The organism is Halobellus captivus, from assembly GCF_003697845.1.
Taxonomy (GTDB): domain Archaea; phylum Halobacteriota; class Halobacteria; order Halobacteriales; family Haloferacaceae; genus Halorubrum; species Halorubrum glutamatedens.
Genome location: NZ_RDQE01000001.1, coordinates 275,963 through 331,967, shown reverse-complemented (window position 1 = coordinate 331,967; position 56,005 = coordinate 275,963). Strand labels below are relative to the sequence as shown.

The 56,005-nt window shown below is 68.9% G+C and carries 54 protein-coding genes and 1 pseudogene (2 of these 55 cut by a window edge); 40 read left to right on the top strand and 15 right to left on the bottom strand.

Features of this window, described 5'->3' with window-relative positions; translation table 11 throughout:
- The 12 genes from EAO78_RS01720 to EAO78_RS01665 all read left to right on the top strand — a co-directional run.
- Positions 1–2,124, top strand: partial view of a V-type ATP synthase subunit I gene (locus EAO78_RS01720; RefSeq protein ID WP_122104126.1) — the 3' portion only. Its footprint begins 102 nt before the window's first position; 2,124 of the gene's 2,226 nt are visible here — the last part of the coding sequence; its start codon lies beyond the left edge, outside the window; its stop codon occupies positions 2,122–2,124.
- A 190-nt stretch (positions 2,125–2,314) separates the two neighbouring features.
- Positions 2,315–2,566: an ATP synthase subunit K gene (locus tag EAO78_RS01715; protein WP_066412079.1), complete on the top strand. Its 252-nt coding sequence runs from the start codon at positions 2,315–2,317 to the stop codon at positions 2,564–2,566.
- Between the two features lie 21 nt (positions 2,567–2,587).
- Complete coding sequence (locus EAO78_RS01710; protein WP_122104125.1) at positions 2,588–3,166, top strand: V-type ATP synthase subunit E; 579 nt, start codon at positions 2,588–2,590, stop codon at positions 3,164–3,166.
- Positions 3,163–4,209, top strand: a complete 1,047-nt coding sequence (locus EAO78_RS01705; protein WP_122104124.1) for a V-type ATP synthase subunit C — start codon at positions 3,163–3,165, stop codon at positions 4,207–4,209. Before EAO78_RS01710 ends, EAO78_RS01705 begins: the two co-directional genes overlap by 4 nt.
- Complete coding sequence (locus tag EAO78_RS01700; protein ID WP_122104123.1) at positions 4,206–4,535, top strand: V-type ATP synthase subunit F; 330 nt, start codon at positions 4,206–4,208, stop codon at positions 4,533–4,535. The genes EAO78_RS01705 and EAO78_RS01700 overlap by 4 nt, the downstream gene beginning before the upstream one ends.
- 1 nt (position 4,536) lies before the next feature.
- Positions 4,537–6,309, top strand: a complete 1,773-nt coding sequence (locus tag EAO78_RS01695) for an ATP synthase subunit A (protein WP_122104122.1) — start codon at positions 4,537–4,539, stop codon at positions 6,307–6,309.
- A gap of 3 nt (positions 6,310–6,312) precedes the next feature.
- Positions 6,313–7,734 carry a V-type ATP synthase subunit B gene (locus EAO78_RS01690; RefSeq protein ID WP_122104121.1) on the top strand — a complete coding sequence of 474 codons (1,422 nt, stop codon included), beginning with the start codon at positions 6,313–6,315 and terminating at the stop codon, positions 7,732–7,734.
- A gap of 119 nt (positions 7,735–7,853) precedes the next feature.
- Entirely contained in the window at positions 7,854–9,545 is a 1,692-nt protein-coding gene (locus EAO78_RS01685; RefSeq protein ID WP_122104120.1) for a helix-turn-helix domain-containing protein, read from the top strand.
- Between the two features lie 124 nt (positions 9,546–9,669).
- Complete coding sequence (locus EAO78_RS01680) at positions 9,670–10,413, top strand: bacteriorhodopsin (RefSeq protein ID WP_122104209.1); 744 nt, start codon at positions 9,670–9,672, stop codon at positions 10,411–10,413.
- A 172-nt stretch (positions 10,414–10,585) separates the two neighbouring features.
- Positions 10,586–11,437 carry a lycopene cyclase domain-containing protein gene (locus EAO78_RS01675; RefSeq protein ID WP_122104119.1) on the top strand — a complete coding sequence of 284 codons (852 nt, stop codon included), beginning with the start codon at positions 10,586–10,588 and terminating at the stop codon, positions 11,435–11,437.
- A 120-nt stretch (positions 11,438–11,557) separates the two neighbouring features.
- Complete coding sequence (locus EAO78_RS01670; RefSeq protein ID WP_122104118.1) at positions 11,558–12,262, top strand: V-type ATP synthase subunit D; 705 nt, start codon at positions 11,558–11,560, stop codon at positions 12,260–12,262.
- A 51-nt stretch (positions 12,263–12,313) separates the two neighbouring features.
- The gene (locus EAO78_RS01665) at positions 12,314–12,703 is read left to right on the top strand and encodes a DUF6276 family protein (protein ID WP_122104117.1); all 390 of its coding nucleotides are present in this window, start codon (positions 12,314–12,316) and stop codon (positions 12,701–12,703) included.
- A 166-nt stretch (positions 12,704–12,869) separates the two neighbouring features.
- Here EAO78_RS01665 and EAO78_RS18700 read toward each other — a convergent pair.
- A pseudogene (locus EAO78_RS18700) lies at positions 12,870–13,202 on the bottom strand (PLD nuclease N-terminal domain-containing protein); the annotation flags it as partial.
- A gap of 135 nt (positions 13,203–13,337) precedes the next feature.
- On the opposite strand from EAO78_RS18700, the gene EAO78_RS01655 reads away from it, so the two are divergent.
- The 3 genes from EAO78_RS01655 (at position 13,338) to EAO78_RS01645 (ending at position 16,296) form a co-directional block, all read left to right on the top strand.
- Positions 13,338–14,732, top strand: a complete 1,395-nt coding sequence (locus tag EAO78_RS01655) for a M28 family metallopeptidase (protein WP_122104115.1) — start codon at positions 13,338–13,340, stop codon at positions 14,730–14,732.
- 94 nt (positions 14,733–14,826) lie between these two features.
- Positions 14,827–15,879: a succinylglutamate desuccinylase/aspartoacylase family protein gene (locus tag EAO78_RS01650; RefSeq protein ID WP_122104114.1), complete on the top strand. Its 1,053-nt coding sequence runs from the start codon at positions 14,827–14,829 to the stop codon at positions 15,877–15,879.
- 54 nt (positions 15,880–15,933) lie between these two features.
- Entirely contained in the window at positions 15,934–16,296 is a 363-nt protein-coding gene (locus tag EAO78_RS01645) for a DUF192 domain-containing protein (protein WP_122104113.1), read from the top strand.
- Between the two features lie 5 nt (positions 16,297–16,301).
- Here EAO78_RS01645 and EAO78_RS01640 read toward each other — a convergent pair whose 3' ends face one another.
- The 3 genes from EAO78_RS01640 to serA all read right to left on the bottom strand — a co-directional run bounded on the left by EAO78_RS01640 (position 16,302) and on the right by serA (position 22,248).
- On the bottom strand, positions 16,302–17,717 hold the full coding sequence (locus EAO78_RS01640; protein ID WP_122104112.1) for an ATP-binding protein: 1,416 nt from the start codon (positions 17,715–17,717) through the stop codon (positions 16,302–16,304).
- Between the two features lie 200 nt (positions 17,718–17,917).
- Positions 17,918–20,557 (bottom strand): DNA topoisomerase I, encoded by a 2,640-nt coding sequence (locus tag EAO78_RS01635; RefSeq protein ID WP_122104111.1) that lies wholly within the window; start codon positions 20,555–20,557, stop codon positions 17,918–17,920.
- A gap of 86 nt (positions 20,558–20,643) precedes the next feature.
- On the bottom strand, positions 20,644–22,248 hold the full coding sequence (gene serA, locus EAO78_RS01630) for a phosphoglycerate dehydrogenase (protein WP_122104110.1): 1,605 nt from the start codon (positions 22,246–22,248) through the stop codon (positions 20,644–20,646).
- Positions 22,249–22,517: 269 nt separating this feature from the next.
- On the opposite strand from serA, the gene EAO78_RS01625 reads away from it, so the two are divergent.
- From EAO78_RS01625 to EAO78_RS01615, 3 genes are all read left to right on the top strand, one after another.
- Positions 22,518–23,789, top strand: coding sequence for a hemolysin family protein (locus tag EAO78_RS01625; protein ID WP_122104109.1), 1,272 nt, complete (start codon positions 22,518–22,520; stop codon positions 23,787–23,789).
- A gap of 1,082 nt (positions 23,790–24,871) precedes the next feature.
- A complete protein-coding gene (locus EAO78_RS17630) occupies positions 24,872–25,777 on the top strand; it encodes a hypothetical protein (RefSeq protein ID WP_136516475.1) in 906 nt (301 codons plus the stop codon).
- Complete coding sequence (locus EAO78_RS01615) at positions 25,774–26,361, top strand: hypothetical protein (protein WP_136516474.1); 588 nt, start codon at positions 25,774–25,776, stop codon at positions 26,359–26,361. The genes EAO78_RS17630 and EAO78_RS01615 overlap by 4 nt, the downstream gene beginning before the upstream one ends.
- A 5-nt stretch (positions 26,362–26,366) precedes the next feature.
- Here the strand turns inward: EAO78_RS01615 and thpR are convergent, their stop codons facing one another.
- From thpR to EAO78_RS01600, 3 genes are all read right to left on the bottom strand, one after another.
- Entirely contained in the window at positions 26,367–26,984 is a 618-nt protein-coding gene (gene thpR, locus EAO78_RS01610; protein ID WP_122104106.1) for an RNA 2',3'-cyclic phosphodiesterase, read from the bottom strand.
- Between the two features lie 165 nt (positions 26,985–27,149).
- Positions 27,150–28,217, bottom strand: a complete 1,068-nt coding sequence (locus EAO78_RS01605) for a hypothetical protein (protein ID WP_122104105.1) — start codon at positions 28,215–28,217, stop codon at positions 27,150–27,152.
- Positions 28,214–29,209 carry a S49 family peptidase gene (locus EAO78_RS01600; protein ID WP_122104104.1) on the bottom strand — a complete coding sequence of 332 codons (996 nt, stop codon included), beginning with the start codon at positions 29,207–29,209 and terminating at the stop codon, positions 28,214–28,216. The genes EAO78_RS01605 and EAO78_RS01600 overlap by 4 nt, the downstream gene beginning before the upstream one ends.
- 148 nt (positions 29,210–29,357) lie before the next feature.
- Here EAO78_RS01600 and EAO78_RS01595 point away from each other — a divergent pair, with 148 nt between their 5' ends.
- From EAO78_RS01595 to EAO78_RS01585, 3 genes are all read left to right on the top strand, one after another.
- A complete protein-coding gene (locus EAO78_RS01595) occupies positions 29,358–30,239 on the top strand; it encodes a tetratricopeptide repeat protein (RefSeq protein ID WP_122104103.1) in 882 nt (293 codons plus the stop codon).
- A complete protein-coding gene (locus EAO78_RS01590; protein WP_122104102.1) occupies positions 30,240–30,539 on the top strand; it encodes a DUF424 domain-containing protein in 300 nt (99 codons plus the stop codon). It begins immediately after the preceding gene.
- Positions 30,540–30,678: 139 nt separating this feature from the next.
- Positions 30,679–31,380, top strand: coding sequence for a TMEM165/GDT1 family protein (locus EAO78_RS01585; protein WP_122104101.1), 702 nt, complete (start codon positions 30,679–30,681; stop codon positions 31,378–31,380).
- Positions 31,381–31,422: 42 nt separating this feature from the next.
- Here EAO78_RS01585 and EAO78_RS01580 read toward each other — a convergent pair whose 3' ends face one another.
- The gene (locus tag EAO78_RS01580) at positions 31,423–32,658 is read right to left on the bottom strand and encodes a DUF2157 domain-containing protein (RefSeq protein ID WP_122104100.1); all 1,236 of its coding nucleotides are present in this window, start codon (positions 32,656–32,658) and stop codon (positions 31,423–31,425) included.
- Between the two features lie 86 nt (positions 32,659–32,744).
- On the bottom strand, positions 32,745–33,857 hold the full coding sequence (locus EAO78_RS01575; protein WP_122104099.1) for a pyridoxal-phosphate-dependent aminotransferase family protein: 1,113 nt from the start codon (positions 33,855–33,857) through the stop codon (positions 32,745–32,747).
- Between the two features lie 461 nt (positions 33,858–34,318).
- Here EAO78_RS01575 and EAO78_RS01565 point away from each other — a divergent pair, with 461 nt between their 5' ends.
- From EAO78_RS01565 to EAO78_RS01550, 4 genes are all read left to right on the top strand, one after another.
- A complete protein-coding gene (locus EAO78_RS01565; protein ID WP_122104097.1) occupies positions 34,319–35,596 on the top strand; it encodes an aminotransferase class V-fold PLP-dependent enzyme in 1,278 nt (425 codons plus the stop codon).
- A 176-nt stretch (positions 35,597–35,772) separates the two neighbouring features.
- Positions 35,773–36,393: a response regulator gene (locus tag EAO78_RS01560; protein WP_122104096.1), complete on the top strand. Its 621-nt coding sequence runs from the start codon at positions 35,773–35,775 to the stop codon at positions 36,391–36,393.
- A 96-nt stretch (positions 36,394–36,489) separates the two neighbouring features.
- Positions 36,490–36,915, top strand: coding sequence for a Fe-S cluster assembly sulfur transfer protein SufU (gene sufU / locus EAO78_RS01555; RefSeq protein WP_122104095.1), 426 nt, complete (start codon positions 36,490–36,492; stop codon positions 36,913–36,915).
- 85 nt (positions 36,916–37,000) lie between these two features.
- On the top strand, positions 37,001–37,666 hold the full coding sequence (locus tag EAO78_RS01550; protein WP_122104094.1) for an Sjogren's syndrome/scleroderma autoantigen 1 family protein: 666 nt from the start codon (positions 37,001–37,003) through the stop codon (positions 37,664–37,666).
- A gap of 275 nt (positions 37,667–37,941) precedes the next feature.
- On the opposite strand, the gene glmM is transcribed toward EAO78_RS01550, so the two are convergent.
- Positions 37,942–39,303, bottom strand: coding sequence for a phosphoglucosamine mutase (gene glmM, locus EAO78_RS01545; protein WP_122104093.1), 1,362 nt, complete (start codon positions 39,301–39,303; stop codon positions 37,942–37,944).
- 116 nt (positions 39,304–39,419) lie between these two features.
- Here glmM and EAO78_RS01540 point away from each other — a divergent pair, with 116 nt between their 5' ends.
- Complete coding sequence (locus EAO78_RS01540) at positions 39,420–40,061, top strand: hypothetical protein (protein WP_122104092.1); 642 nt, start codon at positions 39,420–39,422, stop codon at positions 40,059–40,061.
- A 17-nt stretch (positions 40,062–40,078) separates the two neighbouring features.
- Here EAO78_RS01540 and EAO78_RS01535 read toward each other — a convergent pair whose 3' ends face one another.
- From EAO78_RS01535 to EAO78_RS01520, 4 genes are all read right to left on the bottom strand, one after another.
- On the bottom strand, positions 40,079–40,687 hold the full coding sequence (locus EAO78_RS01535; protein ID WP_122104091.1) for a DUF7504 family protein: 609 nt from the start codon (positions 40,685–40,687) through the stop codon (positions 40,079–40,081).
- Between the two features lie 43 nt (positions 40,688–40,730).
- On the bottom strand, positions 40,731–41,117 hold the full coding sequence (locus EAO78_RS01530; protein WP_122104090.1) for a hypothetical protein: 387 nt from the start codon (positions 41,115–41,117) through the stop codon (positions 40,731–40,733).
- Positions 41,117–41,812 (bottom strand): RAD55 family ATPase, encoded by a 696-nt coding sequence (locus tag EAO78_RS01525; RefSeq protein ID WP_122104089.1) that lies wholly within the window; start codon positions 41,810–41,812, stop codon positions 41,117–41,119. The genes EAO78_RS01530 and EAO78_RS01525 overlap by 1 nt, the downstream gene beginning before the upstream one ends.
- Positions 41,813–41,900: 88 nt before the next feature.
- Positions 41,901–42,383, bottom strand: a complete 483-nt coding sequence (locus EAO78_RS01520; RefSeq protein WP_122104088.1) for a chemotaxis protein CheW — start codon at positions 42,381–42,383, stop codon at positions 41,901–41,903.
- A gap of 102 nt (positions 42,384–42,485) precedes the next feature.
- Between EAO78_RS01520 and cheB the strand changes: the two genes are divergently transcribed.
- From cheB to EAO78_RS01470, 10 genes are all read left to right on the top strand, one after another.
- Positions 42,486–43,574: a chemotaxis-specific protein-glutamate methyltransferase CheB gene (gene cheB / locus EAO78_RS01515; protein ID WP_238987596.1), complete on the top strand. Its 1,089-nt coding sequence runs from the start codon at positions 42,486–42,488 to the stop codon at positions 43,572–43,574.
- Entirely contained in the window at positions 43,574–45,706 is a 2,133-nt protein-coding gene (locus EAO78_RS01510; protein WP_122104086.1) for a chemotaxis protein CheA, read from the top strand. The genes cheB and EAO78_RS01510 overlap by 1 nt, the downstream gene beginning before the upstream one ends.
- A complete protein-coding gene (locus EAO78_RS01505) occupies positions 45,703–46,506 on the top strand; it encodes a CheR family methyltransferase (RefSeq protein ID WP_122104085.1) in 804 nt (267 codons plus the stop codon). The genes EAO78_RS01510 and EAO78_RS01505 overlap by 4 nt, the downstream gene beginning before the upstream one ends.
- A complete protein-coding gene (locus tag EAO78_RS01500) occupies positions 46,506–47,714 on the top strand; it encodes a HEAT repeat domain-containing protein (RefSeq protein ID WP_122104084.1) in 1,209 nt (402 codons plus the stop codon). The genes EAO78_RS01505 and EAO78_RS01500 overlap by 1 nt, the downstream gene beginning before the upstream one ends.
- Positions 47,715–48,587: a CheF family chemotaxis protein gene (locus tag EAO78_RS01495; protein WP_122104083.1), complete on the top strand. Its 873-nt coding sequence runs from the start codon at positions 47,715–47,717 to the stop codon at positions 48,585–48,587.
- 302 nt (positions 48,588–48,889) lie between these two features.
- Positions 48,890–49,339: a GNAT family N-acetyltransferase gene (locus tag EAO78_RS01490; protein WP_122104082.1), complete on the top strand. Its 450-nt coding sequence runs from the start codon at positions 48,890–48,892 to the stop codon at positions 49,337–49,339.
- Positions 49,340–49,398: 59 nt separating this feature from the next.
- A complete protein-coding gene (locus EAO78_RS01485) occupies positions 49,399–50,115 on the top strand; it encodes an HAD family hydrolase (RefSeq protein ID WP_122104081.1) in 717 nt (238 codons plus the stop codon).
- Positions 50,112–50,756 carry a class II aldolase/adducin family protein gene (locus EAO78_RS01480; protein WP_122104080.1) on the top strand — a complete coding sequence of 215 codons (645 nt, stop codon included), beginning with the start codon at positions 50,112–50,114 and terminating at the stop codon, positions 50,754–50,756. Before EAO78_RS01485 ends, EAO78_RS01480 begins: the two co-directional genes overlap by 4 nt.
- A gap of 100 nt (positions 50,757–50,856) precedes the next feature.
- On the top strand, positions 50,857–51,813 hold the full coding sequence (locus EAO78_RS01475) for a ribose 1,5-bisphosphate isomerase (RefSeq protein ID WP_122104079.1): 957 nt from the start codon (positions 50,857–50,859) through the stop codon (positions 51,811–51,813).
- A complete protein-coding gene (locus EAO78_RS01470) occupies positions 51,810–52,838 on the top strand; it encodes a carbohydrate kinase family protein (RefSeq protein ID WP_122104078.1) in 1,029 nt (342 codons plus the stop codon). Before EAO78_RS01475 ends, EAO78_RS01470 begins: the two co-directional genes overlap by 4 nt.
- Before the next feature lie 39 nt (positions 52,839–52,877).
- On the opposite strand, the gene EAO78_RS01465 is transcribed toward EAO78_RS01470, so the two are convergent.
- A complete protein-coding gene (locus EAO78_RS01465) occupies positions 52,878–53,183 on the bottom strand; it encodes a MazG-like family protein (protein ID WP_122104077.1) in 306 nt (101 codons plus the stop codon).
- Positions 53,184–53,314: 131 nt separating this feature from the next.
- Between EAO78_RS01465 and npdG the strand changes: the two genes are divergently transcribed.
- From npdG to EAO78_RS01445, 4 genes are all read left to right on the top strand, one after another.
- A complete protein-coding gene (gene npdG, locus EAO78_RS01460) occupies positions 53,315–53,983 on the top strand; it encodes an NADPH-dependent F420 reductase (RefSeq protein ID WP_122104076.1) in 669 nt (222 codons plus the stop codon).
- Positions 53,984–54,083: 100 nt separating this feature from the next.
- Positions 54,084–54,926, top strand: a complete 843-nt coding sequence (locus EAO78_RS01455) for a polyprenyl synthetase family protein (protein ID WP_122104075.1) — start codon at positions 54,084–54,086, stop codon at positions 54,924–54,926.
- 83 nt (positions 54,927–55,009) lie between these two features.
- Entirely contained in the window at positions 55,010–55,723 is a 714-nt protein-coding gene (locus EAO78_RS01450) for a phosphoribosyltransferase family protein (RefSeq protein ID WP_122104074.1), read from the top strand.
- 164 nt (positions 55,724–55,887) lie between these two features.
- Positions 55,888–56,005, top strand: partial view of an NCS2 family permease gene (locus tag EAO78_RS01445; protein ID WP_122104073.1) — the 5' portion only. 1,262 nt of this gene lie beyond the right edge of the window; only the first 118 of its 1,380 coding nucleotides appear in the window; the start codon lies at positions 55,888–55,890; the stop codon falls past the right edge of the window.

Here is a 56,005-nt window from a genome sequence, read left to right as displayed (position 1 = left end):
TACGAGGGCTTCGAACCCGGCACGTCGCTGGCGGGTGCCGAGGACGTCAACGAGCGGCTCGTCACGGTCCGCTCGCTCGAGAGCATCCTCGACGTCAGCGCCGAGGACGCCGACGGTCCGGGGAAGCTCGCCGACGACGCCCTCACGGCCGAGCTCGAGGAGACCCGCGAACGCGTCAACGAACTCAACGACCGGCGCGACGAACTCCGGGGGGAGATACGCGACCGTCAGGAGGAGATCGATCGGATGGAGCCGTTCGCCGAGCTCGGCATCGAGCTCGACCTCCTCGGCGGGTACGACTCGCTCGAGGTCGTCGTCGGCGAGGCGAAACCCGACGCGATCGAGGACGCCCTCGAGGCGGCCGACGGGATCGACGCCTTCGAGGTCTTCTCCGGCGGGAACGTCGCGGCCGCGTTCGCCGCTCCCGCTGACGACGCCGAGGCGGGCGTCCTCCAGGACGCGCTCGTCGGCGTCGACGTCGCGTTCCTCGAGGTGCCCGACGCGGACGCGAGCCCGGCCGACTACGTCGCCGAGCTCGAGGGCGAGCGGGCGGACCTCGGAGAGGAGCTCGACGCGGTCGACGCCGAGCTCGAGGAGGTGAAAACGGAGGCCGCGGGGTTCCTGTTACGTGCCGAGGAGCAGCTCACCATCGAGGCACAGAAGAAGCAGGCGCCGCTCTCCTTTGCGACCACCGAGAACGCGTTCATCGCGGAGGGATGGATCCCGACCGCGACGGTCGCGGACTTCGAGGCGGTCATCGCCGACGCCGTCGGCGACCACGCCGAGGTCGAGGAGCTGGAGCGGGCCTCCTTTACCCCCGACGGCGACCACCACGTCGAGGCGGTCGCCGACGGCGGCTCCTCGGGCGGCGTAGCGGGCGAAACGTCGGCTTCGTCCTCGGCGACCACCGCTGACGACGCCGACCGCGAGGCGGCCACCGACGGCGGCCACGCGACCCACGGGAGCGACGACCCGCCGGTCGTCCAGGACAACGGCAGCGCGGCCGGTCCGTTCGAGGTGCTCGTCCGGGGCTTCGGTCGCCCGAAGTACTCGGAGTTCGACCCGACGCTTCTGGTCTTCCTCACGTTCCCGCTCATGTTCGGGTTCATGATCGGCGACGTGGGATACGGGGTGTTGTACGCCGCGATCGGCTACTTCCTGTACAGCAACTACGAGGGAACGTTCCGCGAACTCGGCGCCGTCGCGCTGTGGGCCGGCGGCTTCACGGTCCTGTTCGGGATCTACTTCGGCATCGACGTCTTCGGCTACCACGCCTACCAGCTGCTGCCCGGCGACGTTCACTGGCCGGTCGACGGGAAGGGCCTCTCGCCCGCGGACATCGACTGGGCGCTGTCGTTCCTCGTCGCCAGCGTGGTGTTCGGGCTCGTTCACCTGAACGTGGGACACGTCCTCTCGTTCGTGAGCACCTACCAGCGACACGACCTGAAACACGCGCTGTACGAGGGCGGCTCGTGGCTGTTGATCCTCAACGGCGCGTGGATCTGGATCTTCAGCCAGCACGTCCCCGGTCCGAAGCCGGACTTCCTCTTCGAGTCGTTCTCGATCCTCACCTTCGGGGCGGTGTCGTTCGCCGGGTTCCCCGTCGCGGTCGGGTACGCCGCCATCGCGGCCGTCGTGCTCGGGGTCGTCCTGCTCGCGATCGGCGAGCCACCGGAGCTCGCTGAGGTGCTCGCGCCGATCGTCAACGCCATCTCGTACGCTCGGATCATGGCGGTGCTGCTCGCGAAGGGCGGGATGGCGCTCGCCGTGAACCTGCTCGCGTTCGGCGCGTACATCGACGACGGTGGGGACGGGAGCTTCCACTTCATCTTCTCCGCCGACTACCTCGCCGAGGTGCAGAACACGGCGGACTACGAGCTCGTCTTCGCGGGGATGACGACCGCGTTCGATCCGGCCTCGATCGGAGCCGTCGGCGTCCTCGCGCTAGTCGGCGGGATCGTCGTGGCGGTCGTCGGCCACCTCGTCGTCCTCGCGCTCGGGATCACGTCCGCCGGCATTCAGGCCGTACGTCTCGAGTACGTGGAGTTCTTCGGGAACTTCTACGAGGGCGGCGGCGACGCGTACACGCCGTTCGGCTACGACCGGAAACACACCGAGGAGTAGCCGGTTCGGCGACGTCGAGTCGTCCGCCGTTTCGGGGCGTATCTTCCCGTTCGTTCGGTTCCCTAGAGCGTGTTCTATCGCCCTTCTGAGTCCCCTCGCGGTGGTTCTCGTCGGTCGTTTTGGGAAGCTTTATGTCCACTGTGGCGGCAACTAGCTACTGTTCGGAGACGAGCAACCGCAACTACTACCAATGCTTGAAGCTACCAACGCACTCGGGAACGCCGTACTGTCCACCGGAGGAACGCTCACTGACCCCAGCGCCGCGGCCGCGCTCGCCGTCGGGCTCGCCGCTCTCGGTGCGGGATACGCGGAGCGAGGCATCGGTTCGGCTGCCGTCGGCGCGATGGCCGAGGACGACGACCTCTTCGTCAACGGGCTCATCCTGACGGTCCTTCCCGAGACGATCGTCATTCTCGCGCTCGTCGTCGTCTTCATCGTCTAAGCGGCACTCCCTTTCACACCAATGAGTTTGGAAACCGTCGTTGAGGACGTTCGAGACGAAGCCCGCGCGCGTGCGGAGGAGATCCGCGAGGAAGCCGAGGCCGAGGCGGAGGAGATCGTCGCCGAGGCGGAGGCCGACGCCGAGCGCATCCGCGAGGAGCGGCTCGCCGAGGTCGACCGGCAGATCGACCAGGAGCGCGAGCAGACGCTCTCGTCGGCCAAGCTCGAGGCCAAACAGGAGCGGCTCGGCGCACGTCGTGACGTCCTCCAGGACGTGTACGACGGCGTCGAGGAGGCGATCGCCGACCTCGAGGAGGACCGTCGGCGCGAGCTGACCGAGGCCGCTCTCGACGCCAGCCTCGCGGAGTTCGACGGCGACGCGGACGTCGCCGTCTACACCCGCGCGGAGGACGTCGACCTCCTCGAGGAGCTCGTCGCGGATCGGAACGCGCAGGTCGACGGCGAGGTCGACTGTCTCGGCGGCGTTATCGCCGAGAGCGACACCTCCCGCGTCCGCGTGAACAACACGTTCGACTCGGTCCTGGAGACGGTCTGGGACGACGAGTTGAAACACGTCTCGGAGCGACTGTTCGACCAATGAGCGCCGCCGGCAGCTCGAACCCGGAGTTCGTCGTCGCGCGGGTTCGCGCCCGCCGCGGCCAGCTCTACGGGGACGAGGAGTACCGCAAGTTGGTCCGGATGACGCCCGCCGAGATCGCCCGGTTCATGGAGGAATCGAGCTACGAGACGGAGATCAACGCCCTGGGGAGCCGCCACGGCGGCGTCGACCTGATCGAGTACGCGCTGAACGCGAACCTCGCGAAGCAGTTCGAGGGGATCCTCGACTGGAGCGAGGGTGCGCTGTACGACCTGATCGCCCGGTACCTCCGGAAGTTCGACGCGTGGAACGTGAAGACCGTGATCCGCGGCGTCTACACCGGCGCGAGCCAGGAGGAGATCGAATCCGACCTCATCCGGGCCGGCGAGTTCGACGACCGCCGGATCCGACGGCTGCTCGAGGCCGACTCGATCGACGCCGTCGTCGAGACCCTCGAGGACACGATCTACGGCGACCCGCTCCGCGAAGCGTACGCGGAGTACGAGGAATCGGACGTGCTCGTCCCCCTCGAGAACGCGGTCGACCGCGTCTTCTACGAGCGCCTCCTCGAGAACCTGCCCGGCGGCGAGCCGATCCGGCAGTACGAGGCGTTCCTCAAGGCGGAAGTCGACTTCCGGAACGCGACGAACGCGCTCCGGCTCGCCCGCTCGGGCGCGGAGATCGACCCCGCGGAGTACTTCATCGAGGGCGGCGAGCTGTTCACCCGCGACACGCTCGCGCGGCTCGCCCGGAACGTCGACGAGCTCGTCGAGTACATCGCGGAGAGCGGGTACGCCGACCAGCTCGGTCCGGCGCTGCGCGAACTCGAGGAGGCGAACAGCCTGATCGCGTTCGAGCACGCGACCGACGCCGCGCTGTTGGCGTACGGCGACAGGCTCGGCACGGTCCACCCGGTGTCGGTGACGCCGGTCATCTCGTACATCCTCGCGAAGGAGCGCGAGGTGGAGAACATCCGTGCCATCGCCCGCGGGAAGGAGGCCGGTCTGTCAGCCGACGACATCGAATCGGAGCTGGTGATAACATGAGCCAGGAGATCGCCGTCGTCGGCAGTCCGGAGTTCACGACGGGATTCCGGCTCGCCGGCGTCCGCAGGTTCGAGAACGTGCCGGACGACGAGAAGGACGAGCGGCTCGACGACGCCGTCGAACGGACGCTCGAGGACGAGAAGACGGGCATCATCGTGATGCACGACGCGGACCTCGACCACCTCTCGCGGGGGACCCGCGAGCGGGTCGAGGGGAGCATCGAGCCCGTGCTCGTGACGCTCGGCGCAGGCGGCGCCGGAAGCGGCGGGCTCCGCGACCAGATCAAACGAGCCATCGGCATCGACCTGATGGAGGAGGACGACTAACATGAGCAAAGCAGAATCCACGGAGACCACCGGTGACGGTGTCATCCAGAGCGTGAGCGGTCCGGTCGTGAGCGCCCGCGACCTCGACGCCCGCATGAACGACGTCGTCTACGTCGGCGACGAAGGCCTCATGGGGGAAGTGATCGAGATCGAGGGCAACATCACGACGGTTCAGGTGTACGAGGAGACCTCCGGGGTCGGCCCCGGCGAACCCGTCGAGAACACGGGCGAGCCGCTGTCGGTCGACCTGGGTCCGGGAATGCTGGACGCCATCTACGACGGCGTTCAGCGTCCCCTGGACGTGCTGGAGGGCAAGATGGGAAGTCCCTACCTCGACCGTGGGGTCGACGCGCCAGGCATCGACCTCGAGAAGGAGTGGGAGTTCGAGCCGCTCGTCGAGGTCGGCGACGAGGTCGGCCGCGGCGACGTGGTCGGCGTCGTCGAGGAGACGGTCACCATCGACCACAAGGTGATGGTGCCCCCGGACGCCCTCGAGGAGGACGAGACCGCGGAGATCGCCGCCATCGAGGCCGGCTCCTTCGACGTCACCGAGACGGTGGCGGAACTCTCCGACGGGACGGAGGTCACGATGCATCAGGAGTGGCCGGTGCGCGAGCCCCGTCCCTCCGCGAACAAGAAGACGCCCCGGACGCCGCTGGTGTCCGGCCAGCGCATCCTCGACGGGCTGTTCCCCATCGCGAAGGGCGGGACGGCCGCCATCCCGGGGCCGTTCGGCTCGGGGAAGACGGTCACCCAGCACCAGCTCGCGAAGTACGCCGACGCCGACATCATCGTCTACGTCGGCTGCGGCGAGCGCGGCAACGAGATGACGGAGGTCATCGAGGACTTCCCCGAGCTCGAGGACCCGGCCAACGGCAACCCGCTCATGGCCCGGACCTCGCTCATCGCGAACACGTCGAACATGCCCGTCGCGGCGCGTGAGTCCTGTATCTACACGGGGATCACGATCGCGGAGTACTACCGCGACATGGGATACGACGTGGCGCTCATGGCCGACTCCACCTCGCGGTGGGCGGAGGCGATGCGCGAGATCTCCTCGCGGCTGGAGGAGATGCCCGGCGAGGAGGGGTACCCCGCGTACCTCGCCGCCCGCCTGGCGCAGTTCTACGAGCGGGCCGGCTACTTCGAGAACGTCAACGGGACGGAGGGGTCCGTCTCGGCGATCGGCGCGGTGAGCCCGCCCGGCGGCGACTTCTCGGAGCCGGTCACGCAGAACACGCTGCGGATCGTGAAGACGTTCTGGGCGCTCGACGCGGACCTTGCCGAACGGCGGCACTTCCCGTCGATCAACTGGAACGAGTCGTACTCGCTGTACAAGAACCAGCTCGACCCCTGGTTCCAGGAGAACGTCGAGGAGGACTGGCCCGAGAAGCGCCAGTGGGCCGTCGACGTGCTCGACGAGGAGACGGAGCTCCAGGAGATCGTCCAGCTGGTCGGCAAGGACGCGCTGCCGGACGACCAGCAGCTCACCCTCGAGGTCGCCCGCTACCTGCGTGAGGCGTACCTCCAGCAGAACGCGTTCCACCCGGTGGACACCTACTGTCCGCCGGAGAAGACGTACCTCATGCTGACGACGATCGAGACGTTCAACGACGAGGCGTTCGACGCGCTGGAGGCCGGCGTCCCCGTCGAGGAGATCATCGACGTCGAGTCCGTCCCGCGGATCAACCGGATCGGCGTCCAGGAGGACTACGAGGAGTACGTCGAGGAGCTGAAAGCGGACATCACGGAGGAGCTTCGGAGCCTCTACTGAACCATGAAAGAGTATCAAACCATCACCGAGATCAGCGGCCCCCTCGTGTACGCCGAGGTCGACGAGGCCATCGGCTACGACGAGATCGTCGAGATCGAGACGGCACAGGGGGAGACGCTGCGCGGTCAGGTGCTCGAGTCCTCGGAGGGCGTCGTCGCCATCCAGGTCTTCGAGGGCACCTCCGGTATCGACCAGAACGCGTCCGTCCGGTTCCTGGGCGAGACGATGAAGATGCCCGTCACCGAGGACCTCCTCGGGCGGGTGCTCGACGGCTCGGGCCGCCCGATCGACGACGGCCCGGAGATCGTCCCGGAGGAGCGACAGGACATCGTCGGCGCGGCGATCAACCCGTACTCGAGGGAGTATCCCGAGGAGTTCATCGAGACGGGCGTCTCCGCCATCGACGGCATGAACACCCTCGTTCGGGGACAGAAGCTCCCGATCTTCTCGAGTTCGGGCCAGCCGCACAGCGAACTGGCGATGCAGATCGCCCGGCAGGCGAGCGTGCCCGAGGAGGAGGAGAGCGGCGACGAGGAGGGCTCCGAGTTCGCCGTCATCTTCGGCGCGATGGGGATCACCGCCGAGGAGGCCAACGAGTTCATGGAGGACTTCGAGCGCACCGGCGCGCTCGAGCGCTCCGTCGTCTTCATGAACCTCGCGGACGACCCCGCGGTCGAGCGGACGGTCACCCCGCGGATGGTCCTGACGACGGCCGAGTACCTCGCCTTTGAGAAGGACTACCACGTGCTCGTCATCCTCACGGACATGACGAACTACTGCGAGGCGCTCCGTGAGATCGGCGCGGCGCGCGAGGAGGTTCCGGGCCGGCGTGGCTACCCCGGGTACATGTACACCGACCTGGCCCAGCTGTACGAGCGCGCGGGCCGGATCCAGGGTCGCGAGGGCTCGGTCACGCAGATCCCGATCCTCACCATGCCCGGCGACGACGACACCCACCCGATCCCGGACCTGACCGGGTACATCACGGAGGGGCAGATCTACGTCGACCCCGACCTCAACAGTCAGGGGCTCCAACCGCCGGTGAACGTCCTCCCCAGCCTCTCACGGCTGATGGACGACGGGATCGGCGAGGGGCTGACCCGTGCGGACCACGGCGGCGTCTCCGACCAGATGTACGCGGCGTACGCGGAGGGCGAGGACCTCCGCGACCTCGTGAACATCGTCGGTCGCGAGGCGCTCTCCGAGCGTGACAACAAGTACCTCGACTTCGCGGACGCGTTCGAGACGGAGTTCGTCGACCAGGGCTTCGAGACGAACCGCGACCTCGAGGAGACGCTCGAGATCGGTTGGGACCTCCTCTCGATGCTGCCGAAGGAGGAGCTCAACCGCGTCGACGAGGAGTACATCGAGGAGTACTACCGCGAGGACGACTCCGAGCGCGAAGTCGTCGAAGCCGCGGACTGACGCTCCGGATCCACTTTTCATCGGCACGACTTCGGATCGAGGACGCCGTACGCCCGCGAGCGACGCGTCTCCTCCGTATTCGCCGCACACGTTTTGTGGCTTCGGCACCGTCTCCATACATGACACGGTCGAGCGATCCGGACGTCGATTCGGAGCCGAACCTCGGGCCGGAGCCGACGCTCGATCGAGGTTCACCTGAGGGAGATCCGGCGACGTCGGCGAGCACCGACGCGGTCGACGAGTCGCTGAAGACCCGCACGATGGACGAAGCTCCGGTGGGGATCACCGTCGCGGACGCGACGCGGCCGGACATGCCGTTGATCTACGCGAACGCCGCCTTCGAGCGTATCACCGGCTTTCCTCCGTCGTACGCGGTCGGGCGGAACTGTCGGTTCCTCCAGGGTGAGGCGACCCGCGAGAAGCCCGTCATGCGGATGCGTACCGCCATCGAGGACGGGACGGCCACGACCGTCGAACTCCGCAACTATCGGCGAAGCGGGGAACTGTTCTGGAACGAGGTGACGATCGCTCCGTTACGGAACGACGCCGACGAGATCGTCTACTACGTCGGCTTCCAACAGGACGTCACGCGTCGAAAGCGCGCCGAGCAGGCGGCGGCGGACCGGGCGTCTCGGATCGAACACGAACGGAACGTCCAGCGACGCTTGCTGGAACGCCTCGACGGTGTGGTCGCCGACGTCAGCGAGGCCGTCGCTCGCGCCTCCTCGCGAACGGAGCTCGAACGGGCGGTCGTCCGGAGCCTCTCGAACACCTATGCCGGCGCGTGGATCGGCACGTACGATCCCGCCTCGGAGACGATCGCCTCGAGAGTCGCCGCGGGATCGACCTGCTCGGACGCCGAGACGCTTCAGGTGGCGATCGACGGCCCCGGCGATCGGGGAGTCGAGGCCGCGATCACGGCGGCGTTCGACGATCGCTCCGTCCACCTCGAACCGATCGAGTCGGCGGAGTCGACTGCGGCCGCCGCGGTCGCCGGCGTGCCGCTGTATTTCGGAACGGCGACGTACGGCGCCATCGCCGTGTACGTTCGGACCGCGGAGTTCCGGGAGCACGAACGCGACGTGTTGACGACGGTGGGCCGGATCGTCGCGATCGGTCTCAATGCCCTCGAGAGCCAGCGAACGCTCCACGGTGACGAAGTTGTCCAGTTTCGGCTCGCGATCGATGGCCATCCACTCGCCGCCTTCGCCGGGGCGCTGTCCCGTGGGCTCCAGTACGTCGGGCGGGTCGGCGACCGTGAGGAGCGGTCGTTGCTGTTCGAACTCGCGGACGCGGGGGACGTCGACGTCGAGACGATCCACGCGGCTGCCGAGGAGACGGGGATCGTGGTCCACGCGGTGCTCGCCGAGGCGACCGACGTACCCGTCATCGAGCTGTCGGTCGGTGACGCGTCGCTCCGCGACCTGCTCCGGGAGTACAGCGGCGAGCTGTGTGGCTGGGAACTCGAGAAGGGGATCGCCACCACGACCGTGGAAGTCGGCCGGGAAGAGCTCGCACGATCGCTCGCAAACGACGCGATGGATCGGTTCGAGACGGCGGACCTCGTCGAGTATCGTCGCCACGAGCGGCGGCACGAGACCCGCCACGAGTTCGTCGCCGAGATCGAGTCGCGACTGACGGAGCGACAGCGAGCCGCACTCGTTCGCGCGCACACGGCCGGGTACTTCGAGTGGCCTCACGGAACGAGCGGCGACGAGCTCGCCGAGTCGATGGGCGTCTCCCGGTCGACGTTCCACCAGCATCTCCGCGCGGCACAGCGAAAGCTCGCGACGGCGCTGTTCGATCGATAGGCGGGACCGGCTGTCCGGAGGGTGGTTGGCCGCCGGGAAGGAGGCTGGTTGCCGCGGATCGGGTGATACCTAACCAGTTGTGTACTTCGTTTACTAGCGACGAACTCGTATGATCGATCGTCGTATGACAGCACAACCCGGCACCGAAGGCGTATGGCTCTGGATCGGTACGCTCGGAATGTTCCTGGGGATGCTGTACTTCATCGCCAGGGGCTGGGGCGAGACTGACAGACGTCGTCAGGAGTTCTACATCGTCACGATATTCATCACCGCCATCGCGTTCGTCAACTACCTCGCGATGGCGCTCGGCTTCGGGCTGACCACGATACAACTCGGCGGCGAGGAGGTGCCCATCTACTGGGCGCGGTACACCGACTGGCTGTTCACGACGCCGCTGTTGCTCGTCGATCTCGGCCTCCTCGTCGGGGCGAACCGAAACCAACTCGCCTCGCTGGTCGGGCTCGACGTGCTCATGATCGGCACCGGCGCGGTCGCGACGCTGTCGACCAGCGCCGCCGTGCTCTCCGCCGGCGGAACGCGGCTGGTGTGGTGGGGCGTCTCGACCGGCTTCCTGCTCGTGTTGTTGTACATGTTGTACGGCTCGCTCGACGAGAAGGCGAGCCGGCTGTCCGGTGGGGCGGCCTCGACGTTCAGCACCCTGCGGACGCTGATCGTGGTCATCTGGTTGGTCTATCCGGTCTGGTGGATCCTCGGGACCGAGGGCCTCGGGATCGTCTCGCTGAACATCGAGACGGCCGGATTCATGGTACTGGACCTGGTCGCGAAGGTCGGGTTCGGGATCATTCTGTTGTCGAGCCGCGAGGTGCTCGACGCCGCGGGATCGGCGTCCACGACCCCCGCGGACTGATCGCGTCGGCGATTCCGGCCGACTGACCGCGTCGGAGTCGCCGACACGCGGACCATCGTTCGGGACGCGTCCGGATCGCTCACGCCCGCTCCACGAACGCTGTCCCGAGACGGATCGACGACGGACCGCCACGACTCCCGCAACGCCACGTCCACCGCAACGACGATCCACAATGATCCCGTTCACCTATCTCCAGTTCCACCTCGCGTTCCTCGTCCCGGCGGTGCTGTTCCTGATCGCGACCGGCTTCGTGAGCCGGTCATCGGTCGTCGGGACCCCGGACCAACGGCTCCACGGCTGGCGCCACTACTGGGCGGGAGTGGTCGTGATCACGGTCGTCGCGCTCGCGTACACGACCCCGTGGGACAACTACCTCATCGCCAGAGGGGTGTGGTGGTACGGCGACGGGCGAACGCTCTTTCGGCTCTGGCATGCGCCGATCGAGGAGTACCTGTTCATCCTCGTCCAGCCGTGGATCACGGCGCTGTGGCTCTCGCACTTCCACGCTCGGGCCGAGTGGCCCCGAACGGCGCATCCGGTCACATGGCGGGTCGGAACGTTCGGGCTCGCGGGCGGTATCGGCGTCCTCGGCTGGTGGCTGCTCGGTTCCGGGGAGGGGTTCTACCTCGGTGCCGTTCTGGCGTGGGCCGCGCCGGTTTTGGCCATACAGTGGGTCGTCGGATCGCCGCAGCTCTGGGCGCGACGGCGCACCGTCGCGCTCGGAACGCTGGTTCCGACGCTATACCTCTGTACGGTCGACCGGGTCGCCATCGAGTACGGGATCTGGGTGATCTCGGACCAGCACACGACCGGGATCACGGTGGCGGGTCTCCCGCTCGAGGAGGCCGTGTTCTTCCTCGTGACCAACCTGTTCGTCGTCCAGGGGCTCGTCCTCTACCGACTGGTGACGGTCCGGATGGGTGACGCCGTGCGGGAGGCGGTCGGGACGCCCGACGTTCCCGACCGGTCGTCCGAGATCGCCGACCGGGTACCCGACACCTCGGACCGGGCACCGGACGGATAAGGCCCCGGACGAACGCCCGTCGTTCACGCCCGCCCGGACGACCTGACGGCGGGCTCCTCGCGCTCCCGCTTCGATGAACAGTAAAAGGTTAACAGGCTCGGTTCACTACCTTCCCACAAGATGGCAAAGGACGTCAAACCGACCCGGAAGAACCTGATGGCGATCGAGGACCGGATCGAGCTCTCCGAGCGGGGTCACGACACGCTCGAACAGAAGCGTGACGGCCTCATCATGGAGTTCATGGACATCCTCGACCAGGCCCAGGACGTCCGGTCGGACATGGCCGACGACTACGAGACGGCCCAGCGCAAGATCGACATGGCCCGCGCGATGGAGGGCGACGTCGCGGTCCGCGGCGCGGCCGCGGCGCTGAAGGAACACCCCGAGATCACGACCCAGTCGAAGAACATCATGGGCGTGGTCGTACCGCAGATCGAGTCCTCGAAGGTGAAGAAGAGCCTCGACGAGCGGGGATACGGCCTGCTCGGCTCCTCCGCACGGATCGACGAGGCGGCCGACGCCTACGAGGAACTGCTCGAGTCGATCATCCTCGCGGCCGAGGTCGAGACGGCGATGAAGAAGATGTTGGAGGAGATCGAGACGACGAAGCGCCGCGTCAACGCTCTCGAGTTCACCCTCCTTCCCCGTCTCTACGAGAACCAGGAGTACATCGAGCAGAAGCTCGAGGAACAGGAGCGCGAGGAGATCTTCCGGCTGAAGAAGATCAAAGCGAAAAAGGAGGAGGAGGAGGCGAAAGCGGAGGAGGCCGAAGCCGAGGCGGCGGCCGCGGCCGCAGCGGTCGAGGAGCCCGAAGCGGCCGACTGAAACGCGCGCCGCGTCGGTTCACGCTCTCTCCTCTCTCATCTCGAACCAACGATGGCCTGTCCACACTGTTCCTCGTCCGTCGTCGCCTTTCCCGTCCCGTCGGAGCTTCGCGACCACGCGCCCGCCGACGAGGCGGCGATCTGTACGCGGTGTCTCCGGGTCGCTCCCGCGGTCGATGCCGGGATCGACTCGATCCCGGACGGTCCGCCCGATCTCGCCGCGGTCGATCCGGCGTTTCCCGACGGCGACGCCGGGATCGCGCTCGCGCTTCTGTGTGGTCATCTGGAGTCGTTCGCGCTGTCCCGCGCGTCGATCGAGGCTCTCGTCGAGCACGCCGAACGTGGGGGGGCGGACGTCCTCGCCTTCCTCGAGCGACTCGACGCCCCGGACGCGGCCTTCGACCTCGACCGTCGCCGAACGGCGCTTCTGGACCTGCTTTGAGGCGTCGGCCGGCCGGAACCGCTCGCCCTCAGAGGTCGACGCCCGGCGGGTCGTTCCACTCGTCGTCCGGGTCGATCCCGTCGGTTCTCCCGCCGTCGTCGGTCCTTCCGCTTCCGTCGGTCCTTCCGCTTCCGTCGGTTCTCCCGCCGTCGTCGGTCCTTCCGCTTCCGTCGACCGTTCCGTCATCATCAGTCGTTTCCCTTCCGTCGACGTCGCGAGCTTTCGTCCCGCCGGGCTCGAGCAGCTCCTCGCCGCGTCTGGACTCGTGGACGGCGAAGGTCGCGCCCTGCGCGTAGGGGTCCTCCTCCGGGTCGTAGTCGCGCTCCTCGCGTTCGAAGAGGTACGCGAAGAACCCGAAAAGCGGGACGAAAAACGAGATCGCGGCCCACTTCCGCGGGTTCATCCCGTGTTTCGGCGCGTCGAGGTAGGCGTACGCCGCGAAGGCGGCGAGCCACGCGAGCGGGAGCCCGATCAGGATCACGGCGAGGAAGGGTTCCATACGCTCGCTTCGACCCGATCGACATAACTTCCCGGGTCGATCCGGCGCTCGGGGGCGGGGGTCGGTCGCGATCTCCCGGCAATTCCCCCGTCGTCCCCGGATACTCATATACCGGAAGCGCCTGTGTGCGAGCGTATGACGACCCTGCCGTCCGAGACCGTCGGTGACGCGTACACGGATTCGACCGCCTGGGAGCTGCTCGCCGACCTCGCGGACCTCGGCGACCGGATGCCGGGTCACGAGGGGGAGGCCGCGGGAGCGTCGCTCGTGGCCGACGCCTTCGAGGAGGCGGGCCTCTCCGAGGTCTCGACGACCGAGTTCCCGATCCCCGGCTGGTGGCGCGGGGAGGCCTCCCTGACCGTCGATCACGACGGCCGAACGACCACGTTCGACGGGAGCCACGAGCTCGTCGAGCTCCCGGGAACGCCCTCCGGCGAGGTGACCGGCGAGATCGTCGACATGGGGTACGGCCTCCCCGAGGACTTCGAGGACGTCGACCTCTCCGGCTGTATCGCGATGGCGTCGAGTCTCACCCCCGACGACTACGGTCGGTGGGTTCACCGCAGCGAGAAGTACGACTACGCGTCCGAGTCGGGCGCGGAGGGATTCCTGTTCTACAACCACATCGAGGGGGCACTCCCGCCGACCGGCTCCATCAATCACACGAACGGGCCGGGGCCGATCCCGGCGGTCGGACTGAGCAAGGAGCTCGGCAGTCAGCTCACGCGTCACTGCGACGCGGTCGACGGCGACGGCGGCATCGAGGCGACGCTCTCGGTCGAGGCGCGCAACGAGCCGGCCACGTCCGCGAACGTCGAGGCCGTCGTCGGCCCCGACACCGACGAGGAGGTGTTGTACACCGCCCACGTCGACGCGCACGACGTGGGCGTCGGCGCGAACGACAACGGCTTCGGATCGGCGCTCGCCGTCGGAGTCGGCCGGGTGCTCGCGTCGATCGAGGACGAGCTCGAGACGCGGGTTCGGCTCGTCGTCTTCGGGGCCGAGGAGACCGGGCTCTACGGCTCGTACTACTGGTCGCACACGCACGACCTCGACCGCGTGAAGTGCGTGCTCAACGTCGACGGCGCGGGCTACTCGCGGAACCTCGAGATATATCCTCACGGCGCGTCGGGGCTCGGCGAGGCGTTCGAGGAAGTGAGCGAGGAGTTCGACGTGCCCGTCGTCGTGGAGGACGGGCTCCGCCCGCACAGCGACCACTGGCCGTTCGTCCAGCGCGGCGTCGCCGCCGGGCAGGGACGGTCGACGGCCGACGGAAGCGGCCGCGGCTGGGGACACACCCACGGCGACACGCTCGACAAGCTCGATATCCGTGACCTCCGCGAGCTGACGGTGTTGTGTGCGGCGGGGGTCGCGAAGCTGGCCGAGGCGGACCGTGAGATCGAGGGACGCGATCCCGACGCGGTCAAAGAGGAGACGATCGAGGGGGGTCACGACGTCGGCATGAAGGCGACCGATTCGTGGCCGTGGGGCGAGGACCGCCCGTGGCCCTGGGCGGACGAGCTCTCGTGAGCGGAGCACGTAGACTGATGTCGCCGGAGCCACTCGGATCGGGCGTGATGACACGCCGCGACGACGGACGATCGCGAACCGACGGAGGAAACGGATGAAGGTCGGCACGGCCGACGCCGACCCGGGCGAGACGGCGACCGGCTACCGGACGGTCACGGAGCTCCCCGTCGGGGGATCCGAGGACCTTCCGGTGACGGTCCTCAACGGCGCGGAGTCCGGGCCGGTCGTGTGGGTGACGGGAACGATCCACGGCGACGAGCCGACCGGAATGGCGGTGACCCACGAGGTCGCCGACCGGGTCGACGTCGCCGAGCTGGCGGGGGCGGTGGTCTGTCTCCCGGTGATGAACCCGGCCGGGTTCCGAACCAACTCCCGGGCCGCCTACTACCACGGCGACGACCCGAACCGCTACTTCGGCCGCGAGGACGCCGGATCCGAGGCCCCGCCGCGCACCCAGCAGGTCGTCTGTGAGCGGATCTACGAGGACATGCGGGAGACGGCCGACGCGATCCTCTCCTTGCACACCGCGTGGGTGGCGACGCATCCGTACACGATACTGCCCCGAGTTCCCTACGGCGAGGGCCGGAGCGTGTCAGACGCGGCGGTCCTTCGCGACGAACTCGTCGAGCTGACCGAGGCGTTCGGCATGCCGGTCGTCAACCAGTACCCGCCGGGGGAGACCGAGACCCGCGACCTCCAGCACTCGCTCACCGGGGCGGCCGTCGCCGACGGGATCCCGGCGTTCACCCCGGAACTCGGCGGCCGGCTCGTCGTCGAACGCGACGTCGCCGCGGCGGCCGTCGACGGCGTCTGGAACGTCCTCCACGCGCTGGAGATGGTCGAGGAACCCGCCGACCGACACCCCGAGTTCGAGTTCGATCCTGACGGCCAGCTCCGTCGGTTCGACGGCCCGCACGCCGACGTCGCGGGGATCGTCCGGTATCGAACGACGGAGGGGGAGTTCGTCGAGGCCGGCGACGTCGTCGCCGAGATCGTCGACGGTCACGGCGAGGTGAAGACCGAGGTCGCCGCCGAGCGCGACGGGTACGTCCTCAGTCGTCGCGAGCGCGCCGCGGTCTACGAGAACGACGCGCTGCTCGACATGGCGGTCCCGGACGACGGCCCGCTCCTGATCGAGTCGGAGTAGGGGTTCCCGCCCGACTCACCGGGCTATTTACCCACCGACGACGACGAAATCGACGTGCGACTCGTCCACCGGCCCGCCCGGAACCCGACCGCGACCGACGAACGGACCCTCGCGAGCGACGTCGACGTCGCGGACTCGTGGCTCGCACGGGCACGCGGGCTGATGTTCCGCCGGTCGATCCCGGACGACTACGCGCTCGTGTTCCCCTTCGAGGAGGCGGAGACGCGGTGGATCCACATGCTCTTCGTTCCGTTCGCGCTCGACGTCGTCTGGCTCGTCGACGGGGAGGTAACGAGGGTGAAACGGCTCGCGCCGCTCGTCGGACTCGCCCGCGGGGGGGCGGACACCGTCGTCGAGCTGCCCGCGGGGGCGGCCGACGAGGTCGAGGTCGGCGACGAAGTCCGGCTTCGGGAGTGAGGGATTCACCCGTCGTCGGGAATCCGGAGGACGAGCTCGATCCGGCTTCCGCCGTCCGTGCTCTCCGTGATGTCGAGGCGGCCGCCGCCCGCCGTGACGACCCAGTGGACGTACCACAGTCCGAGGCCGCTCGTGTGTTTCAACTGCGTCTCCTTCCCGGTAAGCACGGCGCGTTCGGCGGGTGGAATCCCCGGACCGTCGTCGGCGACGACGAGCGAGACCCACGACTCGCTCGGGAGCTCCGCGGCCGAGACGCGAACGTTCGGTCGATCGGCGTCCCCGTGACGGATCGCGTTGTCGACGAGCTCGGCGAGCGCGTCCGACAGCCGATCGACCCCGAAGACGGTGATGCCGGGTGGGACGTCGACGTCGACGTCGGCCGACTCGCGAAGTCGCGCGGGGAGCGACTCGATCGCGGACGACACCACCCGTGACAGCGGGAGCGGTTCCGGCTCCGGTCGCTCGGCGAGGAGACGCTCGACCTTTCGGGCCGTCTCGCCGAGGTGGAGCAGACGGCCCGCGGTGTCGACCACGCGGTCCAACTGGGCGGCCACGTCGGGGTCCTCGACCGCGTTCCGGGCCTGCTCCGAGAAGCCGGTCACGACGTTGAGCTCGTTCCGGAAGTTGTGTCTGAGCACCCGAGTCAACACCGCGAGCCGTTCCTCGCGAACCGACTCGTCCGTCCGGTCCTCGCCGATCACGACGACTCCGGACACCGCCGACCCGTCCGTCATCGGTCCCATCGTCAGCCGGTAGGGCACCTCCTCGCCGGTGCGCGTCACGAGCGTCACGTCGCGCTCGTCGACCGTCCCGTCCCGGTAGACTCGCGTCAACCCCTCGGAGACGGCCGACCCGTCGTCGTCGAACAGGTCGGGGAACGCGCGCCCGTCGAGGTCGACCGCGCCGTAGCCGGTGTCCTGGCTCGCCCGTTCGTTCCATCGGACGATCGTTCCCCGCGTGTCACACCGGAACAGCGCCATCGGGAGCGTCGACGCGACGGCGTCGAGCGTTCGGGCGCGCGAGCGGTTTCCCCGCTCGGCGCGCACCCGCTCCGTGACGTCGGTCGCGACCGCGATCAGCCACTCCCGTCCGCCGAGCGTCGTCGCGTGCGCTCGGAGACGGATCCGCCGCGTCTCGCCGTCCACCGCGACGTCGACCTCCGCGGTGACTGACCCCTCGCTCGCGGCGACCGTCGAGAACGCCTCCCCGACCGGCACGCCCGCGACCGTCGTTCCCGACGCGGCGAGGTCCGGCAGCCCCGACAGCGTCAGCGACGACGCCTCCCGCGAGAGGAGGGTCACCGCCGCGTCGTTGACGGCGCGTATCGCGAGGCTTCCGGGATCACACGCGAGCGCCGCCGCCGGGATCGCTCCGACGAGCGACCGGGCGAGCGCGACGTCGTCCCCGTCCTCGCGGGCCATGAATACCGAGCGAAGTAGCTCCGGACGTATATGCGTGCGTGTTCGTTCGATCGATGCCGTCGCCGAGCGGGCCGGCCGATCCGGCCGATCCGGCCGCTCCAGTCGATCGGCCCCGTCCGGCCATCCGGTACGCTCCCGTCCCGGTCAGTCCGCCTTCGCCTGCCAGTCCCGGTCAGTCCGCCTTCGCCTGCCAGTCCCGGTCAGTCCGCCTTCGCCTGCCAGTCGCGGACCGTGTCCGGCCCCACGCCGTCGACGTCGCCCGCGAGGTCGTCGGGATCCGCCGATTTGAGCTCGTCGACGCCGGTTATCCCCGCCCCCTCGAGCTTCTCGGCGGTCCGCTCGCCGATCCCCTCGACAGTCTGGAGCTCGGAGCCCTCCTCTCGCGCGCGGAACTCCCGGTAGTTACAGATCGGACAGCCGAGCTCCCACGGCTCGTCGCCGGAGTGAACCCGGAGATGCGGGAGGTCGTGCTCCTCGCAGGTCTCCTCGGTCACCTCGATCTCGCCGCGGCGCGGCAGCGGCAGCGAGTAGTCGCAGTCGGGGTACCGGGTACAGCCGACCAGTCGGGAGCCGGAGCGGAGCCGCTTTATGGCGAGCTCTCCGCCGGCGTCGGCGGTTTCACCGCCTTCGTCTCGCGGCGAAGCCGCGCCCGTACCACAATCGGGGCACGCCCCGATGACCTCGTCTTCGGCCTCGTCGGCCTCGTCGGCCTTACACCGCGGGCAGCCGTGGACGAACGTCTTCCGTCCCGCGAGCATCTTCACGTGGTGGAGGTCGTGGTCGTCGCAGGCCTCGTCGAGGATGAGCGGCTTCCCGGTCGAGGGAAGCGGGAGGGTGTACTCGCAGTCGGGATACCCGTCACAGCCGACGAAGTACGAACCCGCCCGCGACTGCCTGACGAGGAGGTCCGAGCCGCACTCCGGGCACGGCCCGAGCGTCTTGTCCGCCTTCAGCGACTCCTGGAGCTGGTCGCCGATCGCCTCGCGGGACTCGGTGAGGTCCTCGAAGACGCGGTCGAGCAGCTCTCGCGAGGCGGCGGTCACCTCGTCGTACCCCTTCTCGCCCGCGGCGATCGCCTGCATGTCGCGTTCGAGCTGGGCGGTCATCTCCTCGCTCACGACGTGTTCCGCGAAGCCCTCCGCGGCCTCGACGACCGACTCCGCCAGCCGGGTCGGCCGCGGCGGGTCGCCCTCGACGTAGCCGCGGTCGTACAGCTTCTCGAGGGTCCGGTGTCTGGTCGCCTTCGTCCCCACGCCGCGCTTCTCCATCTCCTCTATCAGCCGCGACTGCCCGTAGCGGCGGGGCGGCTGGGTCTCCTTGGCCTCCGTCCGCCGACCCGAGAGCGAGAGCGTCTCGCCCACCTCGACATCGGGCACGATCCGCTCGTCGCTGGAGCGGTACGGGTACACCTCGTGGTAGCCGGCCTCGAGCAGGCGCTTCCCGTTCGCCTTCAGCCGGAGCCCGCCGTCGGCGGCCAGTTCGGGCGTTCCCTCCGCGTCGTCGGGGTTCCGGAGGGCGGCGAGCGGGTCGGCCTCGTTCGCGATCGCGGTCGCCTCCCCGTTCGCGAGCGCGACGACGCGCAGCCGCTCCCACTCGGCGGCCGGCGCGCAGGTCGCGAGGAAGCGGCGGACGATCAGCTCGTACACCTCCCGCTCGTCGTCGGAGAGGTCGGACGCGCCGGGCAGGTCGCCGGTCGGGTGGATCGGCGGGTGGTCGGTGGTCTCCTCGTCGCCCTCGGTCGGCTCGATCTCCCCGTCGTCGCGGTCGAGGAGGCTCGCCGCATCGTCGCCGAACGCCACGTCGCCCGACAGCTCCTCGAGCAGCTCTCGGGGCTCGAGGTCGTCGGGGTACACCGTGTTGTCGGTCCGGGGATAGGTGACGTAGCCGGCGGTGTACAGCTCCTCGGCGATCGACATCGCCCGCTGGGCGGAGTAGCCGAGCGACCCCGCCGCGCGGATGTACGCGGTCGTGTTGAACGGGGTCGGCGGCTCGTCAGTTCGCGTTCGACGGCGGACGTCGTCGACGACCGCGTCGTCCGCGGCCGCGAGCGCCTCCGTGAGCGTCCCCGCGACGGCCTCGTCCCAGACCCGCTCGGCCTCGTTCCCCCTGTCGTTCTCGAGGAAGTACTGCGCCTCGAAGGGGTCGCCGCCGGTCTTCGAGAGGTCGCCGAACAGCTCCCAGTACGCCTCCGGGTCGAACGCGCGGATCTCGCGCTCTCGGTCGACGATCAGCTTGAGCGTCGGCCCCTGGACCCGTCCAACCGAGATGAAGTCGTTTCCGAGCTGGCGGGCCGAAAGCGAGAGGAAGCGTGTGAGCGCCGCCCCCCACGTCAGGTCGATCACCTGGCGGGCCTCGCCGGCGGCCGCGAGGTCGAAGTCGAGGTCGTCGGGGTCCGCGAAGGCCTCCCGGACCTCGTTCTCCGTGATCGAGGAGAACCGGACGCGGTCGATCGGGGCGTCCTCGTTCACTTCACGAACCAGCTCGTAGGCCTCCTTGCCGATCAGCTCGCCCTCGCGGTCGTAGTCGGTGGCGATGGTGACCCGCGAGGCGTTGCGCGCGAGCGTCCGGAGCGCGCTCACGATCCCCTCCTGGGTCGGTGTCTTCCGGACCGGCGCGTCGATCAGCTCGACGGGCTCGACGTCGCGCCAGTCGCTGTACTCCGGCGGGAAGTCCACGCCGACGACGTGGCCCGACAGCCCGATGCACCGCTTGCCGCCCCACTTGTACACGTTGACGTCGTTCTTCCGCTCCGCCGTCGCGGAGCCGCCGCTCAGGATCTCGGCGATCCGCCGGGCGGCGTTGTCCTTCTCCGTGATTATCAGTTCGGGGCCGCGACTCATTGCCCCGAGGTAGGCCGCTCCCCCGTCTAAAGTTTTCGCGACGCGCCGTGAGAACGTCCCGCACGTCGGCGCGTGGGTCCGAACGGCTACTCCGCCTGCCGCTCGTCGGCACCGTCGAGGGTGATCTCGGTGACCTCGACGATACGGTCGTCGGCGAGGAGTGCCTCGATGGCCGCCTCGGGGACCGGGTGATCGAGGTTGTACACGGTCAGGGCCTGGCCGCCCTGCGTCTCGCGACCGTTGAACATCCCCGCGATGTTGACGTCGTGGTCGCCGAGGACGGTGCCGATGAGCCCGATGACGCCCGGCTCGTCCGTGTTGCGCGCGACGAGCATGTGGCCGTACGGGACGGCGTCGACGCGGAAGCCGTCGATACGGACGATCCGCGGGTCCTCGCCCGCGAACAGCGTCCCCTCGACGGCGATGGAGTCGTCGCCGTTGTGGACGGAGACCCGCACGATGCTCTGGAAGTCCTCGGTCTGGCGGGTCTTCGACTCGGTCACCTCGATGCCGCGCTCCTCGGCGAGCCGCGGGGCGTTGACCGCGTTCACCTGCCACTCGAGCGGCTCGAAGACGCCCTTCAGCGCCGACGCCGTGACGAGCTCGACGTCCTCGGCGGCGATGTCTCCCTCGTAGGTCACCTCGACCCCCGTGATCCGGCCGTCGAGCAGCTGGGCGGCGACCTTGCCGGCGGTCTCCGCGACGGCGATGTACGGCTCGATCCGCGGGAACGCCGTCTCGTCGACCGAGGGCGCGTTGAGCGCGGTGAGCACCGGCTCGCCGTTGAACGCCGCGATCACCGCCTCCGCGGTGTCGACGGCGACGTTCTCCTGGGCCGCCTCCGTCGACGCCCCGAGGTGCGGGGTGACGACGACGTCCTCGACGTCGAGAAGCGGCGAGTCGTCGGGCAGCGGCTCCTCGGCGAACGAGTCGAGCGCGGCCCCCGCCACGACGCCGTCGTCGACGGCGGCCGCGAGCGCGTCCTCGTCGACGATGCCGCCGCGGGCGCAGTTGATCAGGTAGCCGCCCTCCAGCTGGGCGAGCTCGTCCTCGCCGATCATCCCCTCGGTCTCGGGGAGGAGGGGGGTGTGGACCGTCGCCACGTCGGCGCGGGAGAGCGTCTCGTGAAGGTCGTCGACGAGGTCCGCGCCGAACTGCGCGGCGCGCTCCTCGGAGATGTACGGGTCGTAGACGACGAGATCCATCCCGAGCGAGTCGAGCCGCTTCGCGACCTCCTGGCCGACGCGGCCGAGCCCGACGATCCCGAGGGTCTTGTTGTTCAGTTCCGTGCCGAGGAACTCGCCTTTCGCCCACTCGCCGTCCTTCAGCCGGCCGTGCGCCTGCGGGATCGACCGTGCGACCGCGAACGTCATCGCGACCGTGTGCTCGGCGGCCGCCCGGACGTTCCCCTCGGGCGCGTTGGCGACGATGACGCCGTGGTCGGTCGCAGCGTCGATGTCGATGTTGTCGACGCCGATGCCGGCGCGGCCGACGATGACGAGCTCGCTCGCGGCCTCGAAGACGGCCTCCGTGACCGCGGTCCCCGACCGCACGATGAGCGCGTTGGCGTCGCGGACGGCGTCCAAAAGCGCCTCGCCCTCGACGTCGTAGTCCGTCTCCACCTCGTGACCGGCCTCCCGGAGCCGTTCGAGGCCCGGGTCGGCGATCGGATCCGTGACGAGTACCTTCATGTCCGTATCGACCCTCGGGGCGGTGTTAACCCTTTCTTCATCGCGCCGTTTTGCCTGTCCGAACTTTTCGATAATGCGTCATTTACGATCCGAGATCGTGGTTACACTACCCCTTCACTTCGGGTGGAAACACCTCGTCCATGCGTATCTCCGTGAACCGCGGTCACGGTGTCGTGGTGTCGACGCGACGTCGATCCGTGTGGCTCCCACCGTCGTCCGCGGCCGTTCCCCGCCGATACACCCTTTCGGGTCGACGCGCATGTGGCCGTATGGACCTCACGCTCTCGTTTCTCGGGGCCGCCGCGATCCTCGCACTGACCGGGATCAGCGCCTTCTTCTCGAGTTCGGAACTCGCCGTGTTCTCGGTCGCGAAACACCGCGTCGACGCGCTCGTCGCCGACGCGGTCCCCGGAAGCGCGGCGCTCTCGTCGCTCCGGGAGAACCCCCACCAGTTCCTCGTCACCGCGCTCGTGAGCAACAACGTCGCGAACATCGCGGCCGCCTCCGTCGCGACCGCGGTGCTCGTCCAGTACCTCCCCGCCGGGCAGGCCGCCACGGGATCGACCGTCTTCACCTCCTTCTTCGTCATCGTCTTCGGCGAGATCGCGCCGAAGTCGTACGCGGTCGCGAACGCGGAGCGACACGCGCTCCGGGTCGCCCGCCCGGTCGTCGCGGTTCAGCGACTCCTCCGGCCGGTCCTCTACGTCTTCGAGGCCGCGAGCGGGGTCGTCACCCGGATCGTCGGCGGCGACACGGCCATCGAGTCGTACCTGAGCCGCGAGGAGATCGGGGCGCTCGTGCTCTCCGGCGAGGAGACGGGCGCGCTCGCTCCCGACGAGGGCGCGATGATCCGCGGCGTCCTCGACCTCGGAGCCACCCGCGTCACCGCGGTGATGGTCCCCCGCACCGACATGGTCGCGGTCCCCGACACGACGACGCCCCGCGGGGTCGTCTCGACGGCCGCCGCCGAACACCTCACGCGGCTGCCCGTCTACGGCGAGAACCGCGACGACGTGGTGGGGATCGTCGACGTTCGGGACGCGATCCGTGCCGACGAGGCTAGCGAGGACCTCGCGAGCGTTCTCACGGAGCCGACGTTCGTCCCCGAGACCAAGCCGGTCGACGAGTTGTTCGCCGAGATGCGCGAGACGGGCGCGCGCATGGTTCTCGTCGTCGACGAGTTCGGCGCGGTCGTCGGTCTCGCCACCCTGGAGGACGTCGTCGAGGAGGTCGTCGGCGAACTGGTCGGACGCCGCGAGACCGACCACGTCGACGTGGTCGAACCCGGCGTCACGGTCGCGCGCGGCTGGACCACCGTCGCGTACCTCAACGAGGTCCTCGGGCTCGACCTCCCGACCGACGCCGGGTTCGAGACCGTCGCCGGGCTGGTCACGGAGCGCGTCGGTCGACTCCCCGAGGAGGGCGACCGCGTCGCGGTCGGCGACGTGGTGCTCGTCGTCACCGGCGCGACCCCGACGCGAGTGAGGCGGGTCCGGATCGAGTATCCGGTCGTGGGTCCCGAATCCGGTGGTGAAGTCTGATCTACACTTCGGTGGACACAATTATATCAGCGAATAAATTAATACTCCCCGACTATATTCCTGCTATATGAACACCGTGTTCAATGGTGGCAGAAGGTGGTCCGATGACCCACAGTGAGACCGTGGCTGATCGGTCGATGTTTGATTCGTCCGGCGACTCAACAGGTGTCAGACAGACGGATGACTCGATCTTCGCCGATGATTTCGAGGACTATTCTACCGGAACCGTTCCGTCGTACTTCGTGCTTGCCGGAAATACCGATCAGGAGGTCGTCTCGGAATCATCCCCGAGCGGGTCTCAGGCGTATCGCATGAGCGGGTCACACGGTGCCTGTTGGCGGGCTCTCGCCCGTGCGCCAGTCGAGACTGCCGACACGATGACGGTCCGTGGATCGTTCAAGCGTGGTGACGGATCGGTCGGATGCCACGAGGATCAGAGCGGCGGGATCAGGTTTCGAACGGTCGCGAGCTCCTCGTGGTCCGAGGGCTCGGCCGCGGGCCTCCTCCGATTTCGACCTGATGGCACCGTCGCATCGAACGGGGAGGTCGTCGGCGAGTACACGCCGGGCGAATGGACGAAGTTCACGGTCACCTATCGCCGTGCGGACGGGAAGGTTACACACGAGTGTGTGATCGATGGCAACTCGAGCGTTACCGTAACGCGCGATGTCGTCGACCACGAGGACGATCTGTCCGCCTTGGAGTTGAAGAGCGATGACTTCACCGTCTACTGGGATGACCTCTCGGTCACGGCCGACGATTCCGAAGAATCGGATGGGACGCCCGCCGATCCCCCGAGCGATGACCCCGAACCGCCCGACGACGACACCGAGCCGTCCGTTCCGGATCTCGACTTTTCCGCCGGTGAGTACGAGGAAGTAACGGTAAACGACGCTCGTTACTACGTGATACGGAATGTTCCGGAAACGGAATCCGGTCAGTTTGCGGTGACTACCCCTGAATTCGACCTCGTTTCACCGACAGAGGCCGTCGACGCGTTTCTCACGCATCTCGCGAGTCGAACGACTCCACGTCTCGATTGGGACCGTCGGCGGGCGGAGGCCGAATCACGCCGGGAGAACATGCGTGGACTCGAGTTACTGAACCGTTTCCTCGAAATTACGACCGGTGTTCTGGAAACGTATGCCCTTTTCAAAGTGTCTCCTCCGAGCGCCATTGGCGCCGGGGCGGACCTCCTTCGGGATTCGATCAGTTGGTCGATCTCGGAGTCCGAGCGTCCGTACGAACGGGCATTCGGCATGATGACCGCGAGTTGTGCCACTGCCGAGACGATCGAGACACAGCTAGATGCTGTCGAGTCGATCGAAGACTTCGGCGACCACGAGACGGAACTCGTCTCGACGGCCGTCACCGGATACGGTGTCGTTGAGGCAGGCGCTGACTTCGCCGACGGTTACGCCACCATGGCGGACCGCCTCACCACCTCGCCGAATTTTACTCAGACTGCTGCAGTCGGGGTATCGGCCACCGAGACGTTTCTACTCGCGGAGACGATCGATCTCGCCGCGTCACAGCTTGACGCTGTGTTCGACCTCCGTGCGCGGATCGCCGCGCTGTTTCACGCATACGATACGGTTCGTCTCCCGTTGATCGATCGGATCCAGGCGAAGACCGTACTGGCGGAGGACTGGGCGCTGACGCCGGGTGATATGGTTCAGTATCACTCGTTGATGGCGTCCTACAACCACATGGGCGCGATGGCGTACCTGGGTGCGGCCGAGTATTACGATCGGATGAGCAATCTGCGTTCAGGAAGGATCTGGGACGTGATCGACGGGGCCTCGGATCTCGCCGAGGATTATGCGACGATCGGTGACACCCTCTACTCGGCGGCCAAGGAACACTATCTCGCGATCGGCGGCGCATGGCGGGACGTGGAACGACAGACGGTATCATCGGTGAACGCGGAGGCGTACGATCTCGACCCGGCAGAATTGACTGGGTTCTCTGGAGGTGCATCCGAATGACTCATCGTCGAGATCTGTTGGCTGTTCTCGCCTTGACCGGTGTCGTTGGCGGTGCTGAACTCTACTTTCGCGATCGGAGCGAGGAGGTCGACGACCAGGAAACGGGCGATGGTTCTTCGGACGACTACGACGGGACGCAGGAAACGGACGACTCGTTCAGTGCGTACTCGGGACTCATTTCGTCGCTCTCGGAGCACTACGACCGGATCGATCGGATCGATCCGCGTCCCTCCTTCGAGTATCAACCACTCGAGGAGGCGACGCCGGAGGACGACACCATCGACGCCGTCGATGCCGCACCTACACCGGATGTCGACGCGGATCGTCTCGTCGTGACTCCGGCGGAGTCAGCGACGGCGGCGGAAACGTATCTGCGTGAGGTGTTCGGTTCACAGACGGACAGGCAATACACGACGGTCGTCGAGGATCGCGACGTCACGTTCGTCGGCGGTGAGACCGGTGGCGTGACCTACCTGCTTTGGAGCGGACGGGTCGATGGAAACGCCGTCGTGTTGGTCGGTCGTGGTGGCGACCGAGACGCGGCCGAAGCCGGCGTCGAGGCCGCGATATCGGCCGTAGCGTAGTCGCTTCACGTCCGCGACACCTCGTCGTCGATCCCCGACTTGGATCCGAGCGCGAACCGCCTGATCGGCTCGTAGATCGGCCCCTCGTCGGTCAGCGTCGACTCGATCAGCGCGACCTCCTCCACGGTGAAGCTCCCGATCTCCGGGCGTTCCTCGCGGACGACCCGCTGAACCAGGTCCTTCCCGCGCGCGTCGTCCATCCGCGCGACGGTGACGTGCGGGGTGAAGTCGTGGTCCTCGGGGTCGAACCCGAGCGCCGTCGTCTCCGCCTCCAACGCCTCGTGGAGCCGCGTCAGATCGTCGGCCCCTTCCTCCACCCCGACCCAGACGACCGAGACGTACTCGAGCGAGGGAAAGACGCCGAGTCCCTCGATCGCACAGTCGAAGGGAGTGACGCCGGCGCGGTCGACCGAGCGCTCGACCGCGGCGCGCACGTCGTCGAGGTCGTCGACGGCGACGTCGCCGAGGAACTTCAGGGTGAGGTGCGCTTGCTTCGGATCGGTGGTCCGGATCCCCGCCGCCCCCTCGAGGGACGACTGGGTCTCGGCGATCGGCTCCGCGAGGTCGTCGGGCAGTTCGACGGCGAGGAACGCCCGGACGGACGTCGAGGGCGACGATGACATGGACGCCTGCGGGATCCGGTCGCCGGGTAGTCATAACTTCCGCCGAGCCACCACCGTCGGTCCCCGTCGGCGATCATCGACGTCGACGCGTCGGGGACTCTCGAGCGTCGTTCGACCGAAAAAACGGATTCGAGTGCGGTTCGACGACGACCCGGACGGCGATCCTCAGGCCGTCTCGTTCGTCGGCTCGCTCGGCTGGGTCGGTTGCGTCGGCGGCTGGGTCGGGCCCGTCGGGCCTGTCGGTTCCTCCGGTTGCGTCTCCGGCGGCTGCGTCTCCGGGTCCCGGTCGTTCTCCACGAGGAAGTCCGCCAGGTTCCCGATCAGCACGTCGTTGTCGGCGCGCTGGGCGTTCTCCGGCGAGAGGAAGTCGCCGTCGCCCACCGCCACGACGCCGCCGTCACGGACCAGGAGAGGTGCGTCGGTCGCCGCCCGCGTCGTCGACAGCTCGCTGCCGTCGATCGGGCGGAACTCGTCGCCGCCGTCGGCGACCGTCCCGACGGGGGTCGCCGTCGAGAACATCGCGCGGTCGACCCCCTCGGTCAGCGCGGAGTCGCCGGTCGGCTCCGCGTACACCCGCTGGTAGTTGAGGTCGTTCTCGTTCATGTTGTACACGTACCCCGGCTCCGTGGTGGTCCCGAGCGTGGCGTCGAGCGATGCCGCCCCCGGCTCGTCGAACGCGGTGTCGGGCTCGGTCGCCAGCAGGACTCGACCGTCCTCCTCGACGAACGTCTCGATCTCCGAGAGCTGGTCCTCGTCGTAGTCGGTCCGGAACGTGACGAACGCGTCCGCCTCGGCGAGGTCCTCGCCGAGCGGCGTGGGGCCCGTCTCGCCCGGTCGGGTCAGGTGCTGCTGACTGCTCGGGTCGGGCGTGTAGATCCGGACGTCGTGGCCGTTCTCGATGAGAGCGTTCGCCAGCGGCCGAACGTCGCGGTCCGTGACCTCGGGGCCGCCGAACCCGATGAGCGCCAGCGGGCTGGCCGCCACGCTGCCGCCGGCTGCCTCGATTCCGGGGTCGATGACGATCGTCTGTGACTCCGCGTCGCTTTCCATCGTCACGTTCGCCTCGCCAGGGTCGTCGTCCTCGATCGCGTCCGCCGACTGGTAGTGTTCGTTCTCGATCTCCGGTGCGGGTGCCGCGCTATCGGCGGTCGCGTAGCCGGCGATCGCCGCGCCGCCGGCGATCGTCGCGAACGTCACGAGGAACGCGACCGCGAGGACGCCGAGACGGCTCACGCGGAGACACCCCCGTTCAGGGAGGCCGCGGTGTCGTTCGCGGCGGGACCGGTTCCGCCTCCGTCGGCGGTCGCTTCGTCGACTCCGAGATCGCTCCCGGAGAACCGCTCCACCGTGTCGACGTGCGGGACCGCCTCGAGGTGGACGTACGTGGAGGGCATCGGCTCGACGTCGGCGTAACCCGGGTCGTTCGCGTACACCGCGACGACCTGCGAATCGGTTCGGAGCAGGATCGGGAGGCCGGTATCGGGCCCGGTCTCGCGGGTGTCGACCCGATAGTCGCCGAGATCGGCGCGAGTCGCGGCCTCGTGGACCGCCTCGTTGAGCGAGCCGATCTCGTCGGCGAAGCCGTTCTGCACCGCCTCCGTGCCGAGATAGACGTCCGCCTGTGCGACCTCCTCGCGGGGCATCTCGAACTCGTCGCCGCGTTCGGCCATCATCGCGTCGACGAAGGTGTCGGCGAGCGTCTGCTGTTCGGCCCATCCCTGGATCTCGTTGCCGCCGGCCTTGTCCGGGCCGCTCGGCCCGGTGACGGGCGCGATCGTCTGCGGGCTGGGTGCGTTCAGTCCGATGCTCCCGACCTGCGAGGTCGGCAGGACGTAGATGTCGTCGGCGGGCGCCATCGCGTAGTAGCCGCCGGAAGCGCTCATCGCCTGGACGCTCGCGATCACCGGCATCTGCTGGCTCGTGCGCTGGACCGCCTTGTACATGCGTTCGGACGCGACCGGCGCGCCGCCGGGCGTGTCGATCTTCAGGACGACGGCACCGACGGAGTCGTTGCCGCGGATCGCTGCGAGTTCGCTTTCGACGTCGTCGGCGAGGGCCGTGTTCACGGGGCCTTCGATTTCGACGACGGCCACCGTATCGGTCGTTTCGTTGGTCGCCGCGTACACGCTCGGTGCGACGACTGCCCCGAGCAACGCGGCGGCCAACACGACGGCCGCGACCCGTCGTCGCGGCGTGATGGCCGTGGAGAGCTTGTCTGTTGACATTACCGAGTAACAGCACTCGGTCCGATCACATAACGCTCCGGGTAGGCGAAAACGACCGTTTTAGCCTGCCTCGTGGTAACTTTCCACATGACGATCGTTCGTCCCGCCGACGTAACGCTTACCCGCCGTGACCGACAGATCCGGGTATATGACCGACGAGCGCGACGCGGACCGCCACGAGTTCTCCGCGGGCCAGGGCGTCGACGCCGACTACGAGGAGTTCACCCTCGATCCCGAGGAGCTGGACGCGGACCCGACCACCGTCGATCCCGTCGACTCGCGGGTGCTCACGGACGTGCTCGACCGCCGGAACGTCGAGAGCGACGTCGTCGACGTCGAGCGACTGATCGACGTCGGGCTCTCCTACATGGGGATAAACCGGTTCGAGGAGGCGACCGAGACGTTCGAGCGTGCCGCCCGGTTCGCCGACGAGGACTCACTGGAGGCCCAGGAGGCGTGGGTGAACAAGGGCGCGGCCCACGCGGAACTCGAGGAGTACGACGAGGCGATCGGCGCCTACCAGGAGGCGTTGCGCATCGACGACGACTCCGAGCACGCCGCGACCGCCGAGACCAACCTCGCGTACGCGCTCTGGGAGTTCGGCCGCCACGAGCAGGCGCTCGAACACGCCGAGCGCGCCGTCGAGATCGACCCGCGCTTCGCACAGGCGTGGTACAACCGCGGGTTCCTGCTCGTCGAGCGCGGTCTCCACGAGGACGCCGTCAACTGCTTCGACAACGCGATCCGCCTCGGCTACCGCGACGCCGGCGTGTTGGAGGAGAAGGCCCGCGCGCTGGAGGAGGCGGGCGAACACGAGCGGGCCGAGGAGGTCGCCGACCGCGCCGAGGAGATCCGTCGCGAGGCCGAAGAGGAGCTGGTCGAGGAGCAGACCGGACGCGCGCCCGGTCCGGGCGGTCAGGGCGGTCGCGGCGGCCAGCCCGGTCGTGGCGGCGCGGGCGGTCGCGGCGCAAGTCCCGAGGCGGGCGAGCCGGAACGCGAGCTTCAGGGTGAGGGTCCAGAGGGCTTCTAGATGCTGCTTCGCGAGCGGGAGACGCCCGAAGGGACCCTCGTCTCCGTCTGTGACGCCGGCTGCCTCGGCGAGACCTACGACAACGGTCGCGCCAGCCTCTCGGTGAGCGAGGAGTTCTACGGCGGCGACGACGCGGTCGAGGCCGACGCCGAGGCGGTCGTCGCCGCGCTCCATCGCGCGCAGGTGGGAAATCTCGTCGGTTCGGAGGCGGTCGGCGTCGCGATCGAGGCCGGACTCGTCGACGAGGACGCGGTTCTGGAGTTCGACGGGACCAGACACGCCCAGCTCCTCTGGCTGTGAGCCGGATCCGCGGAACCAAAACTCTTCTTTAGTCGTGTCTAACTCTCCTGTTGACCGATCGTTCATTCCGTTCCGGCGTCGGTTCACCGATCGCGTTCGTCGATCGGAACGGTTCGGTCCGTCCCCCCACGAGTAACGCATGACCGAGACCACGTGGCTGACCGTCCTGTTCATCGCCGCCGGCGCGCAGCTCGCGGTCCTCCCCGGCGAGAAGGTCCAACTGCTGATCGCCGGGCTCTCGACGCGGTACCGCCCCGCCGTCGTCGTGAGCGCGGCCACGGCGGCCTTCGCCGGCTGGACGGTCCTCGAGATCCGGTTCGGTCGGGCGATAACCGCGGCGTTGCCGGGGATCTATCTCGACGCGCTGACGGCGGTGTTGTTCGTCGTCTTCGCGTACCTGCTCTTCCGGAGCGCCCCCGATCCCGACGCCGCGGACCCGGAGGCGACCACCGGTCCGATGACCGACGGGGGCGAACTCGACGTGCGGGTCCCCCTGCTCGGCTGGCGGGTGCCGAACCGGTTCGGCGGCTTCCTCCCCATCTTCGCGATGATGGCGTTCGGCGAGTTCGGCGACAAGACCCAACTCGTCACCATCTCGCTGGCCACCCAGTACGGCGCGTTTCCGACCGCCATCTGGACCGGCGAGATGCTCGCTATCGTCCCAGTGAGCGTCGCGAACGCGTACTTCTTCCACCGCTTCTCCCACCGGTTCGACCTCCGGAAGGCGCACTTCGTCGGGGCGGGGCTGTTCGGCTTCTTCGCGCTCGACTTCGCCGCCAGCGTCGTGTTCGGCGTCTCGCTGTGGGAGACCGCGATCGACGCGGTCGCAGGCGCGGTCTGATCTCCCCGAATCGCCGGTCCTCGACGCTCCCCCCGAGAGTGGTCATCCGATCCGCGCGAGCACCGCTCGACGACCGCGTTCGGCGCCGAGCCCCGCGGCGAGCAGGACCGTTCCGGCGACGACGAGCGCCAGCGATCCGGAGATCGCGTCCCCGACCGGCCCGACGAGGAAGGCGAGCACGCCGAGCACGAAGCCGAGCGCGGCCACGTTCGCCGGCGCGGCCTCCCGGAGGCCGACCGCCCCGACGACGAGCGCCAACACGACGCCGAGCAGGCAGCCGAGCGCGACGAGTGACCCCGCGAAGTCGCCGACGCGGCCGGCGAAGGCCCAGACGGTCACGGCCGCCGCGGGGACCACGACCGCGGGCGCGCTCGCGTATCGAGCGAGCGGGTCGTCGCCGGCGCGGCCGACCGCGACCGCGCTCGCGACGAAACTCGCCGCGACGAGCAGGACCGTCCCGGCGGAGAGGCCCTCCGGCGGCGACCCGACCGCGACGATCGGCACGAGCGCGGCCACCGCGAACGCGCCGCCGACCCAGCGGAGCGTCGCCGCGAACCGCGGGAGACCCGAGTCGCCGTCGGCGGTGGGTCCGTCGGTATCGCCGTCGGCGGACAGTCCGGCCGCGTAGACGAGCCCGCCGTAGGCTCCGAACAGGAGCACGAACTCCGCCGGATCGGTCGCCGACAGGAGGGTCGCGGCGCCGAGGGTCGCCCCCGCGCCCCCGATCGGTCGCGAGTCGAGACCGGCGGCGATCGCGACCGCGACTCCGGTCCACGCCGCCAGCAGCCACGGCTCCGCGGCGTCGACGTCGACCGTCGCCGTCAGCTCGGCGAGCCGGAAGAGCGTCACGCCGGTGAAGAGCGCCGCGAGCAGCCACAGCCCGTGTGCGGTTCGGGGGGAGTTCTCCCGCAGCCGCACGCCGCCGCCCGCGGCGGCGACGGGTATCCCCACGAGGAGCACGACCCGCGCGAGGACCGGGACCGACTCCCAGCGCTCGTAGAGGTACGCGCCGACGCCGACCGCGACGAGGACCCCGCCCATCAGCGCCAGCGCGACGACGACCCGGTTCTCCTCGAGGAGGCTTCCGTCGTCGGCCGCCTCTCCACGCTCGTCGGATCCTTCGTCGTCGTCCGCCGACGCTTCGCCGTCCTCTTCCGCTTCGGGGGTCCGGTCCTCCCGCTCCCGTTCGAACTCCCGGATCCGCGTCGCGGTCTCCTCGTCGACCACTCCCGAGTCGGTCCATCGCTCGAGCGCCGCGCGGAGGGAATCGCGGTCCATGGTTCGAAGCACCGAGGGAGGATTCAAGTATCTTGTCGCGAGCGTCGGTCGGAAGCCCGTATCCGTCCGAAAACGGGTATCCGTCCCTAGAGTCCCGCCACGTCCTCGATGGCGTCGGTGAGCTCCTTCACGCTCTCGACGGTGTGTTCGCCCATGTGGCCGATACGGAAGGTCTCCTCGCCGAGCTGCGAGCCGTAGCCGTTCGAGAAGGCCATGTCGTACTCCTCGCTCACCGTCTCGATGGTTTCGGCCACGTCGATCCCCCGCGTGTTCTCGATACAGGCGACGGTCTGCGACTCGTAGCCCTCCTCGGGGAACATCGCGAAGTGGTCGCCGGCCCACTCGTGGACGTACTCCGTCATCTCGCGGTGGCGCTCGTCGCGGGCGTGGTGGCCCTCCTCGAGCATGTGTTTCATCTGTTTGCGGTACGCCAACATGATCGGGATGGCGGGCGTCGAGTGGGTCTGGCCCTTCCGGTCGTAGTAGTCGATCGTCCGGCGGAAGCCGCCGTACCACGAGGAGGTGCCCTTCTCGACCTCGCGGTCATAGGCGTCGTCGCTGACGACACAGACCGCGAGCCCCGGCGGCATCGCGAACGCCTTCTGGCTGGACGCGAAGATGACGTCGATCCCGTGGGCGTCGATGTCGACGTAGTCGCCGCCAAGCGCGGAGACCGCGTCGACGACGAAGTACGTGTCCGGATAGTCGGAGACCACGTCGCCGATCTCCTCGATCGGGTTCCGGACGCCGGTCGAGGACTCGTTCATCACGGTCGCGACCACGTCGTAGTGTTTGTCCGACGACTCGAGGCGTTCGCGGATGTCCTCGGGTTTGACCGCCTCGCCCCACTCGTACTCCAGGCGGTCGACGTCCTTGCCGAGCCGCTCGGCGACGTTGGCGTGGCGCTCGCTGAAGCTCCCACAAGTCGGAACGAGAATGTTCTCGTCGACGAGGTTGAGCGTCGACGCCTCCCAGAACTCGGTGCCGGAGGCGGTCAGGATCACGACCTCGTTGTCGGTGCCGAGGAACTCCTTCGTGTCCTCGACGATGGTCGTATAGAGGTCCGTCATCCGGTCCATGCGGTGGCCGAACATCGGCCGGGCCATCGCCTCGATGACGTCGTCGCGGACCTCCGTCGGCCCCGGGATGTACAGGGTCTCGTCGTCGTAGTCGTCTCGGTATTCGCGTTTCGTCGTCACTGGAGTCACCCGATACCGTACACCGGGTCGGGAGACGGTATGGTACTTTTGATACGGCTCAGCGGAGCGATCGAGGCCGACCTCGTCATGCGTGGCGCGTGCCTGCGAGTGCCCGGGAGGGCACGAGCGGACCGCGCGAGGGAGGTCGGCGGCGGCCGCGATGCGGTGCGGTCCCGCGGCTGCCGCCGGCCGAGGCTGGGGAGGCGTGAGGTGCTGTGCGGCCGCGGACGGGTGGGACTTCGGCGGTGTTCTCGGCGGCCATGCCTTCGGAGACGTACAGCCGAGCGGCTGGGTCGGCAGCAGTCCCGTCAAACCCGTGAACGACCGGTACGTGCCCGACCGCGATCACCCTTCGACCGCTCTCCGAACCAACGCCCGCGGTATACGCCGAGTACGTCAGCGATACGGGCAACACGTACCGGACCGAAGGTGTGTTAGTGCTCGGGGCCCTCTGGCCGACAATGGGAGTTCAAGAACAGTACCCGTTCGACGTGGAAGCGATCCGCGACGACTTCCCGATCCTCGAGCGGCTGGTCGGCGGCGATCCCACCTCGCCCGGAGAGGACGAGGGTGACGACGTCGACCTCGTGTACCTCGACAACGCGGCGACCTCGCACACCCCGGACCCGGTCGTCGACGCGATCTCGGACTACTACCGGAGCTACAACTCCAACGTCCACCGCGGGATCCACCAGCTGAGCCAGGAGGCCTCCGTCGCATACGAGGAGGCCCACGACGTCGTCGCCGACTTCATCGGCGCGAACGGCCGCGAGGAGGTGATCTTCACGAAGAACACGACGGAGGCGATGAACCTCGTCGCGTACGCGTGGGGGCTCGCGGAGCTCGGCCCCGGCGACAACGTCGTGCTCACGCAGATGGAACACCACGCCTCGCTCGTCACCTGGCAACAGATCGGCAAGAAGACCGGCGCGGAGGTGCGGTTCATTGAAGTGACCGACGACGGCCGACTCGACATGGCCGACGCCGAGGCGAAGATCGACGGCGACACCGAGATGGTGTCCGCCGTCCACGTCTCGAACACGCTCGGGACCGTGAACCCGATCCGCGAGCTGGCCGAGCTCGTCCACGACCACGACGGGCTGATCTTCGCGGACGCGGCCCAGTCGGTGCCGAACCGCCCGGTCGACGTGGCGGACCTCGACGCCGACTTCCTCGCCTTTTCCGGCCACAAGATGTGCGGGCCGACCGGCATCGGCGCGCTCTACGGCCGCCGGGAGCTGCTCGAGTCGATGGGGCCGTACCTCTACGGCGGCGAGATGATCCGGAAGGTGACCTTCGAGGAGTCGACCTGGGAGGACCTCCCGTGGAAGTTCGAGGCGGGAACCCCCTCGATCGCCCAGGGGATCGGCCTCGCGGCCGCGATCGAGTACCTCGAGGACGTGGGCATGGAGCGGATCGAGGAACACGAGAGCCTGCTCGCCGAGTACGCCTACGACCGCCTGACCGACCTCGGCGGCGTGGAGATATACGGCCCGCCGGGCGACGAACGGGGCGGTCTCGTCGCCTTCAACGTCGACGGGGTCCACGCCCACGACCTCTCGAGCGTCCTCAACGACTACGGCGTCGCGATCCGGGCGGGCGACCACTGTACCCAGCCCCTCCACGACGAACTCGGCGTCGCCGCCTCCGTGCGCGCGTCCTTCTACCTCTACAACACCGTCGAGGAGGTCGACGCCCTCGTCGACGCGGTCCGGGAAGCCAGAGACCTGTTCGCCTGATCGGCTTCGGTCGCGTGTGGCTCGTTCCCGTACCGCTCGAATCCGGCCCTCTCGAGCCATGACAACTCGGATCGCACAATGTTTATTGTAGTCGTAAACGAATTTCGAATCCGAGAAGAACGAGTACTACACACGTAGTAGTCGACTCCGAGGACGCGCCGACCCGAAACCACATCATGACCGACGATCGAGACCGACGAACGACCGGAACCGCCACACGAACGAACCCTGCAGATTCCGCAGACCCCGCAGACTCCGCAAACCGCGGAGACGACCGCCACTTCGCGACCGAGGTGACGGATCCTCCGGGGAACGGGGCGGGGCGTTCCTCGCGGATCGACGTCCTCCACGTGGAGCCGGACCCCGAGTCGGCGGAGGTGCTCGTGACGTTCCTCGAGCGGTTCGAGACGGGTGTCTCGGTCAGGTCGGTCGATCGGGTGTCGGAGGCACGCGACGCGTTCGCCGACGTCGACTTCGTGATCACCGAACAGCGGCTCCCGGACGGCACCGGGGTCGAACTGCTCGAAACCGCCCGGAAGCGAGGAATTCGGACGCCGTTCCTGTTCCACACCATCTGTCACGACCCGGTCGTCGAGGCGCGGGCGTTCGAGGCCGGTGCGACCGCGTACGTCCGGAAGCGGTCGACCCGCGGCCAGTACGACCGTCTGCTCGGCGTGCTCCGTGACCACCTCGAGGGAGTCGGCGGCGAGCGGTCCCGTTCGACCCGTCGATCGACCGCCGCTCCGTCCGAGCCGAAGACCAACGCGCGCCCGACGCCGCTCCGGTCGGAGGAGTGATCACGACCGTCGGTCGACCGGCGAGGACGAGCGATTCGGCGACGTGACGGCCCCGACGGAACGCTTTTGAACGCGACAGGCGTACCCGGATACAGTATGGGAACGGGCTCGGACATGTACCGACAGCAGATCCTCGACCACTACAAGAACCCGCGCAACTACGGGGAACTCGAGGACCCGGACTTCACGCACGTCGGCGAGAACCCCTCCTGTGGGGACACGATCAAGGTCGATATCGCCCTCGCCGACGACGGCGAGACCATCGAGACGGTCGCGTTCACCGGCGACGGCTGTGCCATCTCGATGGCCTCCGCGAGCATGCTCTCCGAGCGGCTCCGTGGAATGACCGTCGACGAACTCGACGCGCTCGACACGGACGACGTCACCGAGATGCTCGGCGTCGACATCTCCCCGATGCGGATCAAGTGTGCCGTGCTCGGCCGGCAGGTCGCCCAGGACGGCGCGAAGATCCACCGCGGCGAGCTCGACCCCGACGCCGACCGGACCCGCACCGAGGACTGAGGGCGGGTCCGGCGTTCGCGTCGAGGGCCGCACTTCGCCGACCGAGCCCACCGGACTTTTGCTCGTGAAGGGCGTTCGACCACGCATGAGCGACGAGTTCGACAAGGAGGCCGAACGCGAGAAGCTCCGCGAGAAGTTCGCGGAGGACGAGGAGAAGCGCGAACACACCCAGCGGATGTCCGAGCTCCTCCTACAGGGCGCGACGATGACGAACCGCCACTGCGAGACGTGTGGCGACCCGATCTTCCGACACGACGGCCGGGAGTTCTGCCCGACGTGTCACGCGACGGAGGACGGATACGAGGTGCCCGCGGAGGGGACGGTCCCGGCCGGCGGGGACGACGAGAGCGACGGGACCGCGGGGGCGATCGCAGGGGAGGCGGAAACGTCCGGAGCGAGGAGTCCCGAGACCGCCGCGGCCAACGGCGTCGTCGCGGACGACGACACCGGCTCGACCGCCGCGAGCGACGAGGTCGGACCGGATCCCGCGGGGGACCTCGCCCGCGGCTCGATCGGCGACGCGGCGGGAACGTCCCGGAGCGCGGAAGGGATGACGGGGAGCGCCGATCCCGAACCGCCCGCTCCCGGCACCGAGGTTGACGCCTCCGGCGTGGGTCCGGCTCGGGAGTCACTGACGCGGACGCTGACCCGCTTTGCCCGCGCGGCGGAGGAGACCGAGGACCCGCGACGCGCACGCGAGCACCTGCGGGCCGCGCGGGAGGCGGCGGAGGCGCTCTCGGCGCTGGACTGACGCGGTTCGGTGTCGGTCGTCTCTCGTTCTGGTGCGACGAACGTCTCCAAAGCTCCGGTCTCTCGACTGTACACCACGGAAGACGTGACTACGGGGAACGCCTCCCGGCAGCGAGGCGCTCTGCGCCTCTGGCAGCCGACGCGACGCGCCGGCGACCTCGCGCGGTCAGTCTCGCGCCCTCGCGGGCGCTCGCGGGCACGCGTTGCTGACGCATCTCGGATCACGAACGCCTCTCTGGTCACAACTTCCAAAATCACGACTTCCAGAGATCGGTCCTATCGTCCGCTCTCGACGGCGGTCCGCATCTCCTCCGCCAGCCGCTCGGCGCGGTCGGCGTCGGCGGACTCGGCGTAGACCCGGATCTTCGGCTCCGTCCCGGAGGGTCGGACGAGTACCCACGCGTCGCCGTAATCGAGCCGGTAGCCGTCGGTCGTGTTCGGGGTCGCCTCGGCGGTCTCGACGAACGCCCGCGCCGCCGACAGCATGTCCTCGCGCTCGTCGCCGTCCTCGTACTCGACGTTGACGCGCACGAAGTGGTAGTCGGTGTAGGGAGCGATCGCCTCGCTGGCGAGGCCGTCGGCGTCGGCGAGCAGTTCGAGGAAGCGCGCGCCGATGTACGCCCCGTCCCGCGAGAGCCGGTACGGGGGAAAGAACACCCCGCCGTTGCCCTCGCCGGCGATCGGGACGCGGACGCCTTCCCGCTTCAGCTCCCGGGTCCGCGTGATGATGTTGGTCGCGCCGATCGGGGTCAACTCGAGGTCGGCGCCGTTGGCGTCACAGACGTCGACGAGCCGCTGGGAGACGTTGACCGCGCTGACGACGGCGTCGCCCGGCTCCAGGGCGTCGTCGGCCAGCGCCGCGAAGGAGGTGTCGCCGTCGACCACCGATCCGGTCTCGTCGACGAAGACGGCCCGGTCGGCGTCGCCGTCGTGGGCGATCCCCACGTCGGCGTCGGAGGTGGCGACGAGCCGCGAGAGCGCCGTCAGGTTCTCCGGGACGGGCTCGGAGTCCCTGCCGGGGAAGTGGCCGTCAGGGGTGGCGTTCACCGTCAGCACCTCACAGCCGAGCTCGCGGTAGATCCGCGGCGAGCTCACCGACGCGGCGCCGTGGCCGGGGTCGACCGCGACGGTGAGTCCGGCGTCGGCGATCGCCTCGCGGTCGACGGCGGCGATCAGCTGGTCGGCGTAGTCGTTGACGACTCCCTCGACGGTGGTCTCGCTGCCGGCGGTCCGCCAGTCGGTGTGGTCGTACTCGTCGTCGAGCACGCGGCGCTCTATCCGCTCCAACACGTCGACTGAGAGCTCGACGCCGTCGTTGCCGACGAGCTTGATCCCGTTGAACTCGGGCGGGTTGTGCGAGGCGGTGACGAGCACGCACGGGACGCCCGCGGACTCACAGTAGTTGCCGACCGCGGGCGTGGGGACGACGCCGAGCCGGTCGACGTCACGACCGACGGCGGCAAGCCCGCTGGCGGCGGCGTTGGCGAACAGCTCGCCGGTGGTCCGGGTGTCGCGGGCGACGGCGACCCGGTCGGCGTCCCAGGTCGACCCGGCCGCCTTCGCGATGTCGAGAACGAGCTCCGGCGTGAGATACCGGAGTGCGACCCCGCGAATGCCGCTGGATCCGAACAGCTCCATACGCGGTCATGGGCCGGCCGACGGGAAAGCGGTTCCGAACGCGAGCGCCCGGACCGGACCGCTGGAGCGTCGACGCCACTCGCGGGGTTGAAACCCGTCGCGACCGTATCGGACACATGATGCGATCACGGCGGGACCTGTTGTGTCGAGCCGGCACGGCCGCCGTCGCCGTCGGGGCGACCGCGACGGCCGGCTGTCTCGACGCCGCCGCCGGGGACGGCCCGCAGGGACCCGAGGGAACGCCGGAGACGCTGTCGTGTCCCGACGAGGGGTTCGTTCGGCTCGAGGCGCCGTTCGAGGGCCCCGTCGAGTCGCGGACGATAGAGACGGGAGGCGGGGACGGGACGGGGGCGGACGGCGGGGACGAAGGGGGCACACGTCTGGAGCTCTCCACGGAGGGAACCGCCGAGACGTACGGCCAGTCGCTCCGGCTCGTGCTCCGGAACACCGGCGACGGATCCGTCGATACCCGCGGCGAACAGGCGTACTCGATACAGCGTGAGACCGGCGAGGGGTGGCTCGACGTGCGCGGCTCGACGACCGGGGAGGCCGTCGACCTCCCCCGCGAGGACGACACGCTCGAAGCGGGCGACACCTACAGCTGGTCGGTCGACCTCGAGGAGTCGGCGATCGCGTCGGCCGTGCCGGACCGTGAACTCGCCGTCTGCCCGCCGCTCGGACCGGGATCCCACCGGTTCGTCTACTGGGGGATCCTCGACACCCCGCCGGTCGGGATCGAGTTCGATCTGGTCGGATGAGGTGACGCCGGGCGCGCTCAGAAGGGCTCCCAGCCGGAGGGCTGCTCCATGCGGTCGAGGACCCGGAACTGTCGTTCATCGCCCTCGACGCGGGTCTCGACGACCAGATCGAACGGCTCGTACAGCGTGTGGATTACCTGCTCGTCGTGGGCGGTCGAGCCGACGACGCCCACGAACGGCCACCCTTGTCCCGAGGACTGTGAGGTCATCACGCGGGTGAACTGATAGATCCGGTCGGGGTCCCAGTACATCAGAAGCTCCGACAGCGAGTAGACGCCGACCGCCCGCTCGCGTCCGGTCGAGGCCTCGACCACGTCGGTGAACTTGATCCCGATCTCCGTGAGATCGCCGGGACCGCTCACGTACTTCGTCGTCGGCGTGTCGTCTCGTTTGTCCCCCTGTTGGTGGGTGACACAGTCGATGACGACGAGGTCGTCGCCGCCGTTCCCGACGAGCCGGTCGTGGTCGGCCCGGACCTTCTCGGCGGTCCGACCGGTCGAGATGACGACGGCGGCGTCCGACCACGCCGCGAGCAGTCGATTGAAGAGGTCGTACTTCCCGCTCATCGGTGGTCCGCTAACGAGGACGCTGTCGGCGGAAACGACAGCGTCGGGAAGCGGACTCATGTCTCACACAACGGGGCGACCCCGATAAAACCCTTCCGAGGGATCACTTTCGCAGGAACCTCGGCAGGTCAAGCGACGACGGGGGCCCGGTTCGCGGCGACCGAGTGACCGTCAGTTCACTGAGAGCTCCGGGAAACGCCGCCGGCAACGGCGCGGTTCGCGGCGTTCCGACCCCGTCGACCAGTTCCTCCCAGACCGCCTCGGGTTCCTCGATAGGGACCTCGAGCGCCTTCGTTCGCCCCTCGTCGTAGGCGAGTTCGACCATGCTTCGTTCGTACGCGCCGGGAAACGCCTCGAGGATCCGGTCGAGCTCGTCGGGACGCCTTCTGCCGCAGCCGGCGGCCACTCCGAGCGCGAACGCCCGGTCGATGGCCGCCTCGCGGGTCAGTTCCCCCTCCTTCCAGTCCGTTCCGAAGGTCCGGTCGTACATCACCGGGTCACCGTCGCCGCCGACCCGACGCGGATACCCCCGTCGGTGAACTCGACGTCCTGGATGTCGGTGTTCACGTCGGTCCCCCGCATCTTCAGCACCTGTATCCCCCGGCGCATCCCCTCGTCCTCCAGGTAGTTGTGGAGGAAGACGACGCCGTGTGCGAGGTAGTGTTCCTCGGAGTAGGCGTCGGGGTCGGTCATCTCGGAGATGAGCATCGTCGTCGCGTCCGTGCGCTTCAGCGAGGAGAGCAGCTGGATCATCGTGTCCTCGTCGTCGTCGAGCAGGAACCGCAACAGCATCGTCGAGTCGAAGACGACCCGGTCGATGTCGCGGGAGTTGACGAACCCGGTAAGCCGGTTCGTGACGCCCGAACGGTCCCGTCGCTCGCCCGGGAGCCCGAAGAACCGCCGACCGTCCGCCGAGAAGGAGTCGAGGAAGGTCACCCGGTCGGTGTCGAGCGCGCGGTCGAACCCGAAGTCGTACCCGCCCATGTCGCGGCGGATCCCCTCCTTCGTCTCGTGCATGCTGACGTACAGCACGTCGTCCCCGTTTCGGGCACCCTGGGCCGCGAACTGCGAGCAGAACGTCGTCTTGCCGCTGCCGGGGGGACCGCTCACCACGTACAGCCGATCGGACGGGAATCCCCCGTCGACGAGCTCGTCGAACCCGGGAACTCCGCTGGAGACTCGCATACGTGGACCATTCCCGGCGACCCGATAAGCGTTGGCCCCCGTTTTTCAGCCGTGAGAACCCGGACGAGCGACGGGTCAACGAAACCGACTACGCCTCAGTCGTCTCCCCGTCGGTCAGATCCGCTATCGTGCTCTCGGTCGGGGCATCGACGTCCGGGGCGACCCAGACGACGAACCGATCGTCGGACTTGACGATCCCGTGGACGCCCTCGTCGTCGGCGGTGGTCCCCCGATCGACGTCGTCCGGTGTGACGTCCCTGACCTGGAACACCTCGTCGACGATCCAGCCGACGGTTCCGCCCTCCGAGACCCGGTCGTCGTCGAACACGACGATCCGTTCGCGGGGACCCGTCCCCTCGATCGAAAAGAGCGTCTTCGGGTCGACGATCGTGGTCGTCCGCCCTCGAAGGTCCATCACGCCCTCGACGTGGTCCGGGGAGTTGGGGATTCGCGTGAGCTCGCCGGCGTCGACGATCTCGTCGATGACCCCGATGTCCAGACAGTACGTGCCGTCGCCGAGACCGAACTCCAGTACCTTCGTGTGTTCCGCGTCCGACTGCGTGGCTGGCATACCCCCACTCGCACCGAGGCGACCAATAACGGTGTCCCCTGAATTATCACCGGTGATTCCTGGGTCCGTGGGTTTATGCTCGTTCTGGGAGCGGTTTCGAACATGAGTAGGACGACGGATCGACGTGGTGGCCGACGCGACGCCACGCGGGTGGTCGTCGTCGACGACTCGCCGTTCATGCGAGGGCTGATCGGCGATCTCCTGACCGACGCGGGGGTGACCGTCGTCGGCGAGGCCGGCGACGGGACGGAGGCGCTGTCGGTGGTCGCCGAGACGCGGCCGGACGTGGTGACCATGGACGTCGAGATGCCCGGAATGGGCGGACTCGAGGCCGTCGAGCGACTGATGGCGGAGACGCCGACGCCCGTGTTGATGCTGTCGGCGCACACCGCCGAGGGCGCCGAGGTGACCTTCGAGGCGCTCGAGCGCGGCGCGGTCGACTTCTTCGCGAAGCCCGGCGGCGAGGTGTCCACCGGCGTCTCACGGGAGGCCGACCGGCTCGTCGAGGCGGTTCGGTCGGTCGCCGACGCGGACCTCGAGGCCGCGACGCGCGACTGGAAGCCACGGAGCGAGTCGAGGACGGACTCGCCGTCGGACGTCGACCTCGAGCGACCCCTGACCGCCGTCATCGGCGCGTCGACCGGCGGCCCGAAGGCGGTCGAGCGGGTGCTCTCCGCGCTCCCGATGGCCGACTGTCGGGTGCTCGTCGTCCAGCACATGCCCGAGGCGTTCACCACGCGGTTCGCCGAGCGGCTCGACTCGGCCTCCGCGTACGACGTCCGGGAGGCGACGGACGGGGACCGGATCGGAGCCGGCGAGGCGCTCGTCGCCCCCGGTGGCCGGCACATGGAGGTCGGCAGCTACCGCGCGGGTCGGCTGCGCGTGAAACTCGCCGACTGCGACGCTGTCGACGGTGACGCGCCGTCGGTGACGCCCGCCGTCGACGTGACGATGCGGTCGGCCGTGGGGGCGGTCTCGGACCCGCTCGTCGGCGTGGTCCTCACCGGAATGGGCGACGACGGCTCCGCGGGCGTCCGGGCGATGGCCGACGCCGGGGCGCGGACGGTGGCCCAGAGCGAGGACACCTGCGTCGTCTACGGGATGCCGAAACGCGCGGTCGGAACCGGCGTGATCGATTCGGTGTGTGATCTCGACGACGTCGCCGGCGCGATCCTCGGGGGTGGAGCCTGATGGACTCCCACCGTGCAGCGTTCGTCGCGGAGGCGGAGGACGGGGTCACCGACCTCAACAACGCGTTGCTCGCGCTCGAGGCGGATCCCGAGGACGACGCGGCGATGGACGACGTGTTCCGGGTCGCACACACCCTGAAGGGCAACGCCGCCGCGATGGGGTACGAGGACGTCTCCTCGTTCGGGCACGCCCTCGAGGACCTGCTCGACGCGGTCCGTGGCGGCGACCGGGAGGTCACGCCCGAACTGATGGACCTGCTCTTCGAGGGGGTCGACGCGGTCGAGGCGATGGTCGCGGAGATCGAGCAGACCGGGGAGGTGTCGACGGACCCGTCGGACCTCGAATCACGGCTTCGGGCGGTCGAGGAGCACGGAACCGTCGATCCCGACACCGATGAGAATACTGACGAGGACGCCGACGAAGCTGCCGATGCTGACGCCGCCGAGGGCGCAGACACGGAGACCGAAGAGCCCGACGACACCGCTGACGGCGACGCCGGGATCGACGTTCCGGAACCGCCGGCAGCGATGACTGGGTTCACGGACGCGGTTTACGCCGAGGTGACCCTGGGCGAGACGGCGATGCCGGGCGTCGACGCGACACTCGTCCTCCGGGCGCTCGAGGAGGAGTTCGGCGAGTACCTCACCCGCCCGGACGCGGAAGCGCTGGAAAACGGCGAGTATGACGGGAGCTTCGACGCCTTCGTCGCCGACGCCGACCCGGCGGTCGTCACCGAGGGCCTCGAGGCGCTCACGCAGGTGGCAACGGTACGGACCACGCTCGTGGGTGACCGTTCCGAGCCGGACCCGGACGACGCCGAACCGGACGGTTCCACTGCCGAGGACGCGAACGGGACCGAACCGGGGGAAGACGCGGTCCACGATTCGGAACCTTCGGAGGCGACCGATCGCGAGGAGATCAAGTCGATCCGGGTCGACGTCGACCAGGTCGACGAGCTGTACGGGCTGGTCGAACAGCTCGTGACGAGTCGGATCAAGCTCCGGCGAGAACTGGAGGGCACCGGGACCGAGCCCGAGACGCTCGACGAGCTCGACAAGCTCGCGTCCAGTCTCCAGGACACCGCCATGGACATGCGGCTCATTCCGTTCTCACAGGTGTCCGACTCGTTCCCGCGGCTGGTCCGGGACGTCGCCCGCGACCTCGACAAGCGCGTGTCCTTCGACATCGAGGGCGACGACGTCGAGCTCGACCGGACGATCCTCACGGAGATGCGCGACCCGCTCGTCCACGTGTTGCGGAACGCGGTCGACCACGGGATCGAACCCCCCGAGGAGCGCGAGACCGCCGGCAAGGACCCCCAAGGACGCGTCGAACTCACGGCGGAGCGCGAGCGCGACCACGTCGTCATCGAGGTCGCCGATGACGGCGCCGGCCTCGAGGCAGACCGGCTCCGCGACGAGGCGGTCGAGGAGGGGGTCGAGGACCGCGAGACCGTGGAGGCGATGACCGACGGCGAGGCCTACGACCTGGTCTTCCATCCCGGCTTTTCGACCGCCGAGGAGGTCACCGACGTCTCCGGACGGGGCGTCGGGATGGACGTGGTGCGGACGACCGCCCGCGACCTCGACGGCTCCGTCTCGGTCGACAGCGAGCCCGGCGAGGGGACGACGGTGCGCTTCCGGCTTCCGGTCACCGTCGCCATCGTGAAGGTGATGTTCGTCGACGTGGGCGGCACGGAGTACGGGATCCCGATCAAGTCGATCGGGGAGGTGTCCCGCGCGGACGACGTGGAGACGGTCCACGGCGACGAGGTGGTCCGTCACGAGAACGACCTCTACCCGGTCATCCGACTCGCGGACCGGCTCGCCGCCGCCGAACCCGAAACCGCGGCGTTCGGTCCGGGAGCCACCGCGGCGACCGACGGCGGATCCGCCGAGAACGACGACGGCTCGGACGCGGGCGGTGCTGCGACGGCCGCCGACGAGGGAATGCTCGTCCGGATACGTGAGGAGACCCGAAAGGTGGCGCTCCACTGTGACGGCGTGTTGGACCAGGAGGAGGTGGTCGTGAAGCCGCTCGACGGCCCGCTGTCCGGGACGCCCGGACTCAGCGGGACGGCCGTGCTCGGCGACGGCGACGTCGTGGCCGTCCTGGACGTGGTGAGCCTATGACCGGCGAGACGGCCTTCGAGGGCGTCCTCAGACAGATCGACGATTCGGTACCGTTCGAGCCCGGCTACTACAACGAGTCGTACCTCGACCGACGTATCACCGCCCGGATGCGTCGGCGCGGGACCGAGTCGCACCGCGAGTACCGACGGCTGCTCCGCGAGGAGGCGGACGAGCGCGAGGCGCTCATGGACGCGCTCACGATCAACGTGACGGAGTTCTTCCGCAATCCCGAGATGTGGGAGGTGATGCGGAACGTATTGCGTGATCTCACCCACGAGAATCGGCGAGTCCGTGTCTGGTCGGCACCGTGTGCCGACGGCCGGGAGGCGTACTCGCTCGCGATGCTCGCGTGCGACGACGACGCGATAGACGAGTCCCGCGTGGAAGTGCTCGGCTCGGACATCAGCGAGGAGGCGCTCGCTCACGCAAGGGAGGGTATGTACCATACCACGCGAACGACGGACATCGCCGAGGAACTCGAGCCGCTCTCGGATCCGAACCGCTACGTCGACCGCGAGGGCGACGCGTTCCGCGTTCGCGAGGCGCCACGCCGGCTCGTGACGTTCGACACCCACGACCTGATCAGCGACGGGTCGCGGGGCCCCTTCGATGCGGTGTTGTGTCGGAACCTCCTCATCTACATCGACGCGGACCACAAGGGATCGCTCTTCGACACCCTCGAGGCGTCGCTCGCGGCGGGCGGCGTCCTCGTCGTCGGGATGACCGAGAGCGTCCCGCCGGACCGCGGCGACGGGTACGAACCGATCGACAAACGCCGACGGGTGTTCCGGAGGCGCTGATGTCGCTGTACCAGCACTCTCGCGAGGGGAACGTCGACCGACTCAGGGACGCGCTAGCGAGCGATAGCACCGCGGTCCGGAAGCGTGCGGTGGAGTTCCTCGGCGAACTCGCCGACGCGGACGACCAGGCGACGGTCGACGGACTCCTGCGCGCGGCGACGACCGACGAGGACCCGGGAGTGCGCGGAGCCGCGGTCGACGCCCTCGACGAGGTCGGCCAGGAGGCGCTCGAACAGCTACTGGCGGAACTCACCGGCGGCAGCGGATCGGAGGCCGAGTGGGTCACCGCCCGGAAGTTCGCCCGCGCGCTCGAGGCGGAACGCGCCGAACTCCGCATCGCGGCGGCGAACGCCCTCGCTCGTCTCGACGAGCCGAGCGCACTGCCAGCGGTCGTCGGAGCTCTCTCGGATCCGGATCCGCGCGTGCGGCTCCGGGCGTGTCACGCGTGCGGGACGTTCGCCGACTCGCGGGCGGTTCCCGGGCTGATCGAGCGCCTCGACGACGACCCGCGCGTCCGCCGGGCGGCAGCGAACGCGCTCGGAGCCGTCGGGACCGACCGCGCGCTCGATCCGCTCATCGACCTGCTCGAGGATCCGGACGAGTCGCTTCGCCGCATCGCCGCGGGGGCGCTCGGAAACGCGAGCAACCCGAAGCCGGTGGAGCCGCTCGCGCGCGCGCTCGGTGACGAGAGCGCGATCGTCAGGAACGCGGCGGTGTATTCGGTCATCGAGCTGCTCTCGAACGTGCCGACCGAACACAGCCACGCGGTCCGGGACCGCGTGGTCTCCGAGTTGAAGGCCGCCGACGATGCGACGGTCGTCGAGCCCCTCGTCGAGATCCTCACTGATGGAACACAGAGCCGGCAACGTCGGAACGCGGCGTGGATCCTGGGGCGCGTCGCCGACGCCGATTCCGAGCCGGCCGTCGAGGCGCTTGCGGACGCGCTCGGCGACGACGACCCACAGACAGCCCAGTTCGCGGCGACGAGCCTCACGAACCTCGGCGGGCCGGTCGTCGAGGACCGACTGCTCGATCGACTCGGCACCGAGCATCCGGATGACGTCCGTGCGAAGGCGGTGTTCGTGCTCGGCCAGGTGGGCGGACAGGAGACGCTGAATCGCCTGGAAGGTCTGACCGACGACGAGAGCTCCGCGGTCCGTAAACGGGTGTTCTCGGCGGTCTCGAAGCTCCGGGCAGGTGGTGTCTAGATGGCGACTGGTGACGGCGAGTACAAAGTCACGGACACCCAGGCACGGTTCGCGGTCGCCGTCCGCGAGGGGAGAGCCATCAACGACGTCTCCTGGACGCCCGGCCGGGTGCTGTTGTCGAACCGGCGGCTGATCCTCGCGGGCAACGACGGGAAACGGACGGTTCCACTCTCGAGACTCGAGGGATTGGGCGGCCGTCACGACGCCAACCAGTCGATAGCTCGGGTCTCGAACTACGTGAGCTTCGATCTCGGCGAGCAGGTGCTTCTGGTCGCCGCCGCCGAACACGAGTCGTTCGAACGCGACGTGTATCGCGCGCTGCTCGACCAGCGGACGTTGTTGGCGAAACACCCGGCCGTCGAGGGCGGCGTCGTCCAGGACACCGGCTGGGAGCAGGCCCGCGTGAAGATCGACGAGAACGGCCTCGGTGCCGCGCTCGAAGGCGGCGCGTTCGTGGAGTTCGACCTCGACGACATCAGCGGGCTCGACGCCGCGAGACGGACCGTCGACGGGGCGAAGAAACCCGTGATCGAGGTGTCACACACCGACGACGGAGACACGAGCATCGAGACGCATCTCGCCGGGACGCCGCGGCGGATGCGGTTCGTCGAGTCGTGGCTCCGGAAGGGCGAGGAGCGAAGCTCGACGAACGTCGATCTCTCGAGTCGCGATCGGGAGGTGTTGATGGCGCTGTACTCGGGGGTCTCGCCGTTCGAGATCCCCGCATTTCTGGGCAGCGACGTCGACGAGGTCGAGGAGACGTTCGAACGACTGATCGAACTGGAGGTCGTCGAGGAGGTGCGGGTTCGCCGCGAGGTAGCGCTCAACTCACGCGGGCGCAACGTCGCCAGCGAGGCGATGAACGAGCAGTGAGGCCGAGGCGTCAGCGTCAGTACGGCCGGAGGCGTCGACGACATACGCCCGTCCCGCCGGTATACGGGAGACGTGGTGGCGAACAGCCGGCTGGAACGCGTCCCGGTCGGGTCGCCGGACGCCCGCCTCGCCCGATCCGGGTCCGTGATCAACGCACGGGCCGACTGGCCGCGTTTTCAGTGATAAACGTCCGGGGACGCTCCGGCCTCGATCTCGAATCCGCCTGCTGCTGCCGGCGGGCCGATACCGTCTGCCGGCGGGCCGATACTTACTTGCTGCGGGCGAGACGCGTTCCGTTCGACATGGACGACTCCGACGCGAGCGACGTCCGCGAGCTCACGACCGACGCGGAGCTCGACGCGGCGTACCCGATACTCCGCGAACTACGGGAGCACCTCGACCGGGCTGAGATGGAGGTGGCCCACGAACGAATGCGCGAGGAGGGGTATCGCCTCTTCGGCCGGTACGACGGGTCGGAACTCGTCGCCGTCGCCGGCGTCACCGTCGACACGAACTTCTACTTGGGAAAACACGCCTTCGTCCACGACCTGGTGACGACCGAGTCACGGCGGTCCGAGGGGCACGGCTCGGCTCTGCTCTCCTTTATTCACGAGTGGGCGGGCGACCGCGACTGTGAGACGGTCGAGCTCGAGTCGGGACTGTGGCGGGAGGACGCCCATCGCTTCTACGAGGACGTCGGCTACGAGAAGTACTGCTACTCGTTCAAATACGACCTCGACGCCGGAGAGTAGTTCCGGCACCGACCGTCCTCCCGAACCACGCTTAAGTCGCCGCCCCGCGAGGGTCGGACATGGAGTACGAAGCGGTCTGTTTCGACCTCGACAACACCCTCTACCCGTACGACCCCTGTAACGAGGCGGGCAAGCGGGCGGCGCTCTCGGCGTTTCGCGATCGCGGGTACGACCTCGACCGCGAACGGTTCGACGAACTGTACGCGAGGGCACGGGCGGACGCGAAGCGCGAACTCCGCGGGACGGCCGCCTCCCACGAGCGGTTCGTCTACTTCAAGCGGGCGCTCCGGCTCCACGCCGGCGTCCACGACGCCGCGGACGCGTTCGCGATCGGCGAGGCGTACTGGAACGGGTACGTGGCGGAGATGGAGATCTTCGACGGGGTCGAGGGGACGCTCGACGCGCTCCGTGAGGCCGGACTCACGGTCGTCGTCGTGACGAACCTCACGACGCGAGTCCAGCTGCGGAAGCTGTCCGGTCTCGGGATCGACGACCGGATCGACCGGCTCGTCACCTCGGAGGAGGTCGGCCGCGAGAAGCCGAGCGCGCTCCCGTTCGCGGCGGCGCTCTCCGCGCTCGACGCCCGACCGAGCGAGGCCGTCATGGTCGGAGATAACGTCGTCGCCGACGTGGAGGGAGGAAACGCCGTCGGCATGGAGACGGTCCTCTTCACGGGCGGGACGGGCGAGGACCCGGCGGCGGACGACCTGACCGGTCCGCGGCGACCCGACCACCGGATCGATGACCTGGCGGCGCTGCCGGAGGTGCTCGCGTGACCCTCCGTCCCGAGCGGGAGGCGGTCGTGGAGTACGCGCCGGCGCTCGCGGAGCTGACGCCCGGGCGGACCGGAAACCTGAGCGTTCGCGACGGCGACGCCTTCGCCGTCACGCCCACCGGCGTGGCGTACGACGCCTTCGACGCGGCGGACGTGCCGGTCGTCGGCCTCGACGGCGACCGCCGGGCGGGTCGGATGGCCCCCTCGAGCGAGGTGCCGATGCACACGGGGATCTACGACCACGCGGGACCCGGCGCGATCGTCCACACCCACTCGCCGTGGGCGACGACGATGGCGACGCTCGGGCTGTCGCTCCCGCCGGTCCACTACATGATCGTCGCGGTGGGTCGGGAGGTGCCGATCGCCGACTACGCGCCGTACGGGACCGAGGAACTCGCCGCCAACGTCGTCGCCGCGATGGCCGCCACCGACTCGGACGCCGCGATCCTCGCGAACCACGGGCTCGTGGTGACCGGCCCGGATCTGGAGACGGCGATCGAGAACACGCACCACGTCGAGGACCTCTGCCGGCTCTACGTTCGCTCCTCGTCGATCGGGGAGCCGAACCTCCTCACGGACGAGCAGCTCGCGGTCGTCGAGGAACGCTTCGAGAGCTACGGCCAGCAGCCGGAAGACGGTTGAGCCGGAGGGCTGGGCGGGTCGAGGAGCGAGGCGGGGGAGCGAGTCGAACGCCGGACGGCCGAGCGGGGTTTATATGCGTCCCGCGGGAAACGGTATCGACATGACCGACCACCGACTCGCCCCCGACGTCGAGGAGACCGCGGAGGCGATCGCGTCGATGGAGATCCGCGGCGCGGCGACGATCGCGGCCGGTGCCGCGGAGGCGCTCGGCACGCAGGCGCGCGAGGCCGAGGCCGACTCGCCCGCGGCGTTCCGCGCGTCGATGCGTGCGGCCGCCAGACGGCTTCGCGAGACCCGCCCGACGGCCGTCTCGCTGCCGAACGCGCTCCGGTACGTCCTCCGGCGGATGGACGGCCGGAACGTCGATGCCCTCCGAGAGAGCGTGACTGACGCAGTCGCGGAGTTCGTCGCACAGCTCGACCGCGCCCAGGAGGACCTCGGCCGCGTGGGCGCGAACCGCCTCGCCGACGGCGACACGGTGATGACCCACTGTCACTCGACGGACGCGCTCGCGTGCATCGAGGCGGCCGTCGAAGGGGGCAAGGAGATCGAGGCGATAGTCAAGGAGACTCGTCCGCGGAACCAGGGACACATCACCGCCGAACAGCTCCGGGGGATGGGCGTTCCGGTCACGCTCATCGTCGACTCCGCGGCGCGACGCTACCTGAACGAGGCGGACCACGTCCTCGTCGGGGCCGACTCGATCGCCGCCGACGGCGGCGTCATCAACAAGATCGGCACCTCGGGACTCGCCGTCAACGCGCGCGAACGCGGCGTCCCGATCATGACCGCCGCACAGACGATCAAGCTCCATCCGGAGACGCTGACGGGCCACACCGTGGAGATCGAGATGCGCGACGAGGCGGAGGTGATCGACCCGGAGACCCGTGCGGGGATCGGCGAGATCGCGGTCGAGAACCCCGCGTTCGACGTGACGCCGCCGCGGTACATGGACGCGATCGTGACCGAACACGGGCAGTTCCCGCCCGAGAGCATCGTGACGCTGATGCGCGAGCTGTTCGGCGAGGGGGCCGCGGAGCCGTGGGCCGAGCCATGAGCGGCGAGGGATCCGAAGAGCGGGAGGTCGAGCCCACGAACGACCCGGACCTCGAACCCGAGAACGGACGCGGGCCGCCGGCGGTGATCTCGGCGGGCCACATCAACTGGGACGTGACGATCCACGTTGACGAGCTGCCGGAGCGCGACGGGGAGACGCGGATCGAGCGTCTCGAACAGTCGGGCGGCGGCAGCGCCGCCAACGTGGCGGTCGGCGTCGTGGGACTCGGCGGGCAGTCGGTCGTCTTCGGGAGCGTCGGCGGCGACGAGTCCGGCGCGCTCGCCCTGCGTGAGCTCGCGAGCGCGGGCGTCGACCCCGGCCACGTGCTCGTCGCCGCCGACGAGCCCACCTCGGTCACGTACGTGATCGTCGACGGGGACGGCGAGCTGTTGATGCTCGCCAACGACGGCGCGAACGAGGCGTTCTCGGCCGGCGACCTCGACCGCGAGACGCTCGCCGCCGCCGATCACCTCCACCTGACGGGCCAACAGCCCGAGACCGCGGCCGCGCTGGCGACGACCGCCGCGGAACTCGGGCCGACGCGGAGCTTCGATCCCGGCCGGCGGGTGACCGATCGTGGATACGACGCGGCGCTTCACGCGTCGGACCTGATCTTCGTGAACGACCGCGAGGCGGACGCGCTGGCCGACGCGACCGACATCGACCCACGCGCGCCCGACGACCGCGTCGTGGCGATCAAACACGGCGGCGACGGCGCGACGGTTCACACCCCGAACGGCGACGTCTCGCATCCCGGGTTCGACGTCGACGCGGTCGACACGGCCGGCGCGGGCGACGCGTTCGCGGCGGGATTCCTCGGCGCAGCGCTCAGGGAGCCCGAGATGGCGGACGGCGGGTTCGGCCACGACCCGCGCGAGTATCAGGTCCCGCTCCTCGTCGCCAACGCCTGCGGTGCGATCGCGGCCGGGACCGTCACCGCCCGTGCGGACCTCTCGTGGGAGCGGGTTCGGTCGATCATGGGCGAGTCGCCGGAGGCGGACCTGCTGATCGAGATACGGGCGTGAGCGGAGGGGCGAACGCGGAGCGCGTTCCCGGTCGTCGCCCTACTCCCCCGAGCCGGCCCCGCCGGTCTCGTCGATCCGCGCCTCGTACTTCTCGAGTGCCACGTCGAGCGCGTCGCCGGCGTCGACGTCGGCGGCCTCGGCGACCGCCAGCAGCGCGAACAGACAGTCGCCGATCTCGTCGGCTGCGATCGCCGCGTCCTCGGGGTTCGACCCGTAGCCGGTCGAAGTCGTCACCTCCTTTGCGACCTCGCCGACCTCGCTCTCGAGGTCGAGCACGCGGTACGCGAGGTCGGCCTCCAGCCCGTGTTCGTCGACGAACGCCGAAACGCGGTCCTGCTCGTCCATGGCGACCGGATGGGGCGGGCGGCGTATAGGCGCACCGAACGTCGTCGGTCGGCGGTCGCGTGGGCGATCCCGCCGGTGGCGAGGACGGCCGGTCACGCAACTCCTAAGGTCGTAACGCGCCGACGGATCCCATGGACATCGCGATACTCGGCGGCACCGGCGACATCGGGGAGGGGCTCGCGCTCCGCCTCGCCGCCGACACGTCCCACGAGGTCCTGATCGGGTCGCGAGACGCCGAGAAGGCCGAGACGAAAGCCGGAGAGTACACCACGGAACTCGACAGCCGCGGGCTCGACCGCGAGGTACGCGGGTTCGAGAACGTCGCGGCCGCCGAGCGGGCGAACGTGATCGTGCTCGCGGTCCCGCCGTACCACGTCGGCGACACGGTCGAGGAGGTCGCGGACGCGCTCGAGGAGGGGGACGTCCTCGTCTCGCCGGCCACCGGGATGAAACGCGACGACGACGGCTTCCACTACCACAAGCCCGGCGCGGGGTCAGTCACCCGGATCGTGGCGGACGCGGCACCCGAGGGCGTCGCGGTCGTCGGCGCGTTCCACAACCTCGCGGCCGCGCGCCTCGCGAACCTCGACGCCGACCTCGGGATCGACACGCTCGTGATCGGCGACGACGAGGACGCGAAGGGGATCGTGACGGACGTCGCCGAGGGGATCGAGGGGCTCCGCGCGCTCGACGCCGGCGGGATCGCGAACGCCCCCGAGATCGAGGGGCTCACCCCGCTTTTGATCAACGTCGCGAACAACAACGAGCGGCTTCACGACCTCGGGATCCGGTTCCAGTAGTCGTACCGAACGTCGGACGCGCGTTGACGTTCGTCCCCCTTCCGCTCCCCCGGCCGCCGTTCCGTTAGGCCTTTGCGCGGCCGTCCCCTCCCCTCAGTAGATGGAGTACCTGGAGCGCCGGGTCGCGCTGGTCGAGGAGCGGATCGAGGGGGTCATCGACCGCGTCGAGCCCGAGGAGCTGTCCGACGAGCTCGCGCACGTCGTGCTCGCGGGCGGCAAGCGCGTGCGCCCGGCGGTGACGATCCTCGCCTGCGAGGCGTTCGACGGCGACCCGGACGACGCCGTCGACTTCGCGGCCGGCATCGAGTTCGTCCACAACGCCTCGCTCGTGATCGACGACATCATCGACCGCTCGGACGTCCGTCGCGGGACCCCCTCCGCGTGGGCCGAGTTCGGCTACGGTCCGGCGATGATCACGAGCGACGGGCTCCTCGGGGAGGCGTTCGCGCTCTTCTCGGCCGACGAGCGGGCGATGCGGACCGTCGCCGAGGCGATGGTCGAACTCGGCGAGGGGGAGGCGACGGAGCTCGCCGCCCGCCCGACCACGGAGGCCGAGTACATGGAGCTCGCTCGCCGGAAGACCGGCGCGCTGTTCCGCGCGGCCGCGGAGCTCGGCGCGGTCGCGGGCGGCGCGGAGCCGGCCGCGATCGAGTCGTTCGGCGAGTACGCAGAGCGCGTCGGCGTCGCCTTCCAGATGCGCGACGACGTGCTCGACGCCACCGCCGACGCCGACGACCTCGGCAAGCCCACGGGCCAGGACGCCGAGATGGACCGGCCGTCGGTCGTCCAGGTGACCTCGCTCTCGCCGGCTGAGGTCGACGAACGCGCGCGAGAGCAGTCCGAGCTCGCGCTCGCCGCGCTCGAGGACGCGAACCCGCCCGAAACGGAGGCGATCGAGTACCTCCGTGACCTCGCGGAGTTCGTCGTCGTCCGCGAGCGATAGCCGCCTCGGAGTTCGTCGTTCGTGGATACACTCACGCGACGGAACTTCGATGTATTCATACTTGTGCGATCACGATCATTAACATGAACCGCGCAGAGAAGGCGGCCCTCCAGTTACAGGCGGTCGCCGTGTTGCGGACGTTGAAGGAGACGCGGACGTACGAGGAGCTGTCGACGCTCACGGGGCTGCCGGCGGGCGATCTGAACCGGTACGTGAACGGCCACGTGCTCCCCGGCGCCGACCGGGCGCGCGAGGTCGTCTCCGAGGTCGGCCGCGACGCGCTCGCCGACGAACTGGTCGCCCGCGTCGCCTTCGACGACGAGGGATACGTGGACAACAGCGGCGTCGTCTTCGATCAGTCCTTCCTCGACCTGGTCGCGCCAGTCGCGGCCGAGACGTTCGAGTTCGCCTCGCCCGACGTGGTGCTCACCGCCGCGACCGACGGGATCACTCTCGGTGCGGCGATGGCCTCCTTCTTCGACGCCCGGCTGGCGTACGCCAAGAAGTCGAAGGAGACCGCGGTCGAGGAGTTCATCGAGTCGCGCCAGCGGCTCGCCTCCGGCATCGAACTCACCTATTACCTGCCGAAACGCGCCATCGAGGCGGGCGACACCGTCCTCGTTGTCGACGACCTGATCCGATCGGGCGAGACCCAGGAGCTCCTCTTAGACATCGCGTTACAGGCCGACGCCGACGTCGGCGGCGTGTTCACGCTCATCGCCGTCGGCGACGAGGGCATGCGCCGGGCCCGCGAGATCACCGACGCCCCCGTCGGCGCGCTGACGACCTTCGAGTAGGAACCGGGCCGATCGCGTCGTCGCGGACCACGCCGTTCGCACGTTCGACCAGTTTTTGACGATGAAACGACAGCTCGACGAGATCTATATGCACATTTGTGTATATCTGCTTATTTCAGGTAGTAATACTTATGTCTGACACCGGGAGTATCCACGAGTAACCAATGGGGATCGTAGACACGTTGACGGCACGGTTCGACGTCGAGGGGCACGGATCGGACTTCCGGACCGAGTTGGTTGCGGGGATCACGACGTTCCTCGCCATGTCGTACATCATCGTGG

What these genes read in the sequence shown, in the direction of transcription:
- EAO78_RS01685 (WP_122104120.1), top strand. Translation starts at nt 7,854, where the DNA reads ATGACACGGTCGAGCGATCCGGACGTCGATTCGGAGCCGAACCTCGGG.
- EAO78_RS01680 (WP_122104209.1), top strand. Translation starts at nt 9,670, where the DNA reads ATGACAGCACAACCCGGCACCGAAGGCGTATGGCTCTGGATCGGTACG.
- EAO78_RS01490 (WP_122104082.1), top strand. Translation starts at nt 48,890, where the DNA reads ATGGACGACTCCGACGCGAGCGACGTCCGCGAGCTCACGACCGACGCG.
- EAO78_RS01560 (WP_122104096.1), top strand. Translation starts at nt 35,773, where the DNA reads ATGACCGACGATCGAGACCGACGAACGACCGGAACCGCCACACGAACG.
- EAO78_RS01585 (WP_122104101.1), top strand. Translation starts at nt 30,679, where the DNA reads ATGACCGAGACCACGTGGCTGACCGTCCTGTTCATCGCCGCCGGCGCG.
- EAO78_RS01670 (WP_122104118.1), top strand. Translation starts at nt 11,558, where the DNA reads ATGGCAAAGGACGTCAAACCGACCCGGAAGAACCTGATGGCGATCGAG.
- serA (WP_122104110.1), bottom strand. Translation starts at nt 22,248, where the DNA reads ATGAAGGTACTCGTCACGGATCCGATCGCCGACCCGGGCCTCGAACGG.
- EAO78_RS01650 (WP_122104114.1), top strand. Translation starts at nt 14,827, where the DNA reads ATGAAGGTCGGCACGGCCGACGCCGACCCGGGCGAGACGGCGACCGGC.
- EAO78_RS01695 (WP_122104122.1), top strand. Translation starts at nt 4,537, where the DNA reads ATGAGCAAAGCAGAATCCACGGAGACCACCGGTGACGGTGTCATCCAG.
- EAO78_RS01580 (WP_122104100.1), bottom strand. Translation starts at nt 32,658, where the DNA reads ATGGACCGCGATTCCCTCCGCGCGGCGCTCGAGCGATGGACCGACTCG.
- EAO78_RS01540 (WP_122104092.1), top strand. Translation starts at nt 39,420, where the DNA reads ATGATGCGATCACGGCGGGACCTGTTGTGTCGAGCCGGCACGGCCGCC.
- EAO78_RS01520 (WP_122104088.1), bottom strand. Translation starts at nt 42,383, where the DNA reads ATGCCAGCCACGCAGTCGGACGCGGAACACACGAAGGTACTGGAGTTC.
- EAO78_RS01505 (WP_122104085.1), top strand. Translation starts at nt 45,703, where the DNA reads ATGACCGGCGAGACGGCCTTCGAGGGCGTCCTCAGACAGATCGACGAT.
- EAO78_RS01590 (WP_122104102.1), top strand. Translation starts at nt 30,240, where the DNA reads ATGCTGCTTCGCGAGCGGGAGACGCCCGAAGGGACCCTCGTCTCCGTC.
- EAO78_RS01700 (WP_122104123.1), top strand. Translation starts at nt 4,206, where the DNA reads ATGAGCCAGGAGATCGCCGTCGTCGGCAGTCCGGAGTTCACGACGGGA.
- EAO78_RS01640 (WP_122104112.1), bottom strand. Translation starts at nt 17,717, where the DNA reads ATGGCCCGCGAGGACGGGGACGACGTCGCGCTCGCCCGGTCGCTCGTC.
- glmM (WP_122104093.1), bottom strand. Translation starts at nt 39,303, where the DNA reads ATGGAGCTGTTCGGATCCAGCGGCATTCGCGGGGTCGCACTCCGGTAT.
- EAO78_RS01565 (WP_122104097.1), top strand. Translation starts at nt 34,319, where the DNA reads ATGGGAGTTCAAGAACAGTACCCGTTCGACGTGGAAGCGATCCGCGAC.
- EAO78_RS01705 (WP_122104124.1), top strand. Translation starts at nt 3,163, where the DNA reads ATGAGCGCCGCCGGCAGCTCGAACCCGGAGTTCGTCGTCGCGCGGGTT.
- EAO78_RS01600 (WP_122104104.1), bottom strand. Translation starts at nt 29,209, where the DNA reads ATGTCAACAGACAAGCTCTCCACGGCCATCACGCCGCGACGACGGGTC.
- EAO78_RS01550 (WP_122104094.1), top strand. Translation starts at nt 37,001, where the DNA reads ATGAGCGACGAGTTCGACAAGGAGGCCGAACGCGAGAAGCTCCGCGAG.
- npdG (WP_122104076.1), top strand. Translation starts at nt 53,315, where the DNA reads ATGGACATCGCGATACTCGGCGGCACCGGCGACATCGGGGAGGGGCTC.
- EAO78_RS01710 (WP_122104125.1), top strand. Translation starts at nt 2,588, where the DNA reads ATGAGTTTGGAAACCGTCGTTGAGGACGTTCGAGACGAAGCCCGCGCG.
- EAO78_RS01525 (WP_122104089.1), bottom strand. Translation starts at nt 41,812, where the DNA reads ATGCGAGTCTCCAGCGGAGTTCCCGGGTTCGACGAGCTCGTCGACGGG.
- EAO78_RS01470 (WP_122104078.1), top strand. Translation starts at nt 51,810, where the DNA reads ATGAGCGGCGAGGGATCCGAAGAGCGGGAGGTCGAGCCCACGAACGAC.
- EAO78_RS01475 (WP_122104079.1), top strand. Translation starts at nt 50,857, where the DNA reads ATGACCGACCACCGACTCGCCCCCGACGTCGAGGAGACCGCGGAGGCG.
- EAO78_RS01635 (WP_122104111.1), bottom strand. Translation starts at nt 20,557, where the DNA reads ATGAGTCGCGGCCCCGAACTGATAATCACGGAGAAGGACAACGCCGCC.
- EAO78_RS01615 (WP_136516474.1), top strand. Translation starts at nt 25,774, where the DNA reads ATGACTCATCGTCGAGATCTGTTGGCTGTTCTCGCCTTGACCGGTGTC.
- EAO78_RS01500 (WP_122104084.1), top strand. Translation starts at nt 46,506, where the DNA reads ATGTCGCTGTACCAGCACTCTCGCGAGGGGAACGTCGACCGACTCAGG.
- EAO78_RS01715 (WP_066412079.1), top strand. Translation starts at nt 2,315, where the DNA reads ATGCTTGAAGCTACCAACGCACTCGGGAACGCCGTACTGTCCACCGGA.
- cheB (WP_238987596.1), top strand. Translation starts at nt 42,486, where the DNA reads ATGAGTAGGACGACGGATCGACGTGGTGGCCGACGCGACGCCACGCGG.
- EAO78_RS01455 (WP_122104075.1), top strand. Translation starts at nt 54,084, where the DNA reads ATGGAGTACCTGGAGCGCCGGGTCGCGCTGGTCGAGGAGCGGATCGAG.
- EAO78_RS01485 (WP_122104081.1), top strand. Translation starts at nt 49,399, where the DNA reads ATGGAGTACGAAGCGGTCTGTTTCGACCTCGACAACACCCTCTACCCG.
- EAO78_RS01535 (WP_122104091.1), bottom strand. Translation starts at nt 40,687, where the DNA reads ATGAGTCCGCTTCCCGACGCTGTCGTTTCCGCCGACAGCGTCCTCGTT.
- EAO78_RS01595 (WP_122104103.1), top strand. Translation starts at nt 29,358, where the DNA reads ATGACCGACGAGCGCGACGCGGACCGCCACGAGTTCTCCGCGGGCCAG.
- thpR (WP_122104106.1), bottom strand. Translation starts at nt 26,984, where the DNA reads ATGTCATCGTCGCCCTCGACGTCCGTCCGGGCGTTCCTCGCCGTCGAA.
- EAO78_RS01450 (WP_122104074.1), top strand. Translation starts at nt 55,010, where the DNA reads ATGAACCGCGCAGAGAAGGCGGCCCTCCAGTTACAGGCGGTCGCCGTG.
- EAO78_RS01655 (WP_122104115.1), top strand. Translation starts at nt 13,338, where the DNA reads ATGACGACCCTGCCGTCCGAGACCGTCGGTGACGCGTACACGGATTCG.
- EAO78_RS01465 (WP_122104077.1), bottom strand. Translation starts at nt 53,183, where the DNA reads ATGGACGAGCAGGACCGCGTTTCGGCGTTCGTCGACGAACACGGGCTG.
- EAO78_RS01510 (WP_122104086.1), top strand. Translation starts at nt 43,574, where the DNA reads ATGGACTCCCACCGTGCAGCGTTCGTCGCGGAGGCGGAGGACGGGGTC.
- EAO78_RS01665 (WP_122104117.1), top strand. Translation starts at nt 12,314, where the DNA reads ATGGCCTGTCCACACTGTTCCTCGTCCGTCGTCGCCTTTCCCGTCCCG.
- EAO78_RS01530 (WP_122104090.1), bottom strand. Translation starts at nt 41,117, where the DNA reads ATGTACGACCGGACCTTCGGAACGGACTGGAAGGAGGGGGAACTGACC.
- EAO78_RS01625 (WP_122104109.1), top strand. Translation starts at nt 22,518, where the DNA reads ATGGACCTCACGCTCTCGTTTCTCGGGGCCGCCGCGATCCTCGCACTG.
- EAO78_RS01690 (WP_122104121.1), top strand. Translation starts at nt 6,313, where the DNA reads ATGAAAGAGTATCAAACCATCACCGAGATCAGCGGCCCCCTCGTGTAC.
- sufU (WP_122104095.1), top strand. Translation starts at nt 36,490, where the DNA reads ATGGGAACGGGCTCGGACATGTACCGACAGCAGATCCTCGACCACTAC.
- EAO78_RS01495 (WP_122104083.1), top strand. Translation starts at nt 47,715, where the DNA reads ATGGCGACTGGTGACGGCGAGTACAAAGTCACGGACACCCAGGCACGG.
- EAO78_RS17630 (WP_136516475.1), top strand. Translation starts at nt 24,872, where the DNA reads ATGCGTGGACTCGAGTTACTGAACCGTTTCCTCGAAATTACGACCGGT.
- EAO78_RS01675 (WP_122104119.1), top strand. Translation starts at nt 10,586, where the DNA reads ATGATCCCGTTCACCTATCTCCAGTTCCACCTCGCGTTCCTCGTCCCG.